Origin of the sequence: Virgibacillus proomii (assembly GCF_900162615.1) — a bacterium.
GTDB lineage: Bacteria > Bacillota > Bacilli > Bacillales > Amphibacillaceae > Virgibacillus > Virgibacillus proomii.
The window spans coordinates 1,384,116-1,441,786 of sequence record NZ_FUFN01000010.1; the positions used below are offsets into that span (position 1 = coordinate 1,384,116).

General features: G+C 35.8%; 54 protein-coding genes, 1 other RNA gene, 4 pseudogenes and 2 riboswitches (2 of these 61 cut by a window edge). Of the genes and pseudogenes, 45 read left to right on the forward strand and 14 right to left on the reverse strand.

Annotated elements, in window-relative coordinates; translation table 11 throughout:
- The 3 genes from rnr to ssrA all read left to right on the forward strand — a co-directional run.
- On the forward strand, positions 1 to 997 hold the 3' portion of the coding sequence (rnr, locus tag BN1066_RS13970) for a ribonuclease R (protein ID WP_077320076.1). 1,172 nt of this gene lie to the left of the window's left edge; only the last 997 of its 2,169 coding nucleotides appear in the window; its start codon lies off the left edge, out of view; its stop codon occupies positions 995 to 997.
- A 685-nt stretch (positions 998 to 1,682) separates the two neighbouring features.
- Positions 1,683 to 2,147 carry an SsrA-binding protein SmpB gene (smpB, locus tag BN1066_RS13975; protein WP_077320077.1) on the forward strand — a complete coding sequence of 155 codons (465 nt, stop codon included), beginning with the start codon at positions 1,683 to 1,685 and terminating at the stop codon, positions 2,145 to 2,147.
- Between the two features lie 115 nt (positions 2,148 to 2,262).
- Positions 2,263 to 2,626, forward strand: a transfer-messenger RNA (tmRNA) gene (gene ssrA, locus BN1066_RS13980).
- A 51-nt stretch (positions 2,627 to 2,677) separates the two neighbouring features.
- On the opposite strand, the gene BN1066_RS20875 is transcribed toward ssrA, so the two are convergent.
- Positions 2,678 to 2,824 (reverse strand): hypothetical protein, encoded by a 147-nt coding sequence (locus BN1066_RS20875; protein WP_245799846.1) that lies wholly within the window; start codon positions 2,822 to 2,824, stop codon positions 2,678 to 2,680.
- Between the two features lie 422 nt (positions 2,825 to 3,246).
- Positions 3,247 to 3,522 carry an N-terminal phage integrase SAM-like domain-containing protein gene (locus tag BN1066_RS21305; RefSeq protein WP_245799792.1) on the reverse strand — a complete coding sequence of 92 codons (276 nt, stop codon included), beginning with the start codon at positions 3,520 to 3,522 and terminating at the stop codon, positions 3,247 to 3,249.
- Between the two features lie 226 nt (positions 3,523 to 3,748).
- On the opposite strand from BN1066_RS21305, the gene BN1066_RS13990 reads away from it, so the two are divergent.
- The 8 genes and pseudogenes from BN1066_RS13990 to BN1066_RS20470 all read left to right on the forward strand — a co-directional run bounded on the left by BN1066_RS13990 (position 3,749) and on the right by BN1066_RS20470 (position 9,165).
- Positions 3,749 to 3,937, forward strand: a complete 189-nt coding sequence (locus BN1066_RS13990) for an N-acetylmuramoyl-L-alanine amidase (protein ID WP_281250293.1) — start codon at positions 3,749 to 3,751, stop codon at positions 3,935 to 3,937.
- Positions 3,938 to 4,120: 183 nt separating this feature from the next.
- A pseudogene (locus BN1066_RS20890) lies at positions 4,121 to 4,228 on the forward strand (N-acetylmuramoyl-L-alanine amidase); the annotation flags it as partial.
- A gap of 152 nt (positions 4,229 to 4,380) precedes the next feature.
- Complete coding sequence (locus tag BN1066_RS14000; protein WP_077320079.1) at positions 4,381 to 4,830, forward strand: MarR family winged helix-turn-helix transcriptional regulator; 450 nt, start codon at positions 4,381 to 4,383, stop codon at positions 4,828 to 4,830.
- Between the two features lie 13 nt (positions 4,831 to 4,843).
- Entirely contained in the window at positions 4,844 to 5,692 is an 849-nt protein-coding gene (locus tag BN1066_RS14005; protein WP_245799793.1) for an NmrA family NAD(P)-binding protein, read from the forward strand.
- A gap of 239 nt (positions 5,693 to 5,931) precedes the next feature.
- Positions 5,932 to 6,843 (forward strand): T7SS effector LXG polymorphic toxin, encoded by a 912-nt coding sequence (locus BN1066_RS14010; RefSeq protein WP_077320081.1) that lies wholly within the window; start codon positions 5,932 to 5,934, stop codon positions 6,841 to 6,843.
- A gap of 297 nt (positions 6,844 to 7,140) precedes the next feature.
- Positions 7,141 to 7,527 (forward strand): hypothetical protein, encoded by a 387-nt coding sequence (locus BN1066_RS14015; protein ID WP_245799794.1) that lies wholly within the window; start codon positions 7,141 to 7,143, stop codon positions 7,525 to 7,527.
- A gap of 92 nt (positions 7,528 to 7,619) precedes the next feature.
- Positions 7,620 to 8,036 carry an immunity 70 family protein gene (locus tag BN1066_RS14020; RefSeq protein WP_077320082.1) on the forward strand — a complete coding sequence of 139 codons (417 nt, stop codon included), beginning with the start codon at positions 7,620 to 7,622 and terminating at the stop codon, positions 8,034 to 8,036.
- A 478-nt stretch (positions 8,037 to 8,514) separates the two neighbouring features.
- A complete protein-coding gene (locus tag BN1066_RS20470; protein WP_077320083.1) occupies positions 8,515 to 9,165 on the forward strand; it encodes a hypothetical protein in 651 nt (216 codons plus the stop codon).
- Positions 9,166 to 9,413: 248 nt separating this feature from the next.
- Here BN1066_RS20470 and BN1066_RS20895 read toward each other — a convergent pair.
- Positions 9,414 to 9,585, reverse strand: a pseudogene (locus BN1066_RS20895) (site-specific integrase); the annotation flags it as partial.
- A gap of 59 nt (positions 9,586 to 9,644) precedes the next feature.
- Between BN1066_RS20895 and BN1066_RS20325 the strand changes: the two are divergent.
- Positions 9,645 to 9,827 carry a hypothetical protein gene (locus tag BN1066_RS20325; RefSeq protein WP_077320084.1) on the forward strand — a complete coding sequence of 61 codons (183 nt, stop codon included), beginning with the start codon at positions 9,645 to 9,647 and terminating at the stop codon, positions 9,825 to 9,827.
- Positions 9,828 to 10,276: 449 nt separating this feature from the next.
- Entirely contained in the window at positions 10,277 to 10,609 is a 333-nt protein-coding gene (locus BN1066_RS14035; RefSeq protein ID WP_077320085.1) for a hypothetical protein, read from the forward strand.
- Here BN1066_RS14035 and BN1066_RS14040 read toward each other — a convergent pair.
- A pseudogene (locus tag BN1066_RS14040) lies at positions 10,574 to 10,915 on the reverse strand (transposase); the annotation flags it as partial. The gene BN1066_RS14035 and the pseudogene BN1066_RS14040 overlap by 36 nt on opposite strands.
- 550 nt (positions 10,916 to 11,465) lie before the next feature.
- Here BN1066_RS14040 and BN1066_RS14045 point away from each other — a divergent pair.
- The 3 genes from BN1066_RS14045 to BN1066_RS14055 all read left to right on the forward strand — a co-directional run bounded on the left by BN1066_RS14045 (position 11,466) and on the right by BN1066_RS14055 (position 13,728).
- A complete protein-coding gene (locus BN1066_RS14045) occupies positions 11,466 to 12,641 on the forward strand; it encodes a Ger(x)C family spore germination protein (protein WP_077320087.1) in 1,176 nt (391 codons plus the stop codon).
- A 195-nt stretch (positions 12,642 to 12,836) separates the two neighbouring features.
- On the forward strand, positions 12,837 to 13,076 hold the full coding sequence (locus BN1066_RS14050; RefSeq protein WP_179104404.1) for a YppG family protein: 240 nt from the start codon (positions 12,837 to 12,839) through the stop codon (positions 13,074 to 13,076).
- Between the two features lie 214 nt (positions 13,077 to 13,290).
- Positions 13,291 to 13,728: a CBS domain-containing protein gene (locus BN1066_RS14055; RefSeq protein ID WP_077320089.1), complete on the forward strand. Its 438-nt coding sequence runs from the start codon at positions 13,291 to 13,293 to the stop codon at positions 13,726 to 13,728.
- A 493-nt stretch (positions 13,729 to 14,221) separates the two neighbouring features.
- On the opposite strand, the gene trhA is transcribed toward BN1066_RS14055, so the two are convergent.
- Positions 14,222 to 14,869 carry a PAQR family membrane homeostasis protein TrhA gene (gene trhA, locus BN1066_RS14060; protein WP_077320090.1) on the reverse strand — a complete coding sequence of 216 codons (648 nt, stop codon included), beginning with the start codon at positions 14,867 to 14,869 and terminating at the stop codon, positions 14,222 to 14,224.
- A gap of 147 nt (positions 14,870 to 15,016) precedes the next feature.
- Between trhA and BN1066_RS14065 the strand changes: the two genes are divergently transcribed.
- The 8 genes from BN1066_RS14065 to BN1066_RS14100 all read left to right on the forward strand — a co-directional run bounded on the left by BN1066_RS14065 (position 15,017) and on the right by BN1066_RS14100 (position 22,135).
- Positions 15,017 to 15,595 carry a DUF1836 domain-containing protein gene (locus tag BN1066_RS14065; RefSeq protein WP_077320091.1) on the forward strand — a complete coding sequence of 193 codons (579 nt, stop codon included), beginning with the start codon at positions 15,017 to 15,019 and terminating at the stop codon, positions 15,593 to 15,595.
- A gap of 513 nt (positions 15,596 to 16,108) precedes the next feature.
- Positions 16,109 to 17,080 (forward strand): MsnO8 family LLM class oxidoreductase, encoded by a 972-nt coding sequence (locus BN1066_RS14070; protein ID WP_077320092.1) that lies wholly within the window; start codon positions 16,109 to 16,111, stop codon positions 17,078 to 17,080.
- Positions 17,081 to 17,108: 28 nt separating this feature from the next.
- Positions 17,109 to 17,717, forward strand: a complete 609-nt coding sequence (locus tag BN1066_RS14075; RefSeq protein ID WP_077320093.1) for a DedA family protein — start codon at positions 17,109 to 17,111, stop codon at positions 17,715 to 17,717.
- A 424-nt stretch (positions 17,718 to 18,141) separates the two neighbouring features.
- Complete coding sequence (locus tag BN1066_RS14080; RefSeq protein WP_077320094.1) at positions 18,142 to 18,498, forward strand: lmo0954 family membrane protein; 357 nt, start codon at positions 18,142 to 18,144, stop codon at positions 18,496 to 18,498.
- A gap of 13 nt (positions 18,499 to 18,511) precedes the next feature.
- A complete protein-coding gene (locus BN1066_RS14085) occupies positions 18,512 to 19,144 on the forward strand; it encodes a PspA/IM30 family protein (RefSeq protein ID WP_077320095.1) in 633 nt (210 codons plus the stop codon).
- A 603-nt stretch (positions 19,145 to 19,747) separates the two neighbouring features.
- Positions 19,748 to 20,476, forward strand: coding sequence for a cell wall-active antibiotics response protein LiaF (gene liaF, locus BN1066_RS14090; protein ID WP_077320096.1), 729 nt, complete (start codon positions 19,748 to 19,750; stop codon positions 20,474 to 20,476).
- Positions 20,473 to 21,513, forward strand: a complete 1,041-nt coding sequence (locus BN1066_RS14095) for a sensor histidine kinase (RefSeq protein ID WP_077320097.1) — start codon at positions 20,473 to 20,475, stop codon at positions 21,511 to 21,513. The genes liaF and BN1066_RS14095 overlap by 4 nt, the downstream gene beginning before the upstream one ends.
- Entirely contained in the window at positions 21,506 to 22,135 is a 630-nt protein-coding gene (locus BN1066_RS14100; protein ID WP_077320098.1) for a response regulator, read from the forward strand. Before BN1066_RS14095 ends, BN1066_RS14100 begins: the two co-directional genes overlap by 8 nt.
- 650 nt (positions 22,136 to 22,785) lie before the next feature.
- Here the strand turns inward: BN1066_RS14100 and BN1066_RS14105 are convergent.
- A complete protein-coding gene (locus BN1066_RS14105; RefSeq protein ID WP_077320099.1) occupies positions 22,786 to 23,793 on the reverse strand; it encodes an aromatic acid exporter family protein in 1,008 nt (335 codons plus the stop codon).
- Positions 23,794 to 24,179: 386 nt separating this feature from the next.
- Here BN1066_RS14105 and aceA point away from each other — a divergent pair, with 386 nt between their 5' ends.
- Together aceA and BN1066_RS14115 are read left to right on the forward strand one after the other, a co-directional pair.
- Positions 24,180 to 25,457, forward strand: a complete 1,278-nt coding sequence (aceA, locus tag BN1066_RS14110) for an isocitrate lyase (RefSeq protein ID WP_077320100.1) — start codon at positions 24,180 to 24,182, stop codon at positions 25,455 to 25,457.
- Between the two features lie 339 nt (positions 25,458 to 25,796).
- Positions 25,797 to 27,098, forward strand: coding sequence for a C40 family peptidase (locus tag BN1066_RS14115; RefSeq protein ID WP_077320101.1), 1,302 nt, complete (start codon positions 25,797 to 25,799; stop codon positions 27,096 to 27,098).
- Positions 27,099 to 27,827: 729 nt separating this feature from the next.
- On the opposite strand, the gene BN1066_RS14120 is transcribed toward BN1066_RS14115, so the two are convergent.
- Together BN1066_RS14120 and BN1066_RS14125 are read right to left on the reverse strand one after the other, a co-directional pair.
- Complete coding sequence (locus BN1066_RS14120; protein ID WP_077320102.1) at positions 27,828 to 28,658, reverse strand: hypothetical protein; 831 nt, start codon at positions 28,656 to 28,658, stop codon at positions 27,828 to 27,830.
- Positions 28,659 to 29,841: 1,183 nt separating this feature from the next.
- Positions 29,842 to 29,976 (reverse strand): annotated as a pseudogene (locus tag BN1066_RS14125) (DinB family protein); the annotation flags it as partial.
- Positions 29,977 to 30,768: 792 nt separating this feature from the next.
- Between BN1066_RS14125 and BN1066_RS14130 the strand changes: the two are divergent.
- The 6 genes from BN1066_RS14130 to BN1066_RS14155 all read left to right on the forward strand — a co-directional run bounded on the left by BN1066_RS14130 (position 30,769) and on the right by BN1066_RS14155 (position 38,481).
- On the forward strand, positions 30,769 to 33,123 hold the full coding sequence (locus BN1066_RS14130) for a nitric-oxide reductase large subunit (protein ID WP_077320104.1): 2,355 nt from the start codon (positions 30,769 to 30,771) through the stop codon (positions 33,121 to 33,123).
- A gap of 1,044 nt (positions 33,124 to 34,167) precedes the next feature.
- Complete coding sequence (locus BN1066_RS14135) at positions 34,168 to 34,752, forward strand: nitroreductase family protein (protein ID WP_077320105.1); 585 nt, start codon at positions 34,168 to 34,170, stop codon at positions 34,750 to 34,752.
- Between the two features lie 212 nt (positions 34,753 to 34,964).
- Positions 34,965 to 36,479, forward strand: a complete 1,515-nt coding sequence (locus tag BN1066_RS14140; protein ID WP_077320106.1) for a BCCT family transporter — start codon at positions 34,965 to 34,967, stop codon at positions 36,477 to 36,479.
- Positions 36,480 to 36,684: 205 nt separating this feature from the next.
- A riboswitch (guanidine-I (ykkC/yxkD leader) is annotated at positions 36,685 to 36,780 on the forward strand.
- A gap of 198 nt (positions 36,781 to 36,978) precedes the next feature.
- On the forward strand, positions 36,979 to 37,320 hold the full coding sequence (locus BN1066_RS14145; protein WP_077320107.1) for a DMT family transporter: 342 nt from the start codon (positions 36,979 to 36,981) through the stop codon (positions 37,318 to 37,320).
- On the forward strand, positions 37,317 to 37,631 hold the full coding sequence (locus tag BN1066_RS14150) for a DMT family transporter (protein ID WP_077320108.1): 315 nt from the start codon (positions 37,317 to 37,319) through the stop codon (positions 37,629 to 37,631). The genes BN1066_RS14145 and BN1066_RS14150 overlap by 4 nt, the downstream gene beginning before the upstream one ends.
- Before the next feature lie 67 nt (positions 37,632 to 37,698).
- Positions 37,699 to 38,481, forward strand: coding sequence for a VLRF1 family aeRF1-type release factor (locus BN1066_RS14155; protein WP_077320109.1), 783 nt, complete (start codon positions 37,699 to 37,701; stop codon positions 38,479 to 38,481).
- A gap of 112 nt (positions 38,482 to 38,593) precedes the next feature.
- On the opposite strand, the gene crcB (BN1066_RS14160) is transcribed toward BN1066_RS14155, so the two are convergent.
- From crcB (BN1066_RS14160) to BN1066_RS14185, 6 genes are all read right to left on the reverse strand, one after another.
- Complete coding sequence (crcB, locus tag BN1066_RS14160) at positions 38,594 to 38,941, reverse strand: fluoride efflux transporter CrcB (protein ID WP_077320110.1); 348 nt, start codon at positions 38,939 to 38,941, stop codon at positions 38,594 to 38,596.
- Positions 38,938 to 39,336: a fluoride efflux transporter CrcB gene (gene crcB / locus BN1066_RS14165; RefSeq protein ID WP_077320111.1), complete on the reverse strand. Its 399-nt coding sequence runs from the start codon at positions 39,334 to 39,336 to the stop codon at positions 38,938 to 38,940. The genes crcB (BN1066_RS14160) and crcB (BN1066_RS14165) overlap by 4 nt, the downstream gene beginning before the upstream one ends.
- Positions 39,309 to 39,734: a Fur family transcriptional regulator gene (locus BN1066_RS14170; protein ID WP_077320112.1), complete on the reverse strand. Its 426-nt coding sequence runs from the start codon at positions 39,732 to 39,734 to the stop codon at positions 39,309 to 39,311. The genes crcB (BN1066_RS14165) and BN1066_RS14170 overlap by 28 nt, the downstream gene beginning before the upstream one ends.
- A 250-nt stretch (positions 39,735 to 39,984) precedes the next feature.
- On the reverse strand, positions 39,985 to 40,830 hold the full coding sequence (locus BN1066_RS14175; RefSeq protein ID WP_077320113.1) for a metal ABC transporter permease: 846 nt from the start codon (positions 40,828 to 40,830) through the stop codon (positions 39,985 to 39,987).
- Between the two features lie 15 nt (positions 40,831 to 40,845).
- Positions 40,846 to 41,601, reverse strand: coding sequence for a metal ABC transporter ATP-binding protein (locus BN1066_RS14180; RefSeq protein WP_077320114.1), 756 nt, complete (start codon positions 41,599 to 41,601; stop codon positions 40,846 to 40,848).
- 32 nt (positions 41,602 to 41,633) lie between these two features.
- A complete protein-coding gene (locus BN1066_RS14185; protein ID WP_281250277.1) occupies positions 41,634 to 42,662 on the reverse strand; it encodes a metal ABC transporter solute-binding protein, Zn/Mn family in 1,029 nt (342 codons plus the stop codon).
- A 911-nt stretch (positions 42,663 to 43,573) separates the two neighbouring features.
- Between BN1066_RS14185 and BN1066_RS14190 the strand changes: the two genes are divergently transcribed.
- The 13 genes from BN1066_RS14190 to sufD all read left to right on the forward strand — a co-directional run.
- Positions 43,574 to 45,973: a 3-hydroxyacyl-CoA dehydrogenase/enoyl-CoA hydratase family protein gene (locus tag BN1066_RS14190; RefSeq protein WP_077320115.1), complete on the forward strand. Its 2,400-nt coding sequence runs from the start codon at positions 43,574 to 43,576 to the stop codon at positions 45,971 to 45,973.
- 19 nt (positions 45,974 to 45,992) lie between these two features.
- Complete coding sequence (locus BN1066_RS14195) at positions 45,993 to 47,168, forward strand: acetyl-CoA C-acetyltransferase (protein WP_077320116.1); 1,176 nt, start codon at positions 45,993 to 45,995, stop codon at positions 47,166 to 47,168.
- 34 nt (positions 47,169 to 47,202) lie between these two features.
- On the forward strand, positions 47,203 to 48,987 hold the full coding sequence (locus BN1066_RS14200; RefSeq protein ID WP_077320117.1) for an acyl-CoA dehydrogenase family protein: 1,785 nt from the start codon (positions 47,203 to 47,205) through the stop codon (positions 48,985 to 48,987).
- 499 nt (positions 48,988 to 49,486) lie between these two features.
- The gene (locus BN1066_RS14205; protein ID WP_077320118.1) at positions 49,487 to 49,849 is read left to right on the forward strand and encodes an arsenate reductase family protein; all 363 of its coding nucleotides are present in this window, start codon (positions 49,487 to 49,489) and stop codon (positions 49,847 to 49,849) included.
- A 72-nt stretch (positions 49,850 to 49,921) separates the two neighbouring features.
- Positions 49,922 to 50,296 carry a glycine cleavage system protein GcvH gene (gene gcvH, locus BN1066_RS14210; protein ID WP_077320119.1) on the forward strand — a complete coding sequence of 125 codons (375 nt, stop codon included), beginning with the start codon at positions 49,922 to 49,924 and terminating at the stop codon, positions 50,294 to 50,296.
- Positions 50,297 to 50,550: 254 nt separating this feature from the next.
- The gene (locus BN1066_RS14215) at positions 50,551 to 50,907 is read left to right on the forward strand and encodes a toprim domain-containing protein (RefSeq protein ID WP_077320120.1); all 357 of its coding nucleotides are present in this window, start codon (positions 50,551 to 50,553) and stop codon (positions 50,905 to 50,907) included.
- A gap of 22 nt (positions 50,908 to 50,929) precedes the next feature.
- Complete coding sequence (locus BN1066_RS14220; protein ID WP_077320121.1) at positions 50,930 to 51,247, forward strand: thioredoxin family protein; 318 nt, start codon at positions 50,930 to 50,932, stop codon at positions 51,245 to 51,247.
- A gap of 67 nt (positions 51,248 to 51,314) precedes the next feature.
- A riboswitch (SAM riboswitch) is annotated at positions 51,315 to 51,425 on the forward strand.
- 368 nt (positions 51,426 to 51,793) lie between these two features.
- Entirely contained in the window at positions 51,794 to 52,825 is a 1,032-nt protein-coding gene (locus BN1066_RS14225; protein ID WP_077320122.1) for a methionine ABC transporter ATP-binding protein, read from the forward strand.
- Positions 52,815 to 53,483, forward strand: coding sequence for a methionine ABC transporter permease (locus BN1066_RS14230; protein ID WP_077320123.1), 669 nt, complete (start codon positions 52,815 to 52,817; stop codon positions 53,481 to 53,483). The genes BN1066_RS14225 and BN1066_RS14230 overlap by 11 nt, the downstream gene beginning before the upstream one ends.
- 29 nt (positions 53,484 to 53,512) lie before the next feature.
- On the forward strand, positions 53,513 to 54,340 hold the full coding sequence (locus BN1066_RS14235; protein WP_077320124.1) for a MetQ/NlpA family ABC transporter substrate-binding protein: 828 nt from the start codon (positions 53,513 to 53,515) through the stop codon (positions 54,338 to 54,340).
- A gap of 200 nt (positions 54,341 to 54,540) precedes the next feature.
- The gene (locus BN1066_RS20330) at positions 54,541 to 54,711 is read left to right on the forward strand and encodes a YuzK family famiily protein (protein ID WP_179104332.1); all 171 of its coding nucleotides are present in this window, start codon (positions 54,541 to 54,543) and stop codon (positions 54,709 to 54,711) included.
- Between the two features lie 853 nt (positions 54,712 to 55,564).
- The gene (sufC, locus tag BN1066_RS14240; protein WP_077320125.1) at positions 55,565 to 56,350 is read left to right on the forward strand and encodes a Fe-S cluster assembly ATPase SufC; all 786 of its coding nucleotides are present in this window, start codon (positions 55,565 to 55,567) and stop codon (positions 56,348 to 56,350) included.
- Positions 56,351 to 56,366: 16 nt separating this feature from the next.
- Positions 56,367 to 57,671, forward strand: partial view of a Fe-S cluster assembly protein SufD gene (gene sufD / locus BN1066_RS14245; protein WP_077320126.1) — the 5' portion only. 3 nt of this gene lie beyond the right edge of the window; 1,305 of the gene's 1,308 nt are visible here — the first part of the coding sequence; it begins with the start codon at positions 56,367 to 56,369; its stop codon lies off the right edge, out of view.

The window sequence follows — 57,671 nt, forward strand, 5'->3', positions numbered from 1 at the left end:
TTTTGAAAGTATGGAAGAGCTAGCAGCTATTTTACGACGTAAACGAATGAATCGCGGAGCAATTGACTTTGATTTTAAGGAAGCAAAAGTGTTAGTGGATGAAGCTGGAAAACCAATAGATGTAGTGTTACGTGAACGATCTGTTGCGGAGCGACTGATTGAGGAATTTATGTTGGCGGCCAATGAAACAGTTGCTGAACATTTCCATTGGATGGATGTTCCGTTCATACATCGTATTCATGAAGACCCGGATCCAGATAAGCTGCAAACCTTTTTTGAGTTCTTAGCCGGTCTTGGATATGTGATAAAAGGGACAAGTAATGAAATTCATCCACAAGCTTTACAAAAGGTGTTGGAAGAAGTCAAGGGAAAACCGGAAGAGATGATTGTTTCCAAGTTAATGCTTCGGTCTATGCAACAGGCGAAATATGACCCGCAAAGCATCGGTCATTTTGGTTTAGCAACACCATATTATACGCATTTTACCTCACCTATTCGCCGATATCCGGATTTAACAGTGCATCGATTGATTCGTACGTATTTAATTGATCAAAAGATGGATCAACAAACATTGAAAAAGTGGAAGAGTGAATTGCCTGAAATTGCAAAGCAGTCATCTATCGCTGAGCGAAGAGCAGTGGATGCAGAAAGAGAAACAGATGACCTGAAAAAAGCTGAATTTATGCAGGATAAAATTGGCGAAGAATATACAGGTGTCATTAGTTCGATAACGAATTTTGGTTTATTCGTTGAATTAGAAAATACGATTGAAGGGTTGATACATGTTAGCTATTTAACAGATGATTATTATCATTATGATCAGCGGAGCCAAGCCATGATTGGCGAACGAACAGCTAAAATGTATCGTATTGGACAAGAAGTACAAGTTAAGGTGGTTGGCGTTAATATTGACGAGCGAACGGTTGACTTTGCTATCGTTTATGACGAGCATTCAGAAAATAAACGAGTAATGAAGGCAAAACGAGAAAGGAAGTAATCCTATCCGCTGTACTTTATGTGACAGCGGATTTTTAGGTGGTTTTTAAAATATCACGGCTTATAAGAATTGGTGGAAAACTACTGACGTAACGTGTTGATGCTAATATTAAATAAAAATCTTCTATCATGACGAGAGATTTCCTTGATTTGTCCCAAATTTTTATTTTATGACTTTGAGTCCGTTAACTCGCGAGAGTGTGCGAAACAGTAAACCACCTGCTATGAAATGCAACCCAATTGTTAGACACAAACCTAATAATAGGAGGTGCATTTCAGCACGGGTGGTCATGATTTGTCTAGAAAATAATAATTGTCGAAATCTTTTTTTGAAAAGTAGCTCCATCCAGCTTAAGCGTTCAAGCTACTGGCAAACTTCGCTTTCTTCCTACGATAAGTCAGTCATCGGCTCAAATTAAAGGAAAAAGCTGACTAAAAGTGGGCTTGCCGCTCAGGCGTCGGCATACTTCTGTTGCAGGGGATGTTTCCTTTATTCAGCTGTTTGCCAATAGCCGAGCGCTTTCGCTTTTGTTCTACTATAGGAAAGAATAAAATTTTAGGCTTTATCGTATAAGAAAAACTACAGCTTTCACTAAAGACTTAGCAATAAGCTAAGTTTTTCTAATTGGAATACAGCTGAATATTTGGTAGAATAAAGTTCATGTAAGCAGTAGGAGGAAGTACTGATGCCAAAAGGACAAGGAAAGGTTATTGCACAAAATAGAAAAGCTTCTCATGATTACTTTATCGAGGATACGTATGAGGCAGGGATTGTCTTACAAGGAACGGAAATTAAATCAATCCGTGCGGGGAAAGTCAGTATTAAAGATGCACATGCCCGAATTGATCGTGGTGAAGTCAAGTTAATTAATTTGCATATTGCCGAGTATGAACAAGGGAACAGGTTTAATCACGATCCTACACGGACGCGCAAATTATTACTTCATCGAAAAGAAATTGATAAATTAATTGGATTAACTCAGCAAAAAGGCTATTCTTTAATCCCTTTAAAAATCTATATTAAAAACGGCTATGCAAAAGTGCTTTTGGGCTTAGGAAAAGGGAAAAAGAAATATGATAAGCGTGAAGATTTAAAACGGAAACAAATGAAACGGGATGTCGATCGGGCGATTAAAGAACATATGCGTTAACAAATACGAAGTCGCCCAGAACATTGATGGACTTGACTATTTTACTGGAAATGTTACAATAAAAACTGAACAGTAATTAAATAGATGCTCAATCTTCCGAGCGTTACTCTTTTACGGGGACGTTACGGATTCGACAGGGATAGATTGAGCTCAGGTTGCACGTCGAGGTTACGACTCGTAAAACGTTATGCCTAAATATAACTGGCAAAACAAACAATAACACTGCTTTAGCAGCTGCGTAAGCATTGCTAAGCGATCCTTCCTGCTATCGCCCGTGTAGCAGATTGAAGGGTCTCAAACGTAAGCGGGCTATACCGTCATTCACCGCCTGAGGATGATGGCAGAATTGAATCAGGCTAGCTGCTTGAAAGCCTGTCGGTAGGCTGCAGAGTAAGCGAAAACGAATATACCGGCTAAGCGTGTAGAAGCCTGAGTGGCAATATCTCTGGACGTGGGTTCGACTCCCACCGTCTCCACCAAATACATACAATCATTGGTGTGACAAGGATTTAAAATTACTGGTAACACTTTCACTTAAATTGATATACTTTAGCGGGTTTGAAGTCGTCTTCCATTTTCGAAACGGCTTCTTTTTCAGTTGACGGGTAAAGATGGCTATAGGTGTTTAATGTCGTTGAAACATTTCCATGACCAAGTCTTTGAGCAATTACAGACACTATTGTATTTTGGTTTATTAAATAACTAGCATGCGAGTGCCTAAAGTCATGCAAATGTATTTTTTAACTCCGGACGCTTTTATATATTCCTCATATTTGCGGTCAAGTGTAGTAGTTGAAATATGTTTATGGAATTCCCCGAACACTACATAAGACATTTTTGAATTAGAGACTTGATAATAATGTCATAACGTGGTTTGGCATTATAATCTTACGTATTGATGATTGTTTTTTAGGTTTTGTTATAACTCGATTGTAAGATGTTTTGTCTATATTACACGTGTTATTTTAAAGTCAATATCTCCTACGTTAATGCTAACAGCTCACCTTTCCGCATACCACTATAGTATAAAGTCATAAATAGAGCATAATACATTCTCGTCATCTACAACGCTAATAAACTTTTTAAATTCTTCTAACGTTCAATAATTAACGTGTTTATCTTCTTCTATATCTATATTTCCAGCAACGCGTGCTGGATTATCTTTTGCGTATTCCATCCTAATTGAATAATTGAAAATGGAGACATAACTGAATGAATCTTCTTTGAATGAGCCGGGGAGTACTTGTCCAATAATTCGTCCTGATACCTTGTAACATCGCCGCTTTTTACCAAACTTAGGTATTAACTGATTGTCTGCAATACTTTTCATTTTGTTGTAAGATGATTCTTTTCTTCTCTTCTTATACCACTTCAAATATTCTTTTGCGACAAATTTAAAAGTAGAATCATCTTCATTCTCTTCATCGTCTTCTAAATTAAGAAATGCTTCTGCTTCAGTATATCAAATCCCTTAATGGTTTATATATCAATAACCAGTTTGTAGTAGACGATAACGGAGATGTTTCAATTGGAAGATCGAATAATGCACTTTACTTGCTAGAGCTTCAGCGCCTGAATGAATTACTTAAATAAGTGTATGTCTGAAAAAGGCTAATTTTCATGTGTTACGTGAATCTAAGATGGACACCATTCTGACAGAGGGAGGTTATATGAGTTCAACTATTGATAATAAGCAGTTACGTAATAAAGAAGTGCTGAAAAAAGCTGTACGGGCTATAGCTGATTACTTAGATCTAAAGCATAAAAAAAGGGGGTTCCAAACCAAGTAAAGGCAAAGGAACCTATACCGTGAAAAAAGGTAATACTCTTTGGAAAATTGCAAAAGATCACGGTAAGACAGTTAAACAACTCAAAAATTTCTAGTGATTTAATTCATTCTGGGCAAAAACGATACCGGTAAGTCAAACAAGCGTAAGGTGATATGAAAACTATTTCATTAGAAAAGCATTGATGTAGATTCAAGCTTTAGCAACCGTAAAAAACTAGCAGCTAACCACGGCATAAATAATTATCGTGGTACTGCTGCACAAAATTCACAGTTGCTTAATAAATTAAGGTAATAAGATAGATAGTTGTCGGGGCTTCTTGACAGTCAAAAATCTCAAGGTGATTTTTTAATTTCCCTTGAGATTTTTAATTTCGAGATTAGGACAACCTCCTATTGTTTTTATTTTATATAATTAGTATACTAACTATATAGGGAGGTAAGTCTGTGAAGGAACAAAAACTAGAAGTCCTTGATTTTGGTTATTTATTAATGAATGCTGCAAAACAGTTGCGTTATATGTTAAATCAAGCCTTGAGTAATTATGAGGTTACAAGTGGTCAATGGGCTATTTTAAAACAACTACAATATTTTGAAGAAAATACACAAAGGGAAAATTGTACCAGTATTTTTTTGTCTACACATCTTGGATTTGATAAACCAACCATTTCAGGTATGATTCGCCGTTTAGAAGAAAAAGAATTGGTAATAAGGGTGAAGCATTCTCGAGATAAGCGCTCCTTTTTCCTTCAGTTAACACCTAAAGCTTATAGGATTATTCCTCAACTTGAAAAGATCAGTGAGCAAATTACACAAGACTATTTATCTATTTATACGGAAGAAGAAAAAAGGAAATTTTATGTATTATTAGAACAAGCAAACAAAAGGAGTGACTAATTTGGAAACCATTTTGGTTATTGGTGCTTCAGGAAACATTGGCGCTTCAGTGGTAGGTATATTGGCTAGAAATGATGTTAAAGTACATGCAGCTATCTCTCAAAAAAAAGAAATAAATCCTTGGGCTGGTAACGATAACGTTAAACCAGTGATTTTTAATTTTTTAGATCAAAGCACTTATGCTAAAGCAATGGAAGGCGTGAAAAAGGTTTTCTTTGTTCGTCCACCACAATTATCTCATCCAAAAGAAGAAATTTTCCCGTTTCTTACGTATTTAACAACAAAAGCTATTGAGCATGTCGTGTTTGTTTCTTTGTTAGGAGTAGAAAAAAATCCGTTTACACCGCATCATAAAATTGAAAAAGAAATTGAACGGTTACAGCTTCCTTATACCTTTTTAAGACCAAGTTTTTTTATGCAGAATCTTAATACCACACATCGAGAGGATATTCAAAAAAACGGGGATTTATTTATTCCTGCAGGCAAAGCCAAAACTAGTTTTATTGATACGCGTGATATAGGAGAAGTAGCGGCCAATTGCTTGCTAAATACATTCAAGCATCTACAACAGAAATACGATCTCACTGGAAAAGAAGCCTTAACTTATTATCAAATTGCAGAAATTATGACTACTGTTCTTGGTAAAAAGATTACTTATAGTAAACCATCTCTATGGCATTTTCGTTCTGTAATGGTTCGTCGTGGTAAACCTAAAGAATATGTGAATGTAATGGTAATGTTATATTTTATTACAAAATTGGGGAATGCGAACAAAGTGACTCCTGTCACTCAACAACTATTAAAAAGGGAACCGACTTCTTTTAAACAGTATGTTAAAGACTATAGATTAGCTTTTTTATAATTTAAGGGTAAAGATATGGGACTGCTGTTTGGGAATTTCCACGACAAACCACCTCCCCATAACATAATCGAAATGAGTTATGGGGAGGTGGCTTTTTTTATTTTTCCATAAACAATTCAATAAATTTAGCCCTTTTAGTATAATGCAACTAAAAGGGGAATTAAGTTTCAACTAAGATGAGAGAAGATGTCAATCAAGGCGCTTTATGTAGGGGAATGTCATAGCTTTATCGACAAAACATTAGCGCAACTAGAAAAATACATACACAAATTAAAAACATCCAGAAAAGCATAGAAGGCATTACCGCCTTAGAGGAAGCTTTTAAAGGGAAGACAGCCAATTCTATTCGAACATTTTACAAAAAGGGACACCAGCCGTTTCTGTTGTTCCTAGAGGGATTCATCGCAAATTACTTGGATACGTTACGAGAGATAAAAAAGTCTATTAATGAACTGAAACCGGACAGCAATGGAGTTATTCGAGAGGACTTTCTTGCCGATGGTGTTCAAGGAGGACTTAAACGGGCGGAACATATGGCAATGATGTTAACCGATGAAGTAAATGTTGTTCTTCGATCGGTCAGGGATATTATTGATGTTAGGGATTTAGATGATGGAGAGTTCCTGGACAAAGTACAACACGCAAAGAAAATGACACACAAGACTATTGAAAAGCTTTATCTATTTGATCGGCACAATACAGCTAAGCTAGAGCCCGTGGAGCAAGATATCCATACCATGAAAAACTATGAAAGTCGAATTAGGGAGCTTGGAAATAGTGGTCAAATAAATAATGCAACGTACCAAGCAAGAAAGATAGTTGATCAAAAGATTCATCAGCAGCTGATGCAATGTCTCATGAAAAAGGCTGGAAAAAATGCCATAGACTTAGAAGTAATTATGGGAGAGCTCGGCAAACGTTTATTTTCGAAGTTTATCCCACTAGCAGCGATTCCGATTAACTATTTGCAGAAACATTTTGGACTGAAAACAATGGATTTCAGCTATCGGGCTATGCATGCCACCCTAGCAGCAACGGGGGATAGTTTAACTGCAAGTGAGTTTTCAACCATCGAGCATCTCGTTATTTCAAAAGAAAAGGTTTCGGATTACAAGGGCGTAACGGCAAGGAGTCTATTACACTTTAGCTGATGGAGAATTGTAAGGAAGTTTAAATCAGAAACAGGTATAAACTATGAACTAGTTCGTACGATTCCAGCTGATCGACACAAGCCAAAGGAGCCGGAAAAAAGCTGGTTAGAAAAGACTACTGATGGGATTGTTAAAGCAGGTTTACATGTAGGTTTAGCAGGATATAAGACTGGAAAAGCTGGCTTAAAAGTTTCCAAAAAGGCCTTAGACTTTGTTATTTTAGATGATGTGAATACTGTTCTTGATTCAGAAGCCTCTGTAGGTGAAAGAATATGGGCGGGAGCTTCTATTATTCCAGTGGGAAAAGTTTTCAAGCTAGCTAAAGCTGGCGAAGGTGCGTTTAAATTTGCGAATAAAGGTAAACATACAGCGAAAAGAGCAAGGGATATTGATGGAAAAAGGCCTAGTTGGAGACAATCTGAAAAAGATGTGGGTACAAACTATCCAGATTATGAAGAACAAAAAGCTTTTAAGAAAGGGAAAGAAGTTCCATACGGCACCTCAGGAAGTTCACGACCAGACTTTTATTCGACTAAAAAGAGCATTGAAGTAAAGAATTATAATGTAACCTCATCTAGTGGCAGAAGTAGATTAATAAATAATGTCGTTAAACAGGTAAATAAAAGAATCGATGATTTACCGAGGGGTACAACACAAACAGTTACTATTGATGTCAGAGGATAACATGTTTCAAATGATGTTCTTCGAAAAATTAGAGACTCGATTAGGGAAAAATCAGGTGAAAATATTAAGGTTCAATTTATGAGGTGATTTAAATGGCAGTTGGTTTTAGAATAGATTTCTTGTGGTATCAGATTGGACATGGCGACTTTTTGCATTCATTTTTTTCAACAATTAGCTTTCATTTAGAGCCAGAGGGTTGGGGAACTAAGTATCCATATCTTCTAAAGAAATTATATCAAGGTAAACTAAGTTGGAAGGATGCACCAAAAGCTTTGGAAGAACTTAATTCTATCCAAAAACAATTAAAGCATTACGGCCCTGATAAAGTAATATGGGATATTGAAGATTTATCTAAAAAGCCTCCATGGAAAGATAATATTAGTTCTGAAATAACTGATTTATCGAATTACTTTGTTACAAGCGATGGCAGAGATTTAATCGAGGTTCTGAAAAGAGCATTACAGGATTCAATAAACGAAAAGATTGATTTAGAAATTGCAAGCCTATAGACAAGATGGCGTATACGATGTTTTTAATAAAAAATTAACTATGATTGCCTACTCCGGGTAGGCTTTTTTCTATGGGGAACACAGTGCTAGTTTACAAAAAATATTATTATTAATAAGATATGAGTAATAACGGTAAAAAACAACGGAGGGAAATTATGGGGTTATTCTCGGATTTCAAAAAAGAGTTATCTGGAATAAAACAGCAGTTTAAAGAGGGTACTATTAAAGCTAAAGAAGATTTTAAAAAAACTAAGGTAGATTTTAAAAAAATGTAGAAGAGACTAAGGCAGATTCTAAAAAAGGTTTAGTAGAAACTAATACGGATTTTAAAGACAATACCAAAAAAAATAAAAAGTATTTAAATGAAGAGTCAGAAAAAATAAAAAGAGATCACAAAGAAGGTTCGAAAAAAATCATTGAAGACTTCCGAAAAGAAAAAAAGCAGGCTGACGAGAAGTTTGCTATAAGCAAGAAACAAATGAAAGAGGATTATAGAAAAAGTAATGCAGAAGCCAGAGAACAAACTGATAAAAAATATGAAGAAAAAAAGCAGCGGATTTATAAGGAATACGAAGAAAAAAAGAAACTGATAGAATTGGTAGCAAGAAGCCAAAAGGTGAAACTGCAAATACTTAACGGTGCGAACGACTTGGGTTATTCGGGTCGCCGTTATGAGATGCTTCAATTCAATGCAGGGGAAGTCCAATTTATAGTAAATGGCAAGCTCCAGGATGAGGTATTTACTTTCATAAAATTTGAAAGAACTGAAAACATCAAGAAGAGTGCTTTAGATGTAGCCGGCTGGACTTTTGCAGGAAGCATGTTGTGGGGAAAAACTGGAGCATTAGCAGCAGGGCTTGGGGATCAAGCAGGAAAGGACAAATCAACTGCGGCATTATTCCTGCTTAATAAAGAAACCCAAAAGAAAATAATGCTTATCATAAAATGCGATAGTAAAACACTTGAGAAATTATCTCGTTTTACTTTTACACAAGAAGAATTTGAGCAAACGCAAACTAGTTCTGCAGATAAATATGTGCAGCTTGAAAAAATAGCAAAATTAAAAGAGCAAGGTGTGTTAACTGAGGTTGAGTTCCAACGAGAGAAAGAGAGAATACTAAGTGAATAAACTAGAGAAGGTTGTTATGCCTTCTCTTTTTTTGTGGTAACAAACCAGTAAAAGTACTTGTTTATTTTCTTTAAACACAATAGAAACAATGTTTAACCATCAACAATTATGAGCATTAATGAAATATAACTTTAACCAACTAAGTGACTCCCACCGTCTCCATCAAATGTTTATAAACATTGATGCGACAGGGATTTAAAAAGCTTGGCAAGAATCTTGGTAAGAAATTATTTTTGCCTAATGCAAAACTAAGCATTTTTAAACTCAATAATTTTTTGCTGGCTTGAAGTCGTCTTCCACTTGAAGGACGTCTTCTTTTTCTGTGCTTGTGGATATAAATGGCTATATATTTAGGGTAGTTGAGATATCACTGTGTCCTAACCTTTGTGCAATTAGGGATGGAATAGTATTTTTATTAATATTTTTAACTTAAAGAGCATCTCAAACGAGGTGCTTTTTTCATGCCCATAAACAGGAGGTTGAATATAAGTGAGCAAAGACCTTGGTACACCAATAAGGATTTATTTGAACAAATTAACTCCATGCGTGGTGACTTTAGAGGTTTAAGCAATGAAATGCAGGAAACACGGAAAATTATAAAAAACAGTAAAGGGGATATGAAAACTAATTCATTAGCGGATTACTTGAAAGCATTGATGTAGATTCAAGCTTTAGTAACCGTAAAAAACTAGCAGCTAAGCACGGTATAAAGAATTATCGTGGTACTGCTGCACAAAATTCACGGTTGCTTAATAAATTGAGATAATAAAATAAGCCCCTTGTTGGTTGAGGGGCTTCCAAGGTGGGATTTGGAAGTTATAAGCTTCCTGTATTTTTAGTTTGTCCATGATTTTAGAAACTAAAACTTACTTGAAATCAGAACAATATAGTGATGGAAAGTACGAGGAGTATACAGGGAGTTATGCAAAGCGGGTATTATTATGAAAAATCTTTAAAGCAGTCGATGCTTAGTTCAACATTTTAAGATGGCTGTACCATAACAACATTTGTTATAATAATACAGATGGGATTAAGACTATTCCTTAAATAAAAAAAGCTAAGGTGTTTGAATCAAAAGCAAAATAAAAGTTAGTAAGGTAGGTCACTGATAATGAAGAAAAACACAATGGTTGCATTAATTTTAATTTGCAGTAGCTTGTCACTTATATTTATAGCTTGGATATTTGTTATTGGAGACCATGGTTCAACAGATGAATTCAATGCTAAAAATTGGCCAAAAACAAAAGAAAAAGCTATACAAACTACTGTTGATTACTTTAAAAAAGAAAAGAATCTTGAGGTTACAGTAGACGAAGTAAGTTCTTCAGGAGAATATGCCTCACATGAAATATATTTAAAAGGACATGTCACCAATAATAAACAAGAAAAGTTTTCTGTTACATTGGATTCATCCAAAAATTTTAAAGTTATATCCATAAACTGAATATTTAAGAAGTGTAAATAATACGTCTTCTACATATAGTATGGCGTGTAAAATAAGGTGAGTTGCCACTTTCAAGAACTTATTTATACAAGCTATCACCGCAACCTTATGAGGTTTCCTCTGAGGTTGTTTTTTCAATTTGTCAAAATAATCAACGATAGGTTTTTTCCTTTTTTTCGTAATAATCATGGAAAAAATCATAAAATATTTTTTTCGCAGTTTCTTATTTCCACGTTTATTGATACGATCTTTATATCGTTTATTTCCTGATTGATAACGCATAATATCGATTCCAACGTATCTATTAAGTTGTTTAGATTTTTAAGGGTCGTAAATCTCCTATTTACATAGCTATTCATCTAACAAAACGAACATGTTATTAGCTAAAGAAAAAAGGCATAAGCATAGGAAATTTGCTTATGCCTTTTTTTTGCTCTTTTTTACTACGCCTAAGCTTCGTTTCAACTTATTTTATTTTTTTAAATGATGGCTGTCGGCAATTATCTTGCTTGGCTTCTCGATTGTTGATCTATAATAACTAAGAAATTACTTTTTATACTATAGGAAAGTATAAAATTTTAGGGTTTATAGTATTAGAAAAACTACAGCTTTCGCTAAAGGCCTTGGTGAAAAGCCCAGTTTTTCTAATTTAAAGAGGCTAGCATTTTCCTTCTTTCGTTTCTAATATTTAGGGAACTGATGGAAAAACTCATGTTTTTCAGTTTGTTTTTTTAAATTTTACCTGTAAAAAGTTTGTCTTTATGCTAGATGTTGTACGTATAAAAACGAGTAAGATAGGGAAAAAGAAGAAAGAAAAAGTTGTATACAAAAGAAGTTTATTGAAGGATGAACATAATTGAAAAATAATTTAAAAAGAGCATTTATTTGTATTTTCTTTCTTCTATTTTTAACTGCTTGTTGGGACAGGGTAGAAATTGAAAAAAGAGGATTTGTTGTTGGTTCAGCAGTAGACCTTGTAGACAAAAAAACAGATGGTACTTATGAACTTGAAGTTACGAATCAATTCGTCATACCAACTGGATTGGAAAATCCAAGTCAAGGTGGGGGAGGAGAACCAACAGCTTATAAAAATGTAACAGTAAGAGGAGAAAGCATTTTTGAAATTATCCGAGAAATGGCCATTTTATCTAGTGAGACTCCCTTCTTTCAACATATGAAAGTCGTTATCGTCTCAGAGGAAATTGTCAGAGAGCCCCAACTTTTTTCAAAAATTATAGATGTTTATATAAGAGATCATGAGATGCGTAGAGGAATGAAAGTAGCTATTGCAAAGAACGATAAAGCAAAGGATGTTTTGGAGGTTATGCCTGTAGATGAAAAAGTTCCTGCTCTCTTTATTGATTCCCTTATGGAAAGTAATTATAAAAACGCTAGTTCTTTAAAACATATACATGTTGGACAGCTGCAAGAATTAATGCTGAACGATCGGAGCTATACTGTACCGGAAGTTGAAATTGTAAGCTCTAAAAAATTAAAATATAAGGATGCCGCTGTCATCCACGCTCTGGATGATAAAATGGTCGCTTCATTATCAGATGATGAAACTGCTGGGCTAAGTTTTCTAACGGAACCACAACAAATTGCCCCAATTAATGTGAACATTGATGGGCATACTGTTGTTGTTGAACTATTTGATGGGAATCCTGATATTAAAGTTTTAAAAGCTGATAAAAACAATATAGAAGTAGAAATTTCGATAAGTGTGGAAGGAAATATAGCAGAGGAGCATGGCTTTTCAGATATTTTAACGGCTTCTTTTTTTAAAAAAGTAGAGAAGGCCACAGAAGAGCGGGTGAAAGAGCTTACGGAAAAGACGATCGAAGTAGCTCAAAAGGATTTAAAAGTAGACTTTATTGGCATTGGAGATGTCTTGTTTGAACGCCATTATAAAGTTTGGAAGGAAATAAAAGATAATTGGGATGTAGGAACGAATTATTTTTCTAAAAGTAAAATTAATGTAAAGGTAGACGCGACAATCCGGAAAACCGGAGCCTCGGATAGCGTGAGATAATAAATCATAAGACAGTAAAATATGAACCGCTTGAACTGTGCTATCCATGTAGGTTGATGGCTGTTAAATTCATTTATGGTTAGGAATGACAACCAACGGCTAATGGTTTTAATTAATAAATAAGAAAAACGTCTATTCACAGCATGTAATTACTTGCTCATAAACTGTAAGAAGCACGGAATGAGAGGTGATGAAATGTTTCCAAATAGACCTAGAAATCAGCAACCAAGACAAGGCTCCCGCCGTCCACCTACATGGATAGGGAGACCTCCACAAAATCCGCAACAGCAATCTTCTGTCACAGCTAATTTACTATCATCATTTCGAGATCAAGATGGTCAACTTGACTTTAATAAGATGACAGAAGTTGCTTCTCAAGTGGGAAGATTATATGGTCAAGTCAGCCCGCTAATTACGACTTTCTTTAAAAAATAGAATTTTTAACATTAACTCAATCACCTTCTATTATGGGGAAAGCATCCCTGGAAGGTGTTTTTTTGTGTGCAATAAAAATGGAGTTCAGTATAAAATTTTAGTGTTGATTGTACTTTTTTAAAGGATAAATTCCCAGCATACGACTTCGTTTTGTTACTTATTCATCATAAAAATAGTCAAATGACACATCCTAAAAAAAAGGAGGTTATTTTTAATGAATCAACAAATACGAAACTACATGACAAATGATGTGTATACAGTAAATGAGTCTCAATCTATTCAAGAGGCAGCTGCTTTGATGAGTGAGCATAATATCGGTGCTTTACCTGTAGTAGATAATAGTGAAAATATGGTTGGGATGATAACGGATCGCGATATAACGCTTCGATCCACTGCTCAAGGGGAAGCAGCACAAACTCCCGTATCCGAAGTGATGACTGCCCAGCAAATCGTGCACGGTACACCTGATATGGATATTCATCAAGCAGCAGAGCTAATGGCACAACAACAAATTCGCCGATTACCAATTGTTGAAAATGGGAAAATTGTCGGTATGGTAGCTTTAGGTGACTTAGCTGTAGATGATCAATTACAAAATGAAGCCGGAGAAGCATTATCAAATATTTCAAATCCTTCAAGTCCACAGCAATAAAGCAAAAACAAGAGTGGGGATACTTTTGTTACCCCTGCTCATTTTTGAATAGCTATTGGTCTTTTCTTAGACGTTAGAAACCGAGTTTCCAAAATGTTCTTTAAGCATACAGAATGGGGCTTTCACCTTTCATCCTGAGGTGTGATAACCTTACTTGAATAACAAAAGGACTTTGATATTAAACGAATCAAAGTCCTTTTTTCCACTATAGGAAAGTATAAAACTTTAGGCTTTATCCCGCATGTAAGGTGCCGTAAGACTCCTGCTTCAAGTCCTGAATTGATACAAAAGAGTCTAAGTGGCAAAAAACGGCACCTAAATGCCCGATTGGTTCAAGGGCCTTTAGGTCATACCCTTGTGGTACTAACATTCAGTAGGAGAGGGAAGCAAACTCCTTCTGAATGAAGTTTCACTTTATCGTATAAGAAAAACGATAGCTTTCGTCATAAAGACTTGGTGATAAGCCAAGTTTTTCTAAAATAAAAGAATCTGTCTACAATACATATGCGTAAACTGTAATAAAGTGAAATAAGCTTCCTGCCAAAATAAATAGATGAAATATCTCATGAAAACCCATATGTTTAAAATCGAGCGCTTTTGGCTTTAACCAATAGATAATTCCGCCAATCGTATAAATAACACCACCTATTACTAAAAATACCATTCCACCAGTATTAATTACCGGTGCAAGGGACGAACTAAAGAATACAACGATCCACCCCATACCAATGTATAGAGCTGTTGATAACCATCGTGGACAATGAAACCACACTAACTTAAATACAATCCCTAACACGGCTAATAAGCTTACAATGGCAAATAATGTCCAGCCAAGTGTTCCCTTTAAGCTAATGAGACAAAAAGGAGTGTATGTTCCTGCAATTAATACATAGATCATTGAATGGTCTATTCGTCTTAAAAATCCGATTACACGATCCCTAGCTATGACCATGTGATATGTTGCGGATGCAGAATAAAGTAAAGTCATACTAACACCGAAAATGATGACTGCAGCAATAGAAAGTGCAGAATCTGTAGTTGCAGTTGCTTTTATTACTAATGCGAGTAACCCGATAAATGATAATATGGCACCAAATAAATGAGTTAGCCCATTAATTGGTTCACGAATATATACGCCCATTCAATCAACACCTTTACAATGTTATGTAGTTTTGAAAACTATATAACAATAATATATGCATTTTGCTATGTAGTCAAGGTTTACTTCCATTTTTATCTCACGTATAATAAATTTATTGATTATAGACAAAAAGATTGAGGGTTGTATATGAAAAACGTAAATGAATATTTAAATAATCTGCAATTACATAGTCAGCTTCCAATAGAAGAAATTCCTAATTTGGATTTATATATGGATCAAGTTATACAACTGTTTGAAAGTAAATTTGGAATATTAAAGCGAGATGATGATGAAAAAGTTCTAACTAAAACGATGATTAATAATTATGCGAAAGGTAAATTGTTCTTTCCCATAAAAAATAAAAAATATACAAAAGATCATTTAATGCTTATTTCTATGATTTATCAATTAAAAGGCGCGCTGTCAATTAATGATGTAAAAACAACGCTGTACAAGCTAAACAAGATGATCGTGGAGGATAAATTTGATTTAGCAAAACTATATGAAAGCTATGTACAACTTGCCGATGATAGTATGAAGCAGCTAAGGTCAGAAATTAAACAATTAGTAGAAGATGTAGAACAACACATTGAAACATTGGATAGTAATAATACAGATTATTTGCAAGAATTTTTATTAGTTGCTTCCTTTGTTAATATGAGTAATTATTATCGAAGAGCTGCAGAAAAAATAGTTGATCAAATCGCTCAGAGAAATGACAAATAAGTGCGTGTACAAAAAGAGATAAAAAAGACTGAGGTCATAGGATCTCATGTGTCTTTGAAAAAGCATTCTACTTTTTCTTCGTGCGATGTGTCGCAGTCGAAGTATAATCTGTCCTTGAAAAGAAAAGCGACTTTTCTGCGTACGACGTGTCGCTGCAGCAGCTTTCCATCTTATTGCAACACCGATACTAGCACGCCTGTCGAGCCGAAGTTCGAGGTGGTGTAGTTTCGAGTAGCGCGCTTGTACAGGACGTACTGACTTCTAAAATGCCCACAAGACGTGGGCATTTTTAGTAAAAGATCTTTTAGCACTCGTATTGCTTCCCTAAGCCTCTCTTCACATGCAGGAAAAAATCTTTTCTTTTCCAAGGAACGCAGAAACAAGTCCGCAGTTCGATGTGTGATTTGTACATTCTTTTCGAATAACCTCTATCAACAATTGATTTTTGTTTCTAATTGACACAAATAGTGTATACACTAAAATAGAGGTTGTCTATGTTTAGGAGGGAAGCAGTTGAAGCTAAGTATTTTAGATCAAGTGCCAGTATTTAAAGGGGCTTCGGCTAAAGAAGCAATCAAGGCTTCATTAGATTTAGCTGAAATGGCTGATCAACTTGGTTTTGCACGTTATTGGGTTGCTGAACATCATGATATGAAAAGATTTGCCTGTCCTGCTCCCGACATTATTCTTGGCTTAATCGGGAGTCGAACAGAAAAAATTAAGATTGGCGCTGGTGCTGTTTTATTGCCTCACTATCGACCGTTTCATATCGCCGAAAGATATAATTTATTAGCAACGCTGTATCCAAGGAGAATCGATGTTGGGATAGGCAGAGCTCCAGGCGGATCAGCAGAAGCTACAATAGCTTTATCGGGAAATTTTTTAAAAAATGTACGAAACGTTTCTGCTGATATAGATGAATTGCTTGCATTTTTTAAACAAACATTTGCCAAGGATCATCTTTATGCAAAGATCGCTCCTACTCCTGTTCCTAATTCTCCGCCTGATCTTTGGCTATTAGGCACAAGTGAAAAAAGTGCTAAGTTAGCTGCAGAAAAAGATATGTCCTATGTGTTTGGGCATTTTATGACAGAGAAGGACGGTCCAGCGATTGTTAAACAGTATAGACAACAGGCAAAAGGAAAAGTCATCGTCGCAGTATCAGTGATATGTGCAGAAACTTATGAACAGGCAAAAAAACTTACGGAAATAGCTTTATTTGAAAATATAGAGTTGGAAGAAGCGGAGGAGCATTACTCCACAGCCACACAAAGAACTATGGAATCCAATGTTTCTAATAAAGATGGAGCGTTACCTGAAAAACTAAAAACTCCATTTATTTTTGGTAATCCATTACAAGTATATGAGCAGCTACAGGCGTTACAAGCAATATATCAAGCAGATGAAATCATGATTCTTACAAATATACCTGATTATGAGATTAGAAAAAATTCCTATCAATTAATCGCTCAAACATGTCTTTAATTTACTGTTCAGGTTGGGAGAGATATCAATGCAAAATTGGGTAACATCGATGATGGAAGAACTGGGTTATATTGGGGTGTTTCTAATGATGGCTTTAGAGAATGTATTCCCCCCCATCCCTTCAGAAATTGTTCTACCCTTTGGAGGTTTTCTAACGACCACTACGAATATAACAGTACTTGGTGTGATTGCTGCAGCAACGGTAGGATCTGTACTTGGTGCAATTATTTTGTTTGGGATTGGTTTACTTCTTGATGTAGAACAATTAGAAAAAATGATTGATCGTTATGGTCATATCTTGCGTATAAAAAAACAAGATATTAAAAGAGCGGATGCTTGGTTTGACAAGTATGGTTATTGGACGGTATTTATTTGTCGATTGGTTCCTTTAGTAAGAAGTTTGATCTCGATTCCAGCGGGGATGTCGAACATGAATTTTGCCATGTTCTTATTATTTACTGTTGCAGGTACCTTATTTTGGAACACAATACTTATTTTAATTGGCGTTCAACTTGGAGAATCATGGACTGATATTTTGAAATTCATGGATTTATATTCAACCGTCGTTTATATTGGTTTAGGAATAGGGATGGTACTTATTGTATATCTATTTATCAAACGAAGAAAGCAGCATTAATTTGCTGCTTTCAGCTTGTAGAGAAGGTTTTTCTATTCGCTTTTGTGAAAGCAACTTCATCCAGCTTACGTGTTTAAGCTGTAGTCAACTTCGATCTCTTTCCTACGATAATCCATTGGCTCCTGTCGTCATAGTTCCATTATCTCGCATCTAAGGCGCAATAGCTTACAATATGTAATGTAGTTTCTTTCTCTTAAATTTTATTGGCTCTCTTCCTTTATTGTCCGCAAATTTCCTTCTAATTAAAATATTATTCGATTTTTCATTACCTGAATTAGCAGTCTAAACGTTACTCATTTCTTTTTTGTCCCAAATATCAACTCCCTACATCTTAAGTACTAGAGTAAAATATGGCTACAGTTCATTACGGAAAAGTAGAATGAACTATATGATAGAAGTAAGCTAAAGGAAGGAGGAAACGCGATTGAAAAAGTTTCTACTATTTCTAGCAGGATTAACAGCTTTGATTGTATTATTAGCCAATTTAGGTCCAATGGTATTTTTTGTTGTTGGAATTTGGCTGCTTTACGTGATCTTTAAACAGTTTATGAAAAGTGATTCAACAGCTGGTAAGATTGGCTGGGTAATGTTAGGGCTTATTGTGCTAAGCTTCACTATTTCAAATGTGTTTGCCTTAATGGGTGTTGTGGCGTTGTTAGCACTGTACCTTATTTATAAAAACTGGAAAAAAACCGATAAGAACCCTGTTGTTCAGCATATTGACGATGATGACCCATTCACAAATTTTGAGCGCCAATGGGCAGAATTTAATAATCGATAAGGAGCGATCATATATGACCAATATATTTACCCGAATAAAAGAATCCATTGTAAGTGATCTTCACTATGCACTAGATCAAAAAGAACAAAAAAATCCAATCGCTGCATTAAATCATTATCTTAGGCAGAGTGAACAGGAAAAAGAAAAAGTACGTCAACTTGTAGAACGCCAATATAAACTAAAAGAAGAATTTTTTAAAGAATACCAGTTAGCAAAGAATTTAGCAGAAAAGCGGACGAAGCAAGCGGAAATTGCCGAGCAAGCAGGAGAAGAACAGCTACATGAATTTGCGCTTAGAGAACATCAGGAATATATAGCACGTGCAGAGCGCATGAAAGCTTCTTATGATGAAGCAGCTGAAGCACTAGAGGTATTAGAACAAAAATATGAAAATATGAAGCATAAGTTAAAGGACATGCATTTACGTAGAATGGAATTAATGGGACGTGAAAATGTAGCACGTGCCAATCATCAGATCAATCGTGTAATTGATGAATCATCAGATAAACCATTTTCTAAATTTACTGAAATGGAAAGATACATTGAGGGCCTGGAACATAGAGTAAATAATTCCTATTACCGCAGTACCTTTGATCATAAAATTGCTAAGCTGGAGAAAAAGATGGATGCAAAGGAACAGTTTTAAATAACATCATGTTTAAAGGAACAGCTAAATAAGGTTAGCAGCTTAAGAGAAGGCTGAAATAGTTCGATGCATAGCCTGTTTTTCCGGCGCTTCTTAGAAAAATAAAAACATGGTATACTATACAGGCGCAGTCATTTGCGCTTGTTTTTGTTTCTACTATAGGAAAGTTTAAATTAGGCTTTAAAGTATAAGAAAAACTACAGCTTTTGCTAAAGACTTGGCGATAAGCCAAGCCTTTCTAAAAATTTCAAGTGATCCGTATATGTAAAGATAAAAACGATAAGCAGTAAAACTGATTAGGCAGCGCAGCATGCAGTAAAAATCGACCAGACCTAAAACCTTGCACTTCTTTGTTTAACCACACCTTACAAGTGTTGATTTACCGATCAATTTTTATTTCATATCTAACTGGCAGTAAGACCTCCACCTAGAAGAGTAAGAGGAATCAAGAAGCCTAGACGGAGGAGACTTGCAATAAATGTCCGATTGGTTCAAGGGCCTTAGGTCATACCTTTAAGGTACTAACCATGAGTAGGGATGAAAGAAAACCCCCACTCATGAAAGTTTCACTTTATACATACTCGATTCAAAGGGGGTTACTTCATGTTTAAACAACTATCAACAGATACTTTAAATTGGATATTTATCGTAGGAGTAATCCTCTTTATTATTGAGCTTACCTTTTTTCAAGGTGGTATGATCATTCCTGCATTATTTTTTGCATTGCTCATTTATATAGGACGACAGCGATTTTCGAAGCTTTGGGGGAAGCTAGCATTTTGGGGTGGAATCGTTGGCGTCGTTTTTTCTGTTTTGAATATGCTGGCAGTCCGTTTTTTGGTGATTGCGGCAATTGTTATATTTATTATTAATTACTCCAAATCAAAAAAAGAAGCAAAATGGATAAAGCCGGAATTATCGGGGTTTCAAGAAGAAAAAGAGGAACTAGTTAGCAAACGACCGTTGTTTTACCATCGATTGTTTGCTGATCAGCGTACGGATGAAATAGCTTATGAGTGGCGTGATATTAATATACATGGAGCATTTGGCGATCGGGTGATTGACCTTAGCAATACAGTTTTACCAAATGATACGGCTGTTATATCGATTAGGCATCTCGTTGGTAATATCGAGATTTATGTTCCTTATGAAGTAGAAATTAGTATTCAGCACAGCTCAATTATTGGTCGGGCGTTAATCCTCGGAAAATATCATGACAAGCTAATGAATCAAACATTACTTTATCAAACAGAAGGCTATGATAAAACATATCCTCGTGTAAAAATCATCACCTCATTAGCATCTGGAGATATTGAGGTGAAGCGAATATGAATTGGTTTTTACGCTATGTTTTTACTGCAATTATGTATAGTGTTGTCTTAACTGTTATTATTGCTGGTTTTACTTTTGCTGCCTTTATCGATGAATGGACAATAATCATTGAAAAGAAGATGGAGGATTTTCCATTTTTATTGATCCTGTTTGCTATTCCAATCGTTGCTGGCGGAGTAGCAGGGATCGTAATTGGTTTTTACTGGAAGCAACGAGTACATTATGTAGAAAAGCAAATGGAAGAAATAATTAAAGGTCAAAAGCTGAGCTTTGAACTAGAAACGCCGAAGGACTTAGAGTCAATTCAGCGGTATTTGGAACAAATTCAAAATAAAATCCGAATTCAGACCGAACACGCCCAACGTTTGGCAACAGAGAGGGCTGAAGAAAGAGAGAAAAGTCTTCAAGAAATTGTCGTTCAAGAGAGAAACAGGTTAGCTAGGGAGTTGCATGATTCAGTAAGTCAACAGTTATTTGCAGCTTCCATGATGATGTCGACAATTACGGAAACAAATCCGCCAAAAAATGAGACGATAAAAAAACAACTGCTTATGGTGGAAAAAATGATCCAGCAATCTCAATTGGAAATGCGTGCATTGCTTTTACATTTACGACCTGTAGCATTAAAAGGAAAGTCTTTGCAAGAGGGAACAAAAGAGTTATTGCTTGAATTAACACAAAAAGTACCAATGAAAATTGATTGGAATATTGAAGCCTTTTCTGTAGATAAAGGGGTAGAAGATCAGCTATTTCGAATTTTGCAAGAAGCATTATCGAATACGCTTCGTCATGCGAAAGCTAACGCTTTGCATGTTATGCTCGTAGAAAGAGATGGAAATATTATTCTCCGGGCGACGGATGATGGCATTGGGTTTGACATGGAGAAGTTGAAGACAGGATCTTACGGGCTACAAAATATGCGGGAACGTGCGTATGAAGTTGGGGGAAGCTATAAAGTAGTAAGTCTCCCAAAGCAAGGTACACGCATTGAAGTAAAGGTACCAAACTTGGGAAGAGAGGAGAACAAAAATGATTAATGTTTTATTTGCTGATGATCATGAAATGGTGCGGATTGGAGTTACTTCATATTTATCTGCTCAACCGGATATTCATGTAATAGCTGAGGCTGATGATGGCGGAGAAGCTGTCAAGCTTGCTTTGGAGTTGAAGCCAGATATAATACTAATGGATCTCGTTATGAAAGAAATGGATGGTATTGAGGCAACTAGATTAATTATGGAACAATGGCCGGAAGCAAAAATTATTATTGTGACAAGTTTTTTGGATGATGAAAAAGTTTATCCTGCTCTAGAAGCTGGAGCAACCAGCTATATGCTAAAAACGTCCAAAGCGGAGGAAATAGCTAAAGCGATTCGTGCTACTTATGAAGGACAAACAGTTTTAGAACCGGAAGTAACTGGTAAACTGATGAATCGGATGCGTTCCCCTCAGGAACAATTACATGAACGGTTAACAGGCCGAGAAAAAGAAGTATTATTATTACTGGCACAAGGGAAAACAAATCAGGAAATTGCTGATCAATTATTTATATCTTTAAAAACCGTAAAAGTTCACGTTAGTAATTTACTGGCAAAATTAGAGGTGCAGGATCGTACGCAAGCAGTTATTTATGCTTTTAAACACCATTTAGTCGATTGAGAACGAAGAGGACGTAATCGTACGGGTTCAAAAACTAGGAAAAAAAGGATCGAAGTCAGCTAAGATCGCAATGTCCTGAAAAAGAAGTACACTTTATCTGCGTGCGATGCCAATTCTAGAAGCTTTTCTTGTCCTTGAAAAAGAAGAACGCTTTTTCTGCGTGCGATGCCGATTCAAGCAGCTTTTCTTGTCCTGTCGCAACGCCGACACTAGTACGTCCCTGTCGAGTTCGAGTAGCTAGAGTATATGCAGTGAGATACATGAACAAGAGTAAGGTTTCCTGGGATCTAGACGCATGCAGGAAAAAGGCTCAAAGAACGAGAAACAAGCCAATAAAGAAAACTTGGCTAGCGGCAAGCGAAGCATAGCCTAGTTGCACGTATACTTAGAACGTAAAAAATTTTAACTACGTTGAATGAACTCCAAAGCTAAAATTTTATCCGTTTTAACGTCCGAAGAAATTCGATGTGTCATTTTTAGCGTACTTTTTTGAACAATCTCCTAACAGCAAAAAAACGAGACATTAACTGTACTCGTTTTTTATAATTTCATTTCTGGAACTTGATTTTTATAAAACAAGAAAAAATTTTAGCTGTTCGTTTACTTCCTTGTAGCAGTAGAAAATGGTTAAGATCACTTTAATAGTGAAATTATGAAGATTGTTTTAACAGACGTTCTGTCAATTGACAAATAGAAATTAATTCATAGATAATGATCAGTTCAGGAGGAAAATTAGCTATATCTGCATCAGGTTTCCGACTGGCAATACCATTTTCTCGCCAGTACATTTCTCTCAGTTTACTTACATATATTTGATCGATCGCCGTTTGATTATGTAATGAATCGATAAGCTCATCCGTTACCTGCCGAATAACTTCTCTTTCTTGTTCATCCCACATATTGCTATGAAGTGTAATATTAATAATATTATCCATGTGATAATGAATGAATCGTAAACAAATAAGCTGTTTTTCTGCACGTTGAAAGAATTTCTTTTCATTATCTGTTAACGGATGATATTTTGCTTCATCTTTTTGAAAACGGATTAGCGTTTCTGTTTGTCGAATCTTTTTATAGACTTTGTTCGTCGGTTGAAGGCGCAATGAATTAACTAGAGGATCATCCGCCGTTACGGAATAGAATACATTTTTAATCATTTTCCCTAACCGTTTACGAATAGCCATCATGTTCTCAGATATATTTTCCGTATAATCAGGTGGTAGGACAAACATATTGACCATTGTAGAAACAACCAGACCAATTGTAGTAGTTCCTAAGCGAATGAAAAATGAAATAAAATAATTGCTGTGAATAACTTCGATCATTGCGACTGCTGTAAGTGTTGCCACTAAAAGACCAGCATGTAATTTAAGGCGAAAACAAGTCACTATCGTCAATGTAGCAGCAAGAGCGTAGGTTATTGGTGAATTGCCAAATAAGTAAATAAAAAATACCGAGTATGCAGCACCAATTGCTGAAGCAGGAAAACGAATGAAGCCTTTCCGAATAGAGTCAGAAACGGTCGGTTCAATCGTTACGATTGCAGTTATCACAGCAAAGACCGCTGGTGCCTTTAACATATCGCATATCCATGCAGTTAAAAATACGGCAACTCCAGTTTTAACAACTCTGCTCCCTACAAAATACGAACGTTTCAATCAAGTTCAGCTCCTAGATGTTATATCCTTAATTATGTTACTTCTTCATCTATTCTCCGCTAACTTTAAAAAATTTTCAACTAACTTGAAAAAAGGGTTGCAATTTTAGTCATCTTAACATAAACTGTATTATAACAAAATATTTAATTGGTACACTGTTATATAAAAGGAGGGGTGGAAATGGAAATGACAAAGGATGTGATTATATGTCCTGACTGTGGTAAGGAGATGGATGGGAAAAGTATGATTCAAGAATGTGATCATTGTCTTTCAAAGAAGCAAGATTAATTTTTTGACCTTGTTGTTATATAACAACAATAAATGTGTTATAACAAAGGGTGGCTTTATCATAGGTGAATTTCATATAAACTAATAGGGGGATAAACATGACAAATCAACGTGTTGCAGATTTAAAAGAAGCTTGGGAAAACGATCAACGCTGGGTAGGGGTAGAACGACCATATCGTGCAGAAGATGTCATTCGATTAAGAGGATCGATGGAAATTACTTACACACTGGCGGAAAAAGGGGCAGAAAAATTATGGAATCTTCTCAACACGGAAGATTATATTCATGCACTTGGGGCATTAACAGGTAATCAGGCTGTTCAACAAGTTAAGGCAGGCTTGAAGGCTATATACCTCAGTGGTTGGCAAGTTGCGGCTGATGCAAATTTGGCCGGACAAATGTATCCTGACCAGAGTCTGTATCCGGTAAATAGTGTGCCAAATGTAGTCAAACGAATTAACCAAGCTTTACAAAGAGCGGATCAGATCCATCATTCGGAAGGAAATAATGAAATAGATTGGTTCGCACCAATTGTAGCAGATGCTGAAGCCGGCTTTGGCGGACAGTTGAATGTTTTTGAATTAATGAAAGCTATGATTGAAGCAGGAGCGTCTGGTGTACATTTTGAGGATCAATTGTCTTCGGAAAAAAAATGTGGGCATTTAGGTGGAAAAGTTTTACTTCCGACGCAAACAGCTGTGCGTAATTTAATAGCTGCTCGTTTAGCGGCTGATGTCATGGGTACACCTACCGTTATTATTGCAAGAACGGATGCCAATGCTGCTGATTTAATAACGAGTGATATTGACGAGGAAGATGCACCATTTATTACGGGAGAGCGCACAACAGAAGGATTTTTTAAGACGAAGGCAGGAATCGATCAGGCAATTGCTCGAGGCCTTGCGTACGCACCATATGCAGACTTAATTTGGTGTGAGACTGCAGAGCCTAACTATGAAGAAGCAAAGAAGTTTGCTGAGGCAATTCATGCAAAATATCCAAACAAGTTGTTAGCTTATAACTGTTCACCGTCATTTAATTGGAAGAGAAAATTAACAGATGATGAGATTGCAAGTTTTCAAGAAAGAATAGCTAAACTGGGCTATAAATTCCAATTCGTTACATTAGCAGGCTTCCATGCGTTGAATTACAGCATGTTTGAGCTGGCAAGAAATTATAAAGATGAGGGTATGAAGGCTTATTCTGAATTACAACAAGCAGAATTTGCTATGGAAGAATACGGGTATACTGCTACAAGACATCAAAGGGAAGTTGGAACGGGATATTTTGATGAGGTAGCACAAGTCATTTCTGGAGGAGCGCTTTCAACAGCTGCTTTAAAAGGATCAACAGAAGAAGAACAATTTACGTCATAATAGTAGAGAATCTACTTTAACATGTATAGATAGAATTTTAAAAGCATTAGAAACACTGAAATTGTTGTAGAATTTTCAATATTCTTCTATAAACACAGAAAAATAGAAGCGTTCATTTATTAGCGAATGGACGCTTCTTTTAAGGGTTTAAAGAGGATTATGTCTGTTTTGAAATATAATTGTAACATTACTATAATACGCCTGCAATTTTTTATTGATATAATACGAATTGCCTAAGAAGATAGATATACATAACTAATTATAATAAAAAACATAGCCACGATAGAATGAAGCAAAAATACATATAAAGCGTGGTAGAATATAAAAAAGTGGGGGAGTATGTTGAAAAAGTCAATCGTAACTGTAGCAACGATAACAGTTGTTGGTTTTAGCAGTGCTTTTTTCCATTCTCAAGTACAAGCTGAACCAGTAAGTAACGTAAAGAGCCATACTGAAATTCAAAATGATCGTGAAGCAATTAAAGCAAATCTATCAGACGCAGAAGCAAAAATTGCAGATATTTTAATAGACCTAGAAGACTTAAATAAAGAAATTAATCAAGTAAATAAAGCGATGAAAGAAAATAATAAACAAATGGAAAAAGCAAAAAGTGACATTGCTAAAAAAGAGCAAGAAAGGGCTAAACTCGAAGCAGAAATTAAAAAGCTGGAAGAAGCAATTGAAAAGCGTTACAGCAAGCTTAAAGAACGTGCCGTATCTTACCAAGAAAGCGGTGGAGATGTCAGCTACCTTGAAGTAGTCTTAGGTTCTAAAAGCTTTGGAGAATTCATTAATCGTGTATCTGCTGTCAACAAAATAACGGATGCAGATGTTAATTTAATGGAAGAACAAGAAAAAGATAAAAAAGAAGTAGAGAAAAAGAAAGAAAAAGTACAAGCTAGTTTACAAGAATTACAAGCGTTGGAAAAAGAATTAAAAGGTATGCAAGACACAATTGCTCAACAAAAACAAGAAAATGATAAGAAAAAAGATAAGTTACAAACTAAAAAAGATGAACTTGTGTCTCTAAAAGACGAACTAAAGGTTAAAGATAGTAACTTGGCAGCACTAGAAGCAGAAGTAAGACAAAACATTGCAGCTAATATTGACGATGCGGATACTTCAAGTAATCGAGCTACTACAGAAGAATCAAGACCAGCAGCTTCTGTAAATAATAATTCCAATGGTGGAGATTTGCAGACAGTAGCTAGCAAACAAAGCAACAACCAAAGCAGCAAACAGCGCTATTCTTCAAAACCTAAATCATCTGGTGGTGGCGGTTTAAGCGCAGTTCTTAACGCTGGTTACCCTTATTTAGGAAAACCGTACGTATGGGGAGGTAAATCTCCAGAAAGCGGCTTTGATTGTTCCGGTTTTGTATCTTGGGCATTTGCTCAAGGTGGATATTCGATTCCATCCAACACAGGTGCGTTAGCAGGAACTGGTCAAAAAGTAAAGTATAGCCAGATTCAACCTGGAGATATCGTTTTCTTCGATACGTATAAAACGAACGGGCATGTAGGTATTTATATTGGCGGCGGACAGTTTATTGGTGCACAAGATAATGGTTTATCTGTAGCGTCCATGTCTAACAGTTATTGGAAAAAAGCGTTCAAAGGGCATGTTCGTCGTGTAAGATAAAACTAACAGAATAGAAGCCATTCTTTTATAAAATGTCCCTATAGGACATTTTATAAGGAATGGCTTTTTTGATTGTCTAGGAAATTATATCGATTATCTTTTTTGGCTCTAAACTATTTGTTGGAGTATAGAAAAATGAGCGTAAAAAAGGGTTCTACAATATATGTTGGAGTTTAAGAAAATTTGTTGATTAAAAAAACGCAAGCTCCTTTTTTGTTAGCTTTGTTACAAACCACAAGGATTAGAGCCTGTTTTCAAGTATCACTTTTTTATAGTAACTTAAAAACTCATCAATATCCTGTTTCTTTACTAGTTTTACTCCGTTAATCTAAATTATCGGTAATCCCATTTTTTACAACTTCTGAAAAGGTTTAAGCTAACTCCAATATATTGAGCTGCTTTAATTAATGGTTATTTCAGACTTTCATCGCTCAAATGTCCCCTTAAAGTGATCGTCAAGTTAAATACATTAGGAAATAATACACTAAATGAATCATAATTTTGATTCATATCAGATAGTAAATAAATGTCCATTAGTCAAGAATTGATGTTTTTAAGTGCGAAACTTAAGAAATATATTTAAAGAAGGTACAGTTAAAATGGTACTAACTTTATCCCGCATGTTACTGGCAGTAAGACGTCCACCTCAAAAATGCAAGAAATCACAGAAGTTTTGGTGGGGGATGATTGGGATGAAAGAAAATCCCAACTGATTGATGTTTCACTTTATTACCTCCCGTTGTTTTGTATATACCTATTTCTTCTATTCATTCCCTCAAACATACGTTGTTCTGCTTCTATTGACATGACGACAAAGTCTAAACGAATATCCTTTAATGTTCGAAATCCTTCTATATCTTTCTTATGAATAAACCCTTTCAGTACAAGATCAAGTAGTCGTTGCTTGTTAACGTGACCATAGTCTAAAAAAAGTGATTCTCCAAATACATCCAATAAACGGTGAAGATCATATGTTGGTTTATTTGCCACCAGGGAGACTGATCCGTACTTATAAGATAATTTACGTTTTTCATTTAATTGATTGCACTGAATCATTTTACCTTTTAGCATGTTAAAGTCGTTAGCTAAAGCTATGTTCTTTTCTTGTAAAGCTTTTATTTCCGTCAGCAATTCCTGTTCATCTTTCGTTTGATTATCCTCCAAGTCTAGCTTTAACAAATTTTTACCAGTATTATTAAAATTTAATTTGATATAATAGCTAGCCTTTTGACGAAATGGCTTACTCATTTCATTCCAGTTCTTAATGGAAGATAATTCTTTATGATCAACTGTTAAACAATCGATATAAACATCTGGTATCAAATAATCCATAAGATATTCGATTATTCCCTTTTCGTCCCATTCATAAATCATTCTAGGGACAAATTTGGCAACCATATTTAAGCTTTTGTATTCGTGACGTTTTATATCACTATCTATTAAAATATTTCTTAATGCCTTCTTATCATTCTTTAACTGGGTCTCCACATATTTTTTCTCATAATATGTACCATTCTCTATAAATTGCTCCATAAGTTCAGCAGCTGTTTGGATTTTCATACTATCTCTCCATCAGTGATTGATTTTGGATAAGACAAAAGACTTATTACGTAAGTTTTGTTGTTTATTGTCCTATGCAATTGATATAAACTGCAACATAGTATACAACCGCTCTGAAAATCGATTTGGTAATCACTACGGTTTTCACGGGCTTGCGCTAAGCCTCCTCGCTCGTAAAGAACGCTCACTTGGGGGCTTAGCGTATTCGCTTTCCCGCACGCATCTCCGTGTTTTTCCTTTGCTAGTAATATGTTTCAACTTATTTATATCATGCTCTTGTTACGCTGTTTATATGTTTGTACAAAAACAACAATCATTCAGAAAACAGCCAAACAAAAAGACTTATAACCTACGTGTTGTGATAAGCAAGGTTGTCTAAATATTTTTATCATTATTTGCATTCTATCGAGTAGATTTAGCATTTTTCCCATCGTCAAGTTGCTCTATGCGTATTGTCTTTTGGATGCAGTTGACCATTTATTTAGTTAATCCAGCATTTCATGAACAGAGCAAATATACATCGTATCGTGATTGAAAAATTGCATCTTTGAAACCTGGAATAGCGATAAAGTAGGGTGTGTACATACATTGGCAACTTATAATTCAACTAAGGATCCACGTAAATGCTCGACTGCATGTTTTCAAATCAATCTGCATAATCCAAAATAGAATATCGGTATGTGCTTGAAAGGATTAGCTAACGTATGCACTACGTAGACCGACTTTTTATTCATATTTATGGTACTTCTTTCATTGCTTTTTTGTTTTTCATGTTGGGATAGTTTCCAACGTGATGTATATTTAAATTTGTCCCAGCATATTTATTATCCTTCCATTTCGATTAACTATTTTTTGCTTCATTTCTTTTATTTATTTGTATGGTATGTCGTTGTTTATGTAAGCAAAATATCGTCTGTTAAGCTTTCAAATTTCCCCAAATGTAGGATGAACAGCCGACATTTCTATAAGTGCATCTTTATGTATTTCATTAAAAGAAGCTTGTAATTACTGAAATCTTGATTCTTCCAGTAATTGTAGTAAATTTTTTGGGGAAGGAATATTTCAAGTGGTTCATTGGTTGCTTTCATTTTTTTGAAACGGTTCAAAATAGACGTTACATCTTTACGTTTTACTTTCTTAGTTGATACATTTAAGGATTGTTATATTAATTTACTGTTTCCTTTTCTATCGCATATAAATGAAAAATGACTTGTGAGATACTCCACTCTTTTTTACTCGGTTTTTGGTTCAATTTTTCATTGGATAGATCTTTTAAACAATTCAATAAAACTCCTCTTGTTTGCCCAAGTCTTTTCATTAACATATACTCACTTCTTCATCAATTTTGATAGATAAAATTACAATTGCAAGACGTCTAATCTCTTGCAGTGTATCTCCTTCCGTTCAGTATCATTAGCATAATAAGACCGTTTTGAAAAATAATTGATGTAGGTCAATTTTTCAAGAAGTAATTGCATTTTTGAACAAAAAATGACATTCACATTTATAAAGTATGGTTTGTGAGTAAAAATTGATGTAGGTCAATTTTTTTTTGTATTCACTTATTAAATAATAAAAACTAAAGAAGGGGAGTGATATACAAATGGACTGTAATTTGATGAACTAAAAACCCGAGATTAGCAGTCAAATAAGAAGTAAGTTCGGCAACTAGAATGAATGTGAAAGGTGATGTAATAGATTCACTTTTTGGCAGATACAAAATTATATCAATCCTGAGTAGGTAACGTATGATCAACATAGGATGTAGTATCCACCAAGCCTAGTATTCATGTTCTTTTACTAAACGCGACATACCATCTGCGATAAAACACGTTCATTTCTATTAACATATGAAAATCACCTAACATTTTTGTTTTAGTAGTTTCCGGTATGGCCAAGTTATTTCATTTTAATCAGTGAATAAGCAAAAGTATAAACTTTCTTATGCTGTATAAGTGCAACTATAAGCATTCGTATAAAGGCTTAGGGAATGTCTGGTTTTTTAAAGTTCATATGTGAATTGTTTAACAAAAATAATCTGACTGCTATCTCTTTATATTTATTTATAACTATATGTTTATATTCACAATTCGAAAAGAGGGGGATCAGAATGGATAAAAATAAGAAAAATATATTTAATTCGAAGGATAAACAGCCTACAACGGTTAATGGACTATTAAAATCTATCACAATCATTACACTAGTGCTCAGTTTTACTGCCCTTATTGTTGGGGGGGTCTGGATCTTTAAAAACCAAGCACCAACCCCATTAGAAGTAGTTACACCAGATGGGGAAGTCATTATGACAAAGGATTCAATTAAAGGCGGTCAGGCTGTTTTCCAAAAGTATGGACTAATGGATTATGGTACCTTACTTGGAAATGGTTCCTATATGGGACCCGACTATACTGCTGAAGCATTGAAAATATATACGGAGGGCATGCAGGATTATTACGCAGATCTAGACTACGGTAAAGCATATAATAAACTAAGTGATGAGAATGCAGCCGTGATAAAGGATAAAGTAATTTCTGAAATACGAAAAAATCGATTTAATGAAGATGAAAGTATCCTTTACGTTACGGATGCTCAAGTATATGGAATTGAAAAAGTAGAAGCATATTACCGTGATATATTTGTAAATGGAGATGGTTGGGGATTAGAAGCAGGATTAATTCAAGAGTCGCATCTTCCAGAGAAAGATCGTAACTATGTAGCGGAGGGAGATCAAATTGAACAAATATCTGACTTCTTCTTTTGGACAGCATGGTTATCTAGTACAAATCGAATCGGAGATGATATATCTTACACAAATAACTGGCCATTTTATGAAGATGCAGGAAATACGATGTCTTATTCTGCTATACTGTGGAGTGGTGTAAGTATAACCATCCTTGCACTATTTGTGGCAATTGTTCTATTTGTTTTCTATAAATATCATTTTGGCATGACACCAGCATTTACGAAGAATAATTACCCGGTCTATAATTTAAGAAATAAAGCAGTAACCACATCACAAGTTAAATCTGCCAAATTCTTCTTACTCGTTACTATAATGTTCTTTGTTCAAGTGATGTTTGGCGCTTTATTAGCTCATTATTATACTGAACCAGACGCCTTCTTTGGTATTAAATGGATCTATGATCTATTACCATTTGAGGTTGCAAAAGGCTATCATCTACAGCTAGCCATTTTCTGGATTGCAACAGCATGGCTAGGTATGGGGATCTACTTTGCACCAAATGTTGGTGGTATCGAACCAAAACGTCAAGGATTCCTGGTTGATATTTTATTCTGGGCATTAGTTGTCGTTGTTGGTGGCTCCATGGTTGGTGAGTGGTTAGGCGTCAAAGGGTTCCTCGGTAACTTATGGTTCCTACTCGGTCACCAAGGCTGGGAGTATTTAGAGTTAGGACGTGTGTGGCAAATTGCCCTTGTAAGCGGATTGGCGATATGGCTCTATATCGTATATCGTGGAATCCATCATGGACTTAAAAAAGAGCGAGATAAAGGTGGATTAATCCACTTATTATTCTATGCATCGATCGCAGTCCCAGCTTTCTATATATTTGCATTTTTCGTTACACCTGGACAAAGCTTCACGATGTCAGACTACTGGCGTTGGTGGGTAGTTCATTTATGGGTAGAGGGAATTTTTGAGGTATTTGCTGTTGTCATCATTGGGTATATGCTAGTAAGCATGAAACTTGTAACGAAGTCATCGGTTGTTCGAATGTTCTATTTCCAAATTATTTTATTACTTGGAACAGGTGTATTAGGGGTTGGTCACCATTACTATTACAATGGTTCACCAGAGGCATGGATAGCAGTTGGTGCTGTATTTAGTGCCTTAGAAATTATTCCATTAACATTGTTAGTGCTAGAGGCTTACGATCAATACAAAATGATGCGTGCCGGCGGGGTAGATTTTCCATATAAACTTACATTCTGGTTCTTAATCGCAACTTCTATCTGGAATGTTGTTGGTGCTGGTGTAACAGGATTCTTAATTAACCTTCCAGCCGTCAACTACTTTGAACATGGTCAGCAGTTAACACCTGCACATGGTCATGCAGCAATGATGGGTGTTTATGGAATGTTTGCAATAGCTGTACTTATCTACTCACTGCGAAATGTGGTTAAGCCTGAGAAATGGAATGATACATGGTTGAAATGGTCATTCTGGCTACTAAATATCGGATTATTTGGAATGGTATTTGTTTCCTTAACACCAATTGGATTTATCCAATTGAAGGAAGCCTTCGATAATGGGTATTGGGCGTCACGAACAAGTGAGTTTCTACAGCAAGATATTATTCAAGATCTATTATTATGGCGTGCCGTACCAGATACAATCTTTCTCATAGGTGTGATCATCTTGGTTGTATTTACGATAAAAATTATGTTCCATCTGAAAAAACCTAAATATAAAGGTGGAGATAGCATACCTGAAGCAGAAGAATAAGTAGATGAATTGAAAACGAGGTAACTAGGAAAAATAGTTACCTCGTTGTTTTTGCTTTAGAGATGGTCAAGCAACGGTGTTGGGAATCCAGCTCAGCTCATAACCATAATGAAGTACGGAGATCTATAGGGTCTATTTGACTACCATCCAATACTTTTGATCATGCTTCCGCAACAGTCTTTCGGTCACGATTCGTACCTTTTAATACTTCTTTAGAACATAGACCTAACTTTACAGATGCCTTTATACATGTGTATCAGGTGCAATGGTAATTAACTCTCGAGACTTCCAGTGAATACCTATGTAGATTTCCATAACGTGTAGCCAATAATTAATGATCTTTGAACCTGAAAGATAAAGCTCACATGGATTCTAACAACGATCTTTTGTTACTAACCACAAAAACGACAAAATGATTACTATGCTACTATTATAAAAGATCGAAAAAATTATAGAGCAGCTAACACTAGAACAGACCTCATGACTGTAGGCATACCCTTTGCTACCCTTATGGGCAATGCAGGAGCAAATAGGCTATCTATAAACGCATTATGGGGTATAAAGATAGAACGGATAAAGTATACACACACAAAGACATGAAGTACACCGCACTTTATTATTTTAAGCGCATTTCATACTCGTATTCAAAATTTTATAATCTAGTAGTATTATCGATCAAAAATCCGAATAATCCTGATTTATAGAATATGAAAGGATTCGATAGTTATACAATAACTACATAAGAAATGGAGTTTTAGAGGGATGGTTTTAATCTTGGTCAATATCCGAGTTCAAAAGTATATGTCCATGTAACATTGTAGAATTTTAACTCTTATGCATATGTACAACCAGCTGGGACTGTTGCTGTCATATTTTTAGTTTTATAAATTTGCTATATTAACTTTGTAGTAACGGTATATTAAGTTAAATAATACGATGGAATCTCTAATCTATTAGCTAAAATATTTTTATTAATGGTAAATATTCCGTTTTTTTCGTTATAATGGTAACAGTACATGTGTAATTTGATAAAGGGGAGATAAAGTGAAGATTCAAGATTATCGAAAACCGAATTATCCAATTGATCCAATATATATACGAAGGTGGTCTCCAAGAGCGTTTTTATCAAAGGATATTACCAAAGATGATTTGAATAGTTTATTTGAAGCAGCTAAATGGGCACCGTCTGCAGCAAATATGCAGCCATGGCGTTTTATTATAGCTAAGCAAGATGCGGATAAAAAGAAATTTTTATCATTTATTGATGAGTCTAATGTAATTTGGTGTAAGCATGCACCTGTATTGGTAGCTATCATTTCTAAAACGGATAGGAAGCGTCCGGGCAGTAAGAACCCGACTCATGCTTTTGATACGGGAGCTGCTTGGGGATTTTTAGCATTAGAGGCAGCGCGAAAGGGAATTTCAACACATGCGATGGGAGGATTTGATCGAGTAAAAGCAAAGCAAGTATTAGAGATTCCAGATAATTATGCTATTCATGCTATTGTTGCCATTGGATATCAAGGGGATAAGCAAGCTCTTCCAGAAAGTTTACAGCAGCGGGAAGTACCATCTACTAGGAAAAAAATCGAGGAATTTGTTTTTGAAGGTAGTTTTGAAAATCGGTAAGTATGGTTACTTATTTTTGGTATCGTTCAACCAAAAGCGATACATCAATTAAATATAAAAGATGCCACGTCACCATGTATCATCTTTTTTTATGGCACATGTACGTTAGTTTATTTGTAGTAATCTATGTTTAATAATTCAAGCAAAAGGTACAATTTAAAAAACTTCTCTCTACTTCTTCCTTATTATTTACATTTAAGAAAGGATATGTTATGAAGCCTAACAATTCGTTTAATAACCCTGTATTTTATGTTTCAGCTTGTTTTGTGTTACTGCTCGTAGTTATAGGAGCAATCATGCCAGTTAAATTTGGCAAGGTAGCAGAAAAATTATTTAACTTTACAACAATCAATTTTGGATGGTTTTATTTATTATCCATATTTATCTTTATCATATTTTTAATCGTGCTTTCCTTGAGTAAATACGGAAAAATAAAATTAGGAGCAGCTGATTCGAAGCCAGAATACTCCTTTTTTACTTGGATCAGCATGCTGTTTTCAGCTGGTTTTGGCGCTGGATTAGTTTTTTGGGGAGTAGCGGAACCAATGAGTCATTTTTTAAAAACCCCTTTTCCTGAATTAGAAGCGATGACGGAAGAATCTGCAAGAATAGCAATGGGGTATGCTTTTTTTCACTGGGGAATTAGTCAGTGGTCTGTATTTGCTGTTGTGGGTTTAGTAATAGCGTATCTACAGTTTAAGAAAAAGCGGAGAGGATTAATTTCAACATCTATCCAGCCAATTATTGGAAGAAATAAAGTAATTGCTGGTACAGTTGATTCATTGGCGGTTGTCGCAACAGTAATGGGAGTTGCAACATCATTAGGTTTAGGTATATTGCAAATGAACGGTGGGCTAAAATCAGTCTTTGATGTACCTTCATCTATTTGGGTGCAAATGATTATTGCTGGAGTCATGTTAATGACGTATTTAATTTCTTCGAGTACTGGGTTGGATAGAGGAATTAAATGGTTAAGTAATATTAATCTTGGATTATGCTTATTGTTGCTTGTTTTTGTCTTTTTAGCAGGACCAACTGTATTTATCTTAAATACCTTTGTCTTAGGATTAGGGGATTATTTTTCTAATTTTATTCAATATAGTCTGCGGCTTACTCCGTATACGGGGGACACATGGGTAAGGGAATGGACCATATTCTATTGGGCATGGTCTACCGCTTGGTCTCCATTCGTTGGTGCATTTGTAGCTCGGGTATCAAGGGGACGGAGCATTAGACAATATGTCATCGGTGTGTTAGTAGTGTCCCCGGCTATTGCTTGTGTCTGGATTGCCGCTTTTGGGGGAACAGCAATATTCAATGATTTAATGAATGGCACATCAATAGCAGAGGCTGTTCATGCGGATATTGCCGTAGCACTATTTGAAACATATCAGCATCTGCCAATGACCACCATTCTTTCTATACTTTCTATATTTCTAATATTTACTTTTATAGTCACTTCTGCAGATTCTGCGACGTATATTTTAGGTTCAATGACATCAAGAGGTAGTTTAAATCCGGCATTAATTACGAAAATAGTTTGGGGTCTTCTAATCACAGCAATTGCTGTTGTACTTCTTTTAGCAGGTGGGTTAGAAGCACTGCAAACCGCTTCATTAATTTCAGCATTGCCATTTACTGTTATATTACTAATTATGGTAGTTTCCTTCACCAAAATGATTAATCAGGACTATAAGAAAGCTAAACAAAGGGAAGATGGTGATTAAAAGAAAAAAGCAGCACTATATGTTGCTTGAAAACTTTATTCTTGAAGGAATGATTACCAGCTTAAATAAGAAGGTTAATAAAAGCGTATACTTATTAAACCACCATAGCTGCTAGTTATTTATGTTGAAATAAAGTAAAAAACAAGGTGATCCTTTGACGTAACTGTTTAAAGTTGCTATAATGAAAAGAAATAAAAACGTAAATTATTTATTTTTCTAGGTTCCGCAAAAATATGTTTTGGTTTGGACCAAGAGAAAATGCACATTTATGTGTATACGGAGGGATAAAAGCCCGGGAGGATATCGGATTTTGGATATCTCTCCGGGCTTTTTTATGTTAGAAAGTATTAAAGCATGAAAGTAATTTCGCCGGGGAAACAATTTTATTGCTCTCAAAGAAGTGCATTCCAATAGTGATAGTCAGGTTCTCGTTATTCTACTATACACTAGTTTACGCTAAAATTTAGCCTATTAAAACAGAAACTTGAGGTGAATATTGATGAATAGAGACTGGAATATTGTTTTTCTTGCAGGTCTTTTTGAAATAGGCTGGGTTATTGGATTAAAACATTCCACAACCTGGATAGAATGGGGACTAACTATATTCGCAATTTATATTAGTATGCATTTACTTGTAATTGCTTCACGAAGATTACCTGTAGGAACAAGTTATGCAGTTTTTACAGGAATAGGAACATCAGGAACTGTAATTGCAGAAATTGTTTTATTTGGTGAAGCCGTTCGCTTAATAAAAATGGCACTTATTTTGTTATTAATTACTGGCGTGTTTGGACTTAAAATGGTCACCCCAGAAAAAGATAAAGGAGAGGTATCCTCATGAACTGGGTTGTTCTATTATTAGCAGGTTTTAGTGAAGTAATCGGTGTTATGGGAATTAATAAAGTTAATCAAAAAGCAGATAAAACATCGTTTATATGGTTATTTGGCGGATTTGGCTTAAGCTTCACATTGTTAGGTATTGCAATGGAGACGATTCCTATGAGTACTGCTTATGCGGTCTGGACTGGAATGGGTACGGTAGGGAGTGCACTAGCTGGAATGCTGTTTTTTCAGGAATCAAAAGATTGGCGGCGATTATTATTCATAAGTATGATATTGTGTGCAGCAGTTGGTTTAAAGTCGATCTCTTAGGATGTTTAATAAGTCTTTTTAACGGATATACACTACTAAGTCGTAACATTATAAGGGAGTGCAGATCATGGATTTGAATAAAGAACTGAAGCGACTAGCAGCAGTTCATAGAGAAAGTCCAAATAAAGTTTTTACAATGTATTTAAACACGGACCCCTCTGATCCTGAACAACAAGGGGGAGAATGGAAGATACAATTTAAAAACGGCATGCGCAACTTTGAACAGTATTTAAAAGAAGCAGATAATAAAGAAGAATTAAATTGTTTCCAACAAGTAAAACAGCAAGTAGAAAAATATATTCGGATGAATGAACAACAATTTCGCCGTGGTATTATTCTTATTACAACAGCAGATGAAGAAGTTTGGTTCGCTGTAAGGGTACAAATGCGCTTGAAAACAGTCTTTTTTTGGCAAGAAACACCAGTATTGGATCAATTGAAAAAATTGAAGGAACAATACCCAAAATCAGGAATCATTCTTGTTCAACAAAATAAAGTGAAATTAATGGAAGCTTATTTAAATGAGGTTGAAGCGGTAAAAATGTATGAATTTGACTTGGAAATTGATGATTGGCGTGAAAAAACAACGATAGAACCTGGTAATCCAACACTTCAAAAAGATGACTTATACGCTCGTTTTGAAGCAAATAAACAACGCTGGTATAAAAAAATTGCTCCTAAAATGGATAAGTTAGCCGCAGATAAACAATGGGAAAAAGTATTTATCGTTGGAGAACCAGGTCAGGCACAAGCATTTCAAGATCAGATGAATAAATCACCAGATGAAGTAATTAATAAAAACATGCTCGATCATCAAAAATCTAACATTTTAAAAGAGATATTTGGTTAAAAAAGAGTCTGTGCAGACTCTTTTTATACTTTAAGTACTCTGATTTGAAATGGTAACATCTTTACGTATAAGTGATGGTTAGGCAATCACGTATGTCAAGCGTAGCTCTCAATTAACGATGGAGTGATAAGATAAAAAATACTGGTAATAAAGAAAGGAAAAGAGAGATAGTGATATAAAATACAGCTTGCTTTAGCTTTTGATGTAACAATAGCTGTAATGTTTCATTGCCAAATGTGGAAAAAGTGGTATAAGCACCGCAAAAACCTACTCCTAACAGCAACCACCAATTTTGAGAAAGCATGCCATTAAGTTGTAAATGAACTAAAAATGCTAGAAGGATGGAGCCGGTAATATTCGCTCCCCATGTTCCAATTAATCTTTTTTGTGCTAATAAAGATAACTCATAACGCAGAATACTTCCAAAAAATCCACCAACAGCTACTAATAAAAAACTCAACTTTTTGCCTTCTCTCTATTACCTATTCCCACTTTATATCCCGCTAAGCAAAATAGAAGCCCTCCAACTACACTAATCATAATATAGAGTACTGCTAATATTTTGGTTGAATTCCATAGCGCTATGGTTTCTACACTAAAAGTAGAAAAAGTAGTAAAAGATCCAATTAACCCCACCGTTAAAGCGGTAAATATAGAAGGAGGGAGAAGTTTCTTTATATGATTTTGATGTACTAAAAAACTAAGCAAAAAACACCCAAATAAATTTGTACATAACGTCGCAATGGGAAAGCCTTCTTCTGTTAATAAAACAGATATGCCATACCTTCCCATTGCACCGACCGCTCCACCTAGTCCAATTATTGCGGTTAATTTGAGGTTAGAGTTGCTTTGCATCTGGGGCACCTTCCATAAATTTCAAATTTATGTCCTTCAATGGAGTAATCAGCTAATACTTCTTTGACTTCATCGATCGGACAAATTTCAATTTTCTTTGTTTTCCCACAATCCCTACATATAAAGTGATGATGGTGATCTTGAGAACAATTCATACGGAAATGCTTTTCCCCATTTAATTCAGTTGTTTCCAAAATTTCTAATTGATGAAATAAGTGGAGGTTTCGATATATCGTATCAAAACTGATCCCGGGATATTTTTTTTCCAAATGGGTACAAAGATCTTTAGCAGTACGGTATCCGTCCACTTGCTCAAAAAAGGAGAGGATATCTTTTCGTTTGCTTGTTATTTTATATCCTTTTTTCTGTAAAAGTTCGATCGCTTCATTTTTGTTCATTAAGCTTCCCTCACTTTTTAGTTAAAGCGCATATTCAAAAAGAGAAGAAATAGACCAAGTTCGTTAAGATCGCAGGCGTCCATGAAAAAACGCGATGAATCGGTACCGAAGTATGTCCTGTCGATTCAAATCAATCGGATATTTAGATGCCGTTTTCTTAGCACTTTGATTTTTTAATTGCAAAACCATTAAAACGAAAGAATTACGACACCTTACATGTCGGAGTTTAACTACTTCTTCCTCTGTAAAGTCAAGCTGTACTACTTCCTATTTTACTCCTTCTTCGCTTTATAAACATAACGAATAACAAAATAAGTATCGATGTCATAACAATGGTGCCGCCTGATGGTATTCTTAAATAATACCCGGTGACTAATCCTATAATAACAGCAATTTCACCAAATACAATAGACAACATAACCATTTGTTTAAAACCTTTTGCTAATCGCATACTAGCAGCAACGGGTAATGTCATTAGTGCAGATACAAGTAACACGCCCACAATTCGAATGGAAGCAGCGATAACAAGTGCTGTTAACACGATAAACAAAAGATGAATCGCTTTAGAATGCAGTCCAGATATCGTTGCATATTCCTCATCAAAGGAAAGCGCAAATAATTCTTTATAAAATAATAGAATGATCACAACGATAAAGAAAGAAATTACTGCAATCGAGTAAAAATCATTTCTACTCACTGCGGATACAGACCCGAATAAATAATTAAATAAATCAGTATTAAATCCATTTGCGATGGAAATAAAAATAACGCTAAGTCCAACTCCTCCAGAAAGGATAATGGGAATTGCTATCTCTTGATAGGCTTTATAAACGCCTCTTAGCTTTTCAATTAATATGGAGCCAATCACAGAAAAGGCCATACCGCTATATAAAGGGCTAAGCATAATGGCAAATTTCTTCTCCATTAATAGTCCAAAAGCTATCCCGGCTAATGTAACATGTGATAGTGCATCAGCTAATAATGATAGCCGTCTAACAACAATAAATGTTCCTAACAACGGAGCAATAATCCCAATTAAAATCCCTGTAAAAAATGTATTACGTAAAAAATCATATTCTAAAAAGTCTGCTAGCATACCGTTTCCTCCAAATTAATGATCGTGTTTAACAATATTTACTTGATGTCCGTATAGTTGAGACAGGTCTTTTTCAGGTAACGATTTATATTCAGCCCGCTTACCATGAAAATGTAATGTTTTATTAAGGCATGCGATATGTGTAGCCTGTTCAGTTATTGTTCCGGTATCATGCGTAACCATTAACATCGTAATTCCCTGCTTTTGGTTTAATCGATCAAGCAGATCATAAAATCGTTGAACGTTTTTACGATCCACTCCTACAGTCGGTTCATCTAAGATTAATAATTCAGGCTCACTAACGAGAGATCTGGCTATAAAAATACGCTGTTGCTGTCCCCCTGATAAATTACCAATATTTTCATGTGTATAAGCTTCCATATCTACTTGTTTAAGCGCTTGATATATTTTTTCTTTATGCTTACGTGTGAAAAATTTTAAATAGCCAATTTTTGCAGTTAATCCCATAGAGACAACTTCGAATACGGTAGCAGGGAACCCCTTATTAAATGTATTCGCTTTTTGTGAAACATAGCCGATTTTATTCCAAGCAGAAAATTTGTTCACTGATTCACCAAAAAGCTCAATAGATCCCGTATCAGGCTTTTCTAAACCAAGAATTAGTTTAATGAGAGTTGTTTTACCTCCGCCGTTTGGACCGATTAGCCCCACAAATGAACCCTTAGGGATGGTAAAGTAAATATTCTCCAATACTTTTTTGTTTTCATAGGTGAAGCTAACATTTTTGATTGATACGATCTTTTCCCTCATCGTAGAACTCCTTTAATTTAATTTTTACACAGTCATTTTGTTACTTTATCAAGAATAAGCAAATTTTGTTTCATTAATGAAAGATAATCTTCATTATTACGAATGTCTTTTTCTGTTCGTGTGGATAAGTTATGAATCGTTACTGCTGTTGCGTCCATATGTTTTTGAATGATCTCGGCAATGCGATTAGAACTGTTTTGTTCAAAAATCAAATAATCGAGCTTGTATTGTTTTGCTTGTTCAATAATATGGACTAAATCTTTTTGGGAAGGCTCATTGCTGGAAGATATGCCGCTAATAGCGATTTGCTCTAATCCATAACGTTCTTCCCAATACCCATATGCAGCGTGAGAAACAAGAATATGCTTGTTTTCTTTAGCATGTAACACTTGTTGAAAATCACGATCTAACTTTATTAATTGTTTTTTGAGTTGTTTAAAGTTTTGGTTATACAATGCTTGTTGCTCCGGATTTAATTTGACTAATTGATTTTTAATAATTTCCGACATCTCCATCATTCGTAACGGATCCAACCAAATATGTGGGTCATGACCTCCGTGATCATGACCATCATGAGAATGATCGTGTTCATCATCGTGAGAATGATTAATCTTTTCATGAGGCAGGCTATGCTCATCATCGTGAGAAAGACTACTCTTGTCATGAGACGGTCTATTCTTATGCGTATTAGCAGCAGCAAATAATGATTCGTGTTTTCCAATTTCAACAAGGGTTACATCTTCTCTGGCTAAGGCATCTGCAATACTTTCAGCAAAGCCTTCTAAGCCTGCTCCCATATAAATAAATGCATCGCTTTTCGCGATATCGGTAACGTCTTTTGAAGCAGGTTCATACGTATGTGCATCCACACCTGGGGGATAGATAGAATTTACTTTTACAGTTTCCCCGCCAATTTGTTCAACTGCAAATTGTAAGGGATAGATGGAAGTATATATAGTTAAATCAGAATTATTCTTTGGCTGTGAAGTACTTTTCGTGCAACCCATTAAAATAAAATTTAGTATGCCAAACAAAATTATCAATATGAACAACTTTTTCACAACGTGTCCTCCCACAGACTAAAATCTGTTATTATAATATCGTAATCATTCTGAAATGTAAATAGTAATGATTCCGATTTGTTTTTTGTGAAGAGACTAATGTTAAAATTCTAATCCCATGTATACCAACTGATTCATCTATGTTTAGAGCTAGTAAATGAATATGAATCATGTAAAGGGATAAAAAGGCAAAAAGGAAGTGGAAGAAATCTATTTTAGATAGTAATTCACATGTGATAAAGGAATGAAAAGTACACATGAATAGTGTACAAACTGCGAACTTCTAACGGAAGTGAAATTTCATTCAAGGAGTGCTTTTCTCCTTGAAAAACCGCGGTATATTACTTCGTAGCTTTCCTTGTCCTTGAAAAAGGAAAGCACTTTTTCTGCGTGCGATGCTTATTCAGGAAGTCTTACTTGTTCTGTCGCCACGAACGAATGGGAATGTAGGAGCCGTTTTTTCATAAAGTTCGTAAAATATTTTTCAAATGGCAAAATACGGATGCTGACATGTGGGATAAGAAAACATGCCTCAAAAAACAGGGGGATGTCGACGCTTTTAGTAGGCTTAGAGCCGATGGTGACTTATTATCGGAAGAAAATCGTAATTTACTAAGTTTGAGCGCTTGAACTATAGAAGTAAATATCATTTCATTCCTCACTAATAGAAAAAGCTTGCTGAAGTTCTCTCTTAGGATGAGAAGATAGGGTAAGAAAACTAGCCACTTGTTATGTTTTCCGTATAGAAGCTTAAAAATTTTTGCTAATCCCTTTATTAAAAACTTATGATTTATTGTTGCGAAATGTCAGTAAATACATTATAGTAATAATTAAGTGATAGGAGACTATCTTTTTATTTTTGAAACAAAATGAATGAGTATTCATTCAAATTGCGGATGGGAGGATAAATGATGAAGCAATCAATCAGGCGTGCTGCTGTTTTAGGCTCTGGAATCATGGGCTCTGGAATTGCTGCTCACTTGGCTAATATTGGTATTCCAACTTTAATGCTTGATATTGTACCAAAACAATTAACAAAGGAAGAAGAACAAAAGGGGCTAACGTTAAAAGATCCAATTGTACGTAATCGAATTGCTGCACAAAGTAAAAAAGCATTATTAAAGCAAAAGCCTTCACCAATTACAACAAAAGAAAGCCTTGATTTAATTGAAATCGGTAATATGGAAGATGATATGGAAAGGCTTGCTGACGTAGATTGGATTATCGAAGTGGTCGTTGAAAATTTAGAGATAAAGAAAAACGTACTAGCAAATATAGATAAATATCGAAAACAAGGAACTATTGTAAGTTCAAATACATCTGGTGTTTCTATTGAAGCAATGTCGATTGAGTGTTCCGAGGATTTTCGTAAAAATTTTCTCGGTACACATTTTTTTAACCCGCCACGCTATATGAAACTACTTGAAATTATACCGACAAAAGATACGGAACCTCAGGTACTCGAGTTTATGAAACGCTTTGGCGAGGATGTCTTAGGAAAAGGCGTTGTCATTGCAAAAGATACACCAAACTTTATTGCTAACCGCATTGGAACATATGGTTTGCTTGTAACCGTTCAAGAGATGCTTAAAGGAAAGTATAGTGTAGGGGAAGTAGATTCTGTAACTGGTCCATTGATAGGCAGACCAAAGAGTGCAACTTTTCGTACATTAGATGTAGTAGGTCTCGATACATTTATTAATGTGGCTCATAATGTTTTTGAACAAGTAGAAGGAAGCGAAAAGAAGTTATTTTCTGTTCCAAGCTTTATGTTGAAAATGAAGGAAAAAGGCTGGTTGGGTGCTAAAAGTGGCCAAGGTTTTTACCTGAAGAAAAAAGATAAAGCAGGGAGTACGATCTATGAGTTAAACCCAGAAACGTTGGAATATGAAGACCGAAATAAATTAAAAACCGCCGCTATAGAAATGGCGAAGCAGCAAAAAGACTCACATCGTAAATTGAAAACGCTTCTATCACAAAAAGGGGATCTAGCTGGTGACCTTGTTTGGTCAATATTAAAGCCGGTGCTTATCTACTCCGCTGAATTAACGGGAGAAATTGCAGATGATATATTAGCGATTGATAATGCAATGAAATGGGGCTTCGGTTGGGAGCATGGACCATTTGAAACATGGGATGCAATTGGACTGCGAGCATCTGTAGAAAGAATGCAGGCAGAGGGAGAGAAAATTCCTGATTGGGTCTTACAGCTTCTAGCTGATGGTAATGAATCATTTTATAAAAAAGATAATGGCAATGTGTACTACTATGATAAAGGAACGTATAAACAAAATGTGGTGAATAAAAAAGAAATTAATTTGCGTCTATTAAAAGATGTTCAAGGGGTCATTAAAAAGAATACTGGCGCTAGTTTAATAGATTTAGGAGATGGTGTTGCTTGTTTGGAGTTTCATTCCAAGAGCAATGCTATTGGGTTAGATATCATCCAAATGGTAAATTTTGCGATTGAAGAAGTAGATAAAAACTTTGAAGGACTGGTTATTGGTAACCAAGGAAAGAACTTTTGTGTTGGAGCGAACTTAGCGATGATGCTGATGGAAGCTCAAGATGATAACTTTTTTGAATTAGATATGGTCATTCGTCATTTTCAAAATATGACAATGGAAATTAAATATGCAAACAAACCGGTAGTTGTAGCACCATTTAATATTACAGTTGGCGGGGGGGCAGAAGTAACGTTACCGGCTGCATCTATCCAGGCTTCAGCAGAGACGTATATGGGACTAGTAGAATTTGGAGTTGGCTTAATTCCTGGTGGTGGTGGAACGAAGGAATTGTATTTAAAACAGCTTAGACAATTGCCAAAGGGAATTAAATTTGACTTATCAAAAGTCGCTAATGATGTTTTTGAAAAAGTGGCTACTGCTAAAGTATCAACTTCTGCCGCAGAAGCACGTGAATACGGTTTCTTAGATCAAGGGGATCGCATCAGTGTTAATGCTGACCATTTATTGCATGATGCAAAAGAAAATGTGTTAGCGCTTGTGAATTCAGGGTACCGTCCTCCAAAACCCGAAAAGATTCCAGTAGTTGGTGATGCTGGATATGCGGCAATGGTGCTGGGAGCAAAAAATCTATATCTAAGTGGATATGCATCCGAACATGATCTGAAAATTGCTGAAAAGCTGGCATATGTATTATCAGGTGGCAGAATCAAAGAGGGGACGGAAATTGATGAACAGGCAATGCTTGATTTAGAAAGAGAAGCGTTTCTGAGTCTAATCGGGGAGCCAAAAACACAACAGCGGATGCAACACATGTTATTAAAAGGAAAACCACTACGTAATTAAAGGAAAAGGGGGAAACATGGTGAAGGAAGCAGTAATTGTTGCAGGAGCAAGAACCCCTGTAGGGAAAGCAAAGAAAGGGTCGCTTGCTACTTCTCGTCCGGATGATTTAGCAGCATTAACGATAAAGGATACATTAAAACGTGCAGGCGGGTATGATGGGAATATTGATGATGTCATTATTGGATGTGCCATGCCAGAAGCAGAGCAAGGCATGAATATGGCAAGAAATATTGCGGGGTTAGCCGGTTTAAAGCATGATGTTCCGGGTATAACGATTAACCGTTATTGTTCTTCAGGTTTACAAAGCATTGCTTACGCTGCTGAGCAAATTATGATTGGGGCAAGTGATACGATCATTGCTGGCGGTACAGAATCAATGAGCCTCATCCCAATGGGCGGACATGTTATAAAACCAAACTCAACGTTAGTTCAAGATGCTCCGGGATATTATATGGGGATGGGACATACTGCAGAGGAAGTTGCCAATCGCTTTCAAATTTCTAGAGAAGCTCAAGATGCGTTCGCTGTAAGGAGTCATGAACGAGCTGCAAAAGCGATTGAAGAAGGGAAATTTAACGACGAAATTGTACCTGTAGAAATAACGCATCGCTTCCTTAATGATAAAAACAAGCCACAAGAAAAAACGATTACATTTTCCATGGATGAAGGAGTTCGTCCGGACACCTCGATGGAAGTGCTGAGAAAGCTGAGACCGGCGTTTCATGTGAAAGGAACAGTAACCGCTGGAAATTCTTCGCAAATGAGTGATGGAGCAGCTTCGGTATTAGTGATGGATCATGATAAAGCTGAAGCAGAGGGGTTAACACCAATAGTTAAATTTAGATCGTTTGCTGTAGCAGGAGTAGAACCAGAGATTATGGGGGTAGGACCAATTGCCGCTGTTCCTAAGGCGCTACAAATTGCTGGACTTGAGTTATCGGATATCGGTCTGTTTGAATTAAATGAAGCGTTTGCTTCGCAAGCTGTACGTGTTATTCAAGAGCTGGACTTAGATATTGATAAAGTGAATGTAAATGGCGGAGCGATTGCACTTGGTCATCCATTAGGCATGACAGGCACGAAACTGACGCTTACCTTAATGCATGAGATGAAGCGCAAACAAGTTCAATTTGGGGTTGTTACGATGTGTATAGGTGGCGGCATGGGAGCAGCAGGGGTATTTGAACTGATCTAAAATCTATAAATAAGCTAGAAAAGGGGTAGAGAAAATGAGTGAAACAAAGGAAAAAGTATTTAAAGGCGGCGGTTTTTTAGTTGAAGATTTAACGGCAAATGATGTTATTACACCAGAGGATTTTAATGATGAGCATAAAATGATTGCCAAGACAACGGCAGAATTTGTTGCAGGTGAAGTGTTGCCAAAAGTCGATAACTTAGAAAATCATGAGTTTGAATATTCGGTGGAGTTATTGAAAAAAGCAGGAGAACTCGGATTATTGGGTGCGGACATACCTGAAGAATACGGGGGCTTGGCACTTGATAAAATCAGTTCTTCTTTGATCACCGAAAAATTTGCACGTGCGGGCGGTTTTTCTGTCACGCATGGTGCACATGTTGGTATTGGTACATTACCAATCGTATTCTTCGGAAGTGATAAGCAAAAAAAGAAGTATTTGCCAAAGCTTGCGACGGGTGAATTGCTAGCTGCATATGCATTAACAGAGCCTGGTTCAGGGTCAGATGCTTTAGGAGCAAAAGCAACAGCAAAGTTAAATGATGCTGGAACACATTATATTCTAAATGGGGAAAAGCAGTGGATTACGAACTCTGCATTTGCAGATGTATTTATTGTCTACGCTAAAATTGATGGGGAACATTTTTCAGCATTTATTGTTGAAAGAGAATTTCCGGGCGTTTCAACTGGACCTGAAGAAAAGAAGATGGGAATAAAAAGTTCTTCTACACGTACTTTAATTTTAGAAGATGCTGAGGTTCCGGTTGAAAATTTACTGGGTGAAAAAGGACGCGGACACATCATTGCATTTAATATTTTAAATGTGGGTCGTTATAAGCTGGCAATTGGTGGTGTCGGCGGGGCTAAAATAGGTTTGGAATTAGCAACCAAATATGTGAATGAACGTAAACAATTTAATCAGCCGATTTCCAGCTTTTCATTAACACAGGAAAAGCTGGCTACGATGGCTAGTGAAACGTATGCTAATGAGAGTGCTGTTTATCGTACGGTTGGTTTATTTGAGCAGCGGATGGGTGCACTTACAGAGGAACAACTAAATGATGGGAGAGAGGTTGCTAGAGCAATTGCTGAGTACCAAATTGAATGTTCCATGAACAAATATATGTGTACGGAGTTGCTTGATTATGTAGCAGATGAAGCTGTACAATTACATGGCGGCTATGGATTTATGCAAGAGTATGAAGTTGAGCGTATGTACCGCGATTCACGAATTAACCGTATCTTTGAGGGAACGAACGAAATAAACCGTTTGCTAGTTCCTGGCACACTATTGAAAAAAGCATTAAAAGGTGAGCTGCCACTTTTACAAAAAGCTCAAAGCCTGCAAGAAGAATTAATGATGCTTATGCCAGAAGAAGTAGGTACGGAAACATTGGAACAAGAAAAGTATTTATTAAAAAATGCGAAGAAAATTGTATTAATGGTCGCTGGGTTAGCGGCGCAAAAGTATATGCAGCAGATCGAAAAGGAGCAAGAGATTCTAGTAAACTTGGCTGATATGGTTGCTGAAGTTTACAATATGGAGTCTGCCATCCTTCGTACCGAAAAGGCAATACAAAAAACAGGGAAAGAAAAGAATAAGCAGAAGCTCCTTTACACACAAGTTTATGTTCAAGAAGCATTTAACCGAATTGAAGCGGATGCAAAAGAAACATTAATCGCTGTAGAAGAAGGAGATACATTACGAATGTTGCTTTCTTCTTTACGCAAACTAACAAGACACACACCTGTAAACGTTATAGCGAAAAAGCGCGAGATTGCTGCTGTAATTATTGAAGAAGAAAAATATGTACTGTAAAACAGAAAGAAAAGCTGCTGCCTTTTAGAAGACAGCAGCTTTTTTACATGTGTAAAAATTTGAAATGAATTGGTGTCGAATATCGATTTTAAGCTTTATGTATAAGCGAGGGATTAGTTCTAAAAGCTAAGTTTCGCTGTATACGCTTTTTAAAATTAAATGCAAGAAGTACCAAGATTTCATTATTTGTCATTTCATTCGTATTTTCGTTCATGATTTTGCTATAATAATAGTATATGTTCAAAAAGAAGATAAAAATAACCGAAACATTTTAGTCGACACTGTTTCAACAAGTAAAATGGCATTTGATATATGCATAGTATAGAAACAGAGACAAGGGAAAGCCGTTCCCTTTTTTACACTATAGGAAAGTATAAAACCTTATGGTTATAAGAAAAACGGTAGCTTTCGCCATAAAGACTTGACGACAAGCCAAGTTTTTCTAATCTGACTTTTTGAGCATCCTTTTGTAGTTAATGATGAAAGGGAGGTTTTAACAATGACGTTAACCTTTTATTGGTACCCAAATTGTGGAACATGTAAAAAAGCAAAAAAGTGGCTCGATGATAAAGAAATAAGCTATGAGCCAATACATATTGTGGAAAGTCCGCCAAGTAAAAATGAACTCCTTACACTCATCGATAAAAGCGGGTTACCCGCAAAAAAATTTTTCAATACGAGTGGTAAAAAGTATCGAGAACTGAATATAAAAGATAAGATTAAAGACGCAACAGACGAAGAAATGGCAGAAATATTAGCCTCGGATGGCATGTTAATTAAACGACCAATTGTAACGGATGGTTCGAAGGTAACCGTGGGATTTAAGGAAGACATGTTTGAAGAAAATTGGCTGGCTGAATGAAAAAAGAAATACTGGATAAAAATTGATTAACCTTGTATAGTGAAAGTGGAGTAAACTTTTGGAGGGATAAACGTGAGCGTACCAAAGGAACTATTATATTCAAAAGAACATGAATGGGTAAAAAAAGAAGATGGAAAAGTAAGAATTGGAATTACAGATTTTGCTCAAGATGAACTTGGTGATATCGTATTTGTAGAGCTTCCTGAGCCTGGTGATGAATTGGAAATAAATGAGCCATTTGGCAGTGTTGAATCTGTGAAAACGGTTTCCGAACTGTATGCGCCAATTAGTGGAAAGGTTGTCGAAGTAAATGAAGAGCTAGAAGACAGCCCGGAACTTGTTAATGAGTCTCCGTATGAAAAAGCATGGATGGTAGTCGTAGAGCCGACAAGTGAACTGGATGACTTATTAACTGCTGAAGCATACGAAGAAATGATAAGTGAATAATAAAACAAAGAATAATAGCTGATGTGCAAAGGATTGCAATCAGCTTTTTAATATAGAAATTTTACCAAAGGCAATCAATCACTAAATAGCTGTGTTTCACCATATAATAAAAAGCGAATGTACAATTTGGTAGAGAAAATAAAGGGAATATGCGCTAATTAGGCAAATGGACCGTTTGGTTTCATAAATGATTACTCACCTTCTAATGCAAGAAGTGAAAGCATATCGCTTGATTTCCCAAGGAGTGCTATGTGATGATACCAGATGAATCAGAAAAAATTTTAATTGTCGAAGGGTTAACAGATAAAAAGCAAGTAAATAAAGTTATAACAGAGGATTTAACGATTGTTTGTACAAATGGAACACTTGGTATAGAACGGTTTGATCAATTGTTAGAGGATTACCAGCTAGATGAAAAGGATGTATATATTTTCGTTGATGAAGATCCTTCTGGAATAAAGCTGCGCAAACAGTTAGCTAGAGAATTGCCACATGCAAAGCATCTGCATATTAGCAGTGAATACCGAGAAGTAGCAACAACCCCTGAGAATATTTTAGCTCAAGTACTGGTAAGCAAAAGCATTGCTGTTAATCCGATTTTCTTGATTTAACTCTTATTAAAAAGGTGATCGTTTGCAACAGGTAACGAAAGAACAATTACAAAAAGATAATTATTTGCTTTATATATTCACTCCATTTTGCGGGACATGTCATGTTGCTAGAGGCATGCTTAAAAAAATTGAAGCAATGCAACAGCAGGAGATTTTCATCGAAATGAATGCATCTTTTTACCCCGATTTTATGCAGAATTACCAAATTCAAAGCGTTCCATGCTTACTCATTAAAAAAGATGGAGAAATAATGGAGAAAATCTATGCATTTAAAAATATAGCAAATATTTATCACTATTTAATAATGTATAGACCGGAAATATTCACTCATAAAAAATAAGAAATACGTTGACAGAGTTAACGAGAGCATGCTATTATATGGTTTATTCAAATTAAATATTGTTTAACTCTTATCTTGAGCGGTGGAGGGACTGGCCCAGTGAACCCGCGGCAACCTTCAAACTTCTTTGTTTGAAAGGTGCTAATTCCTGCAAAGCTTTAGCTTTGATAGATGAGGGGACATAAATGACAAACATACGTCTTTCTGTTCTCTTACAGAAAGGCGTTTTTATTTCACTATAGGAAAGTATAAAGTTTTTTAGGTTTATCCCGCATGTAAGTTGCCGTAAGACAAAATCTTGAGTTGATGCAAAGGGCCTAAGTGGGAGAAAACGGCACCTAAATGCCCGATTCGTTTAAGGGCCTTTAGGTCATACCCTTGCGGTACTAATATTCAGTAGGAGAGGGAAGCAAACTCCTACTGAATGAGTTTCACTTTATAGTATAAGAAAAACTATAGCTTTCGCTAAAGACTTGGCGACAAGCCAAGTTTTTCTAAGCCACATAGAGCATAATAAGTACGATGCGAAAAGAAGGAGGAGTAGGCGTGATATCGATTGAGGGTTTGAGTAAGATTTTTACTGCAAACAAGACAAAAACAACAGCTGTTGATGATTTAACCCTTTCGATTGATCAAGGAGATATCTTTGGTGTTATCGGTTATAGTGGTGCTGGAAAGAGTACCTTTGTCCGTCTCTTAAACCGTCTCGAAGAACCAACAAGTGGGCGAATTTTTATCAATGATCAAGAAATTACAGCACTCAGTAAGAATAAATTACGGGTAGCTAGACAGGATATAGGAATGGTGTTTCAACATTTTAATTTGCTTTGGTCACGTACGGTAGAAGACAATATTGCATTTCCGCTAGAAATTGCTGGTATTGGCAAGGAAGAAAGAAAAAAACGAGTTCAATCATTAATTGATTTAGTCGGGCTAACAGGAAAAGAAAAGGCTTATCCTGCGCAATTAAGCGGCGGACAGAAGCAACGTGTTGGTATTGCACGCGCATTAGCAAACAAGCCTTCTGTGCTGCTTTGTGACGAAGCAACATCTGCTTTAGATCCTGAAACGACAAATTCAATATTGGAATTATTAGTAGATATTAACAAGCAATTAGGTTTAACGATTATTTTAATTACTCATGAAATGCATGTTATTCGGAAGATTTGTAAAAACGTTGCTGTGATGGAAAATGGGAAAATTGTTGAAAAAGGAAATGTGTTAAATGTGTTTTCTCAACCTAAAAGTCCAGTTACCCAAAAATTCGTTCAACAAATCATGGGATACGATGAAGAAGATTATGATTTAGACTATCTAATCAATACGTATAAGCATGGAAAAATAATCAGATTGCATTTTGTCGGCGAGACGACAAATGATGCCTTAATCAGCAAACTGGTTAAAACATATGATATCGAGATTAGTATTCTACAAGGAAAGATTACTCGTACTCAGGCTGGTGCATACGGAACACTATTTATTCAAATGAGTGGCGATCCAGATGAGGTAACAGAGGCAATCATCTATGTGCAAAATGAAACCTCAGTCGAATTGGAGGTTGTACGTGATGCTGACTGAATTGTTTCCAACCATAAAAATAGAAGATTTTGCAGTTGCAACCTATGAAACATTTTATATGACGATTATCGCATTATTCGGTACGTTCATCTTTGGGATACTATTAGGATTATTATTATTTCTCACGAGTAAAGACGGGCTGTGGGAAAATAAAATGATTAACTTTATTACTGCCACGTTTGTAAATGTGTTTCGAGCTATCCCGTTTATTATCTTAATCCTATTGCTGTTCCCATTTACAAACTTGTTAGTTGGTACCACTCGGGGGCCAAACGCTGCTTTACCTGCACTCATCATTGGTGCTGCCCCATTCTATGGCAGGTTGGTTGAGATAGCTTTACGAGAAGTAGATAAAGGAGTAGTAGAAGCAGCAAAAGCGATGGGCGCAAAAACCAGAACCATTATTTTTAAAGTGCTCTTGCCAGAATCCATGCCAGCTTTAGTATCAGGAATTACAGTTACCGCGATTGCTTTAATTGGTTATACAGCAATGGCAGGTGCAATCGGTGCAGGTGGACTTGGAAGCTATGCTTATTATTCTGGCTTTCAGCGAAGAGATTTTGATATCGTATTGATCTGTTCGATACTTATTGTCATCATTGTCTTCCTATTTCAGTTTATTGGCGATTTTATCACTCGAAAATTAGATAAAAGATAACAATCACAGAAGAATAAGGAGCGAAAAGAATGAAAAAGATAATTATTTCCGTTTTGTTAGTAATTGGTTTAGGAACTGTGTTAGCGGCTTGTGGGAATGATAAGGAGGCATCTGATAAAAATACGATAAAGGTCGGAGCATCCAGTGTTCCGCATGCTGAGATTTTAGAAGAGGCAAAGCCGATATTAGAAAAAGAAGGTATTACATTAGAAATTCAAGAATATGAGGATTATGTATTACCAAATGATGATTTAGCAAGCGGAAAATTAGATGCGAATTATTTTCAACATATACCATTTCTAAAACAGACCATTAGTGATACAGGATATGAGTTAGATTATATTGATGGAATCCATATCGAGCCAATTGGTGTTTATTCAAAGGGAATAAAGAGTGTAGATAAAATTCCTGATGGGACAGAAGTCATTTTGAGTAACTCTGTACCTGATCACGGTCGTGTACTCACTTTATTCGAAAAACAAGGACTAATTAAACTGAATGAATCTGTTGAAAAGTCAGCAGCAACAATTGATGATATTGTAGAAAATCCAAAAAACTTAAAATTTACCCCTAAATATGAGGCAGCAATGCTTCCGGAATTTTACGAAACAGAAGAAAATGCATTAGTCGTAATCAATACAAACTATGCGATCGGTGCCGGGCTAAAACCGACAAAAGACGGTTTGTTTATTGAAGATGAGGATTCTCCATACGTGAATGTACTCGCAGTAAAAAAAGAAGATAAGGATAACCAAGCATTAAATAAGCTAGTGGAAGTATTACAATCTGAAAAAATTCAGAAGTTTATTGAAGAAAAATACGAAGGTGCGGTTGTACCAGTAGGCGGGAAAAAATAGTTGAAAGTAAGTCAGCGTATATAATCGTGAGTGACCGTATCTTTATGAACCGAATGGATTTCATTTCATGTAACAGAAAATAAGCAATGATATGTGCTATTATACGTTTAAATCCACTTTGTGCAGGGAACTTGTTCTGTGTTAGGCTATTGAATGTAAGAAACAAGAAAGGATGATTCCCTATTAATAGTGGAATAAAAATGAATTACACTTTGGAAATGGAAAAAGCCATGCAGCAGTCACATCATATTGGCTATGCCGAATATGAACGAAAGCTTGATAAGCGTATGGCAGTTGAAAGGAAACGTCAGAGAGAACATCGGAAGTGTAAACATTTCGCTGCTGAGTATAATCATCAGCTTTATGGATAGTTAGCTATAGATTGAAAAAGCTTCGATAGATAAATGGCAAAGAACGGCGCTTATGTGAGATGAAAGCATAAGTGCCTTTTCCTTTACCTGGAAAACGATATCTGTTTTTGCAAGGTGGATATCTTTGTATGGCATTTATCCATATTCCACTTCGGGACTTTGTGATTATCAAAAAAGGTAAAAGGACCTAGAAGTTCGACGCGGTGAAGTGTCGAGTAGCTAGAGTGTATGCAGTACAGATACATAAGCACTAGTGAAGCTTCCTCGAAACACATTCTCACGCAGGAAAAGGGGATACCAGAGAAACAAGTCAATAAAGAAAATTTGGCTAGCAGCAAGCGAAGCACAGACGATAGCCTAGTTGACTTATACTTAGAACTTAAAAATTTTTAACTACGTTGAATGAAACTTCAATGCTAAAATTTTATCCGTTCTAACGTACGAAGAAATTCGATGTGTTATTTTTAGTGACTTTTTGAGAACAACCTCTATTAAAGGTTATTTCGCCACTTCCGTGGGGTGGTCCATCTCCGCGTCAGAGTTATAACGCTTACTTGATGCTAAGCAAGGGAACTTTTGCTGATTTTACATACATGATACATAGGGCCGAATGAGAATATGACACGGAAAATAAGAAAATAAAGCATTGCTTTAGAAGATAAATAGTGTTTGGTGTATACTTAAGTTTAATGATATGCTAAGTTTACTAGAATTAATCGTAATTGGTTTCACATTTAAAAGAGTTGATAATAAATTCGAAATGCTTTAAGATTGTAATGAGAATAAAATGAGAATGAATATCACATTCATTTTCAATGTGATAATAAAAATAACAGTAGTTGGAGGTATAAATATGGCTGGATCAACTTTAGAAATTAAGAATCTGCATGTTTCAATTGAAGACAAGGAGATACTTAAAGGTGTCGACCTTACTATAAAAGGTGGAGAGTTCCATGCAGTTATGGGGCCAAATGGGACGGGAAAATCCACACTAGCTTCAGCGATTATGGGGCATCCTAAATATGAAGTTACAGAAGGGTCCATTTTATTAGACGGAAAAGATGTCTTGGAAATGGAAGTTGATGAACGTGCCCGAGCAGGTTTATTCTTGGCCATGCAATATCCTAGTGAAATTAGTGGGGTGACAACTTCCGATTTTCTTCGTTCTTCTATTAATGCTCGTCGTGGAGAAGGAAATGAAATTTCGTTAATGAATTTTATTAAGGAAATGGACAGTGTATTAGATTATCTCGAAATCGATAAGAATATGGCACAAAGATACTTAAATGAAGGGTTCTCGGGTGGAGAGAAAAAACGTAATGAAATTCTGCAATTAATGTTGCTAAAACCGGAAATTGCAATTTTGGATGAAATTGATTCCGGTTTAGATATTGATGCATTAAGAATTGTATCTAAAGGTATCAATAAGCTTCGTGATGATAACTTTGGTTGCTTAATTATTACCCACTACCAACGTTTATTAAACTACATTACTCCGGATTATGTACATGTTATGATGCAAGGTCGTATTGTTAAATCTGGCGGACCAGAACTAGCAAAACGATTGGAATCAGAAGGTTATGAGTGGATCAAAGAAGAACTCGGTATTGAAGACGAAACAGTGGAGCAAAACGCATAAGGCAAGGAGGGATACAATGACTGTAGAAACAAAACTGCCATACGATAAAGAATATATTGAACAGTTTTCCAAAGAAAGAAATGAGCCTGCATGGATGTTGGAGTTACGTGTTCAAGCTTTAGAACAGGCTGATACATTGGAATTGCCAAAGCCGGATAAAACAAAGATTGGCAAATGGAATTTTACGGAATTTAAGCATACTGCAACGGGTGAAGAAATTACATCATTAAACCAACTGCCTACTGAAATACAGGAGTTTTTAGATCAGGATAATTTACCTGAAAACCTGATTATCCAACGTAATCATTCCATAGCTCATAGTAAGCTGAGCAAGGATTTGCAAGATAAAGGCGTTATCTTTACTGATATTTTTACCGCTTTACAAAAACACGAAGACTTAGTGAAAAAATTTTATATGAAGGATGCTGTAGCGGTTGATGAGCATCGCTTAACTGCCTTGCATGCTGCTTTAATGAATGGCGGAGTGTTTGTTTATATCCCTAAAAACGTGATCATAGAGGCTCCGTTACAAACCATTTTTTGGCAGGAAGATCCTGAAGTGGCAATGTTTAATCATGTTCTAGTTGTAGCTGATGAGGGAAGCTCTTTAACATATGTGGAAAACTATTTCTCACATAACGCAAAAGAAGCAACCGTTGCAAATATCGTAACAGAAGTCATCGCACATGATAATGCTAAAATTTCATTTGGCGCTGTTGATAACTTTGCTGCAGGAACGACAGCATATAACAACCGTCGCGGCGTTGCATATCGAGATGCAACGATTGACTGGGCTTTAGGACAAATGAATGATGGAAATACGGTTTCTGAAAACATAACGTTTTTAATGGGAGAAAACTCATTATCAAATGCAAAAACAGTTTCCGTCGGACGAGGTAAGCAAACACAGAATTTTACCGCTAAAATTGTGCATCATGGCAAAAATTCAGAAGGCTACATTCTTCAACATGGGGTGATGAAGGATAAAGCTACTTCGATTTTTAACGGCATTGGTAAAATTGAACATGGTGCTTCGAAAGCAAATGCAGAGCAGGAATCCCGTGTTCTTATGCTAAGTGATAAGGCTCGCGGAGATGCTAACCCAATTCTGTTAATTGATGAAGATGATGTAACAGCCGGTCACGCTGCGTCTGTTGGTAGAGTTGATCCGTTACAGCTTTATTACTTGATGAGTCGAGGCATTACAAAAGATGAGGCGGAGCGCCTAATTATTCACGGCTTCTTAGCACCAGTTGTTAATCAATTGCCAATTGAAGCAGTGAAAAATCAATTGACTCAAGTCATTGAAAGGAAGGTATAT

Coding starts and splice junctions, on each gene's coding strand:
- BN1066_RS14035 (WP_077320085.1), top strand. CDS start 10,277: ATGAAGAAAAACACAATGGTTGCATTAATTTTAATTTGCAGTAGCTTG.
- BN1066_RS14235 (WP_077320124.1), top strand. CDS start 53,513: ATGAAAAAGATAATTATTTCCGTTTTGTTAGTAATTGGTTTAGGAACT.
- aceA (WP_077320100.1), top strand. CDS start 24,180: ATGACAAATCAACGTGTTGCAGATTTAAAAGAAGCTTGGGAAAACGAT.
- BN1066_RS14140 (WP_077320106.1), top strand. CDS start 34,965: ATGAAGCCTAACAATTCGTTTAATAACCCTGTATTTTATGTTTCAGCT.
- BN1066_RS14200 (WP_077320117.1), top strand. CDS start 47,203: ATGAGTGAAACAAAGGAAAAAGTATTTAAAGGCGGCGGTTTTTTAGTT.
- BN1066_RS14170 (WP_077320112.1), bottom strand. CDS start 39,734: ATGAACAAAAATGAAGCGATCGAACTTTTACAGAAAAAAGGATATAAA.
- BN1066_RS14065 (WP_077320091.1), top strand. CDS start 15,017: ATGAAAAACGTAAATGAATATTTAAATAATCTGCAATTACATAGTCAG.
- BN1066_RS14150 (WP_077320108.1), top strand. CDS start 37,317: ATGAACTGGGTTGTTCTATTATTAGCAGGTTTTAGTGAAGTAATCGGT.
- BN1066_RS14205 (WP_077320118.1), top strand. CDS start 49,487: ATGACGTTAACCTTTTATTGGTACCCAAATTGTGGAACATGTAAAAAA.
- BN1066_RS14095 (WP_077320097.1), top strand. CDS start 20,473: ATGAATTGGTTTTTACGCTATGTTTTTACTGCAATTATGTATAGTGTT.
- BN1066_RS14145 (WP_077320107.1), top strand. CDS start 36,979: ATGAATAGAGACTGGAATATTGTTTTTCTTGCAGGTCTTTTTGAAATA.
- sufC (WP_077320125.1), top strand. CDS start 55,565: ATGGCTGGATCAACTTTAGAAATTAAGAATCTGCATGTTTCAATTGAA.
- BN1066_RS14075 (WP_077320093.1), top strand. CDS start 17,109: ATGCAAAATTGGGTAACATCGATGATGGAAGAACTGGGTTATATTGGG.
- BN1066_RS14175 (WP_077320113.1), bottom strand. CDS start 40,830: ATGCTAGCAGACTTTTTAGAATATGATTTTTTACGTAATACATTTTTT.
- BN1066_RS14115 (WP_077320101.1), top strand. CDS start 25,797: ATGTTGAAAAAGTCAATCGTAACTGTAGCAACGATAACAGTTGTTGGT.
- BN1066_RS14100 (WP_077320098.1), top strand. CDS start 21,506: ATGATTAATGTTTTATTTGCTGATGATCATGAAATGGTGCGGATTGGA.
- BN1066_RS14180 (WP_077320114.1), bottom strand. CDS start 41,601: ATGAGGGAAAAGATCGTATCAATCAAAAATGTTAGCTTCACCTATGAA.
- crcB (WP_077320111.1), bottom strand. CDS start 39,336: ATGCAAAGCAACTCTAACCTCAAATTAACCGCAATAATTGGACTAGGT.
- BN1066_RS14055 (WP_077320089.1), top strand. CDS start 13,291: ATGAATCAACAAATACGAAACTACATGACAAATGATGTGTATACAGTA.
- BN1066_RS14215 (WP_077320120.1), top strand. CDS start 50,551: ATGATACCAGATGAATCAGAAAAAATTTTAATTGTCGAAGGGTTAACA.
- liaF (WP_077320096.1), top strand. CDS start 19,748: ATGTTTAAACAACTATCAACAGATACTTTAAATTGGATATTTATCGTA.
- BN1066_RS14050 (WP_179104404.1), top strand. CDS start 12,837: ATGTTTCCAAATAGACCTAGAAATCAGCAACCAAGACAAGGCTCCCGC.
- BN1066_RS14155 (WP_077320109.1), top strand. CDS start 37,699: ATGGATTTGAATAAAGAACTGAAGCGACTAGCAGCAGTTCATAGAGAA.
- BN1066_RS14130 (WP_077320104.1), top strand. CDS start 30,769: ATGGATAAAAATAAGAAAAATATATTTAATTCGAAGGATAAACAGCCT.
- BN1066_RS14190 (WP_077320115.1), top strand. CDS start 43,574: ATGAAGCAATCAATCAGGCGTGCTGCTGTTTTAGGCTCTGGAATCATG.
- BN1066_RS14230 (WP_077320123.1), top strand. CDS start 52,815: ATGCTGACTGAATTGTTTCCAACCATAAAAATAGAAGATTTTGCAGTT.
- BN1066_RS20330 (WP_179104332.1), top strand. CDS start 54,541: ATGAATTACACTTTGGAAATGGAAAAAGCCATGCAGCAGTCACATCAT.
- BN1066_RS14120 (WP_077320102.1), bottom strand. CDS start 28,658: ATGAAAATCCAAACAGCTGCTGAACTTATGGAGCAATTTATAGAGAAT.
- BN1066_RS14085 (WP_077320095.1), top strand. CDS start 18,512: ATGACCAATATATTTACCCGAATAAAAGAATCCATTGTAAGTGATCTT.
- BN1066_RS20470 (WP_077320083.1), top strand. CDS start 8,515: ATGAAAGAGGATTATAGAAAAAGTAATGCAGAAGCCAGAGAACAAACT.
- trhA (WP_077320090.1), bottom strand. CDS start 14,869: ATGGGCGTATATATTCGTGAACCAATTAATGGGCTAACTCATTTATTT.
- smpB (WP_077320077.1), top strand. CDS start 1,683: ATGCCAAAAGGACAAGGAAAGGTTATTGCACAAAATAGAAAAGCTTCT.
- BN1066_RS14020 (WP_077320082.1), top strand. CDS start 7,620: ATGGCAGTTGGTTTTAGAATAGATTTCTTGTGGTATCAGATTGGACAT.